This is a genomic window from Chryseobacterium sp. FH2 (genome assembly GCF_001045455.1).
Lineage (GTDB): Bacteria > Bacteroidota > Bacteroidia > Flavobacteriales > Weeksellaceae > Chryseobacterium.
The window spans coordinates 1-57,671 of the sequence record NZ_LFNE01000013.1 but is presented as its reverse complement, the minus strand read 5'-3'; the positions used below and the strand labels follow the sequence as shown (position 1 = coordinate 57,671).

51 protein-coding genes (1 of these 51 running past the window's edge) are annotated in these 57,671 nt (G+C 34.4%); 28 read left to right on the top strand and 23 right to left on the bottom strand.

Annotation, left to right across the window (positions count from 1 at the left end; all coding sequences use genetic code 11):
* The 8 genes from ACM39_RS17065 to acs form a co-directional block, all read left to right on the top strand.
* Positions 1 to 120, top strand: the 3' end of a protein-coding gene (locus ACM39_RS17065) for a hypothetical protein (protein WP_048512260.1). It extends 1,260 nt beyond the left edge of the window; 120 of the gene's 1,380 nt are visible here — the last part of the coding sequence; its start codon lies off the left edge, out of view; its stop codon occupies positions 118 to 120.
* A 48-nt stretch (positions 121 to 168) separates the two neighbouring features.
* Entirely contained in the window at positions 169 to 1,749 is a 1,581-nt protein-coding gene (locus ACM39_RS17060) for an MFS transporter (protein ID WP_048512259.1), read from the top strand.
* A gap of 43 nt (positions 1,750 to 1,792) precedes the next feature.
* Complete coding sequence (locus ACM39_RS17055) at positions 1,793 to 2,020, top strand: DUF6814 family protein (RefSeq protein ID WP_048512258.1); 228 nt, start codon at positions 1,793 to 1,795, stop codon at positions 2,018 to 2,020.
* A 62-nt stretch (positions 2,021 to 2,082) separates the two neighbouring features.
* Entirely contained in the window at positions 2,083 to 2,277 is a 195-nt protein-coding gene (locus ACM39_RS17050) for a hypothetical protein (RefSeq protein WP_048512257.1), read from the top strand.
* Positions 2,270 to 4,981 (top strand): ATP-binding protein, encoded by a 2,712-nt coding sequence (locus ACM39_RS17045; RefSeq protein ID WP_048512256.1) that lies wholly within the window; start codon positions 2,270 to 2,272, stop codon positions 4,979 to 4,981. The genes ACM39_RS17050 and ACM39_RS17045 overlap by 8 nt, the downstream gene beginning before the upstream one ends.
* Complete coding sequence (locus ACM39_RS17040; protein WP_048512255.1) at positions 4,978 to 5,337, top strand: response regulator transcription factor; 360 nt, start codon at positions 4,978 to 4,980, stop codon at positions 5,335 to 5,337. The genes ACM39_RS17045 and ACM39_RS17040 overlap by 4 nt, the downstream gene beginning before the upstream one ends.
* A 209-nt stretch (positions 5,338 to 5,546) precedes the next feature.
* Positions 5,547 to 7,433, top strand: coding sequence for an AMP-binding protein (locus ACM39_RS17035; RefSeq protein WP_048512293.1), 1,887 nt, complete (start codon positions 5,547 to 5,549; stop codon positions 7,431 to 7,433).
* Positions 7,434 to 7,463: 30 nt separating this feature from the next.
* Positions 7,464 to 9,404, top strand: a complete 1,941-nt coding sequence (gene acs / locus ACM39_RS17030; protein ID WP_228377145.1) for an acetate--CoA ligase — start codon at positions 7,464 to 7,466, stop codon at positions 9,402 to 9,404.
* 39 nt (positions 9,405 to 9,443) lie between these two features.
* Here acs and ACM39_RS17025 read toward each other — a convergent pair whose 3' ends face one another.
* A complete protein-coding gene (locus ACM39_RS17025) occupies positions 9,444 to 10,700 on the bottom strand; it encodes a T9SS type A sorting domain-containing protein (RefSeq protein WP_048512253.1) in 1,257 nt (418 codons plus the stop codon).
* A 270-nt stretch (positions 10,701 to 10,970) separates the two neighbouring features.
* Here ACM39_RS17025 and ACM39_RS17020 point away from each other — a divergent pair, with 270 nt between their 5' ends.
* The 3 genes from ACM39_RS17020 (at position 10,971) to nhaA (ending at position 14,842) form a co-directional block, all read left to right on the top strand.
* Positions 10,971 to 11,339 (top strand): hypothetical protein, encoded by a 369-nt coding sequence (locus ACM39_RS17020; RefSeq protein WP_048512252.1) that lies wholly within the window; start codon positions 10,971 to 10,973, stop codon positions 11,337 to 11,339.
* Positions 11,340 to 11,453: 114 nt separating this feature from the next.
* On the top strand, positions 11,454 to 13,658 hold the full coding sequence (locus ACM39_RS17015; protein WP_048512251.1) for a RelA/SpoT family protein: 2,205 nt from the start codon (positions 11,454 to 11,456) through the stop codon (positions 13,656 to 13,658).
* An 8-nt stretch (positions 13,659 to 13,666) separates the two neighbouring features.
* On the top strand, positions 13,667 to 14,842 hold the full coding sequence (gene nhaA, locus ACM39_RS17010) for a Na+/H+ antiporter NhaA (protein WP_048512250.1): 1,176 nt from the start codon (positions 13,667 to 13,669) through the stop codon (positions 14,840 to 14,842).
* Here the strand turns inward: nhaA and ACM39_RS17005 are convergent.
* The 3 genes from ACM39_RS17005 to ACM39_RS16995 are packed head-to-tail and all read right to left on the bottom strand — an operon-like array spanning position 14,839 to position 17,192.
* Positions 14,839 to 15,216 (bottom strand): hypothetical protein, encoded by a 378-nt coding sequence (locus tag ACM39_RS17005; protein ID WP_048512249.1) that lies wholly within the window; start codon positions 15,214 to 15,216, stop codon positions 14,839 to 14,841. The genes nhaA and ACM39_RS17005 overlap by 4 nt on opposite strands.
* Positions 15,197 to 16,213 carry a YihY/virulence factor BrkB family protein gene (locus tag ACM39_RS17000; protein WP_048512248.1) on the bottom strand — a complete coding sequence of 339 codons (1,017 nt, stop codon included), beginning with the start codon at positions 16,211 to 16,213 and terminating at the stop codon, positions 15,197 to 15,199. Before ACM39_RS17000 ends, ACM39_RS17005 begins: the two co-directional genes overlap by 20 nt.
* 16 nt (positions 16,214 to 16,229) lie before the next feature.
* Positions 16,230 to 17,192 carry a DUF4421 family protein gene (locus ACM39_RS16995; protein WP_165585135.1) on the bottom strand — a complete coding sequence of 321 codons (963 nt, stop codon included), beginning with the start codon at positions 17,190 to 17,192 and terminating at the stop codon, positions 16,230 to 16,232.
* Positions 17,193 to 17,375: 183 nt separating this feature from the next.
* Between ACM39_RS16995 and ACM39_RS16990 the strand changes: the two genes are divergently transcribed.
* Complete coding sequence (locus tag ACM39_RS16990) at positions 17,376 to 17,849, top strand: 23S rRNA (pseudouridine(1915)-N(3))-methyltransferase RlmH (RefSeq protein WP_048512246.1); 474 nt, start codon at positions 17,376 to 17,378, stop codon at positions 17,847 to 17,849.
* On the opposite strand, the gene ACM39_RS16985 is transcribed toward ACM39_RS16990, so the two are convergent.
* Genes ACM39_RS16985 through ACM39_RS16970 form a run of 4 tightly spaced genes read right to left on the bottom strand, consistent with a single transcriptional unit; the run spans position 17,846 to position 20,054 of the window.
* On the bottom strand, positions 17,846 to 18,301 hold the full coding sequence (locus ACM39_RS16985; protein WP_048512245.1) for a tRNA (cytidine(34)-2'-O)-methyltransferase: 456 nt from the start codon (positions 18,299 to 18,301) through the stop codon (positions 17,846 to 17,848). The genes ACM39_RS16990 and ACM39_RS16985 overlap by 4 nt on opposite strands.
* Before the next feature lie 33 nt (positions 18,302 to 18,334).
* Positions 18,335 to 19,153, bottom strand: coding sequence for a tetratricopeptide repeat protein (locus tag ACM39_RS16980; RefSeq protein WP_048512244.1), 819 nt, complete (start codon positions 19,151 to 19,153; stop codon positions 18,335 to 18,337).
* Positions 19,150 to 19,716: a phosphatase PAP2 family protein gene (locus ACM39_RS16975; protein WP_048512243.1), complete on the bottom strand. Its 567-nt coding sequence runs from the start codon at positions 19,714 to 19,716 to the stop codon at positions 19,150 to 19,152. The genes ACM39_RS16980 and ACM39_RS16975 overlap by 4 nt, the downstream gene beginning before the upstream one ends.
* A gap of 2 nt (positions 19,717 to 19,718) precedes the next feature.
* Positions 19,719 to 20,054: a twin-arginine translocase TatA/TatE family subunit gene (locus tag ACM39_RS16970; RefSeq protein ID WP_048512242.1), complete on the bottom strand. Its 336-nt coding sequence runs from the start codon at positions 20,052 to 20,054 to the stop codon at positions 19,719 to 19,721.
* 289 nt (positions 20,055 to 20,343) lie between these two features.
* On the opposite strand from ACM39_RS16970, the gene ACM39_RS16965 reads away from it, so the two are divergent.
* Complete coding sequence (locus tag ACM39_RS16965; protein WP_048512241.1) at positions 20,344 to 21,285, top strand: hypothetical protein; 942 nt, start codon at positions 20,344 to 20,346, stop codon at positions 21,283 to 21,285.
* A 77-nt stretch (positions 21,286 to 21,362) separates the two neighbouring features.
* Here ACM39_RS16965 and ACM39_RS16960 read toward each other — a convergent pair whose 3' ends face one another.
* Both ACM39_RS16960 and ACM39_RS16955 read right to left on the bottom strand, forming a co-directional pair.
* The gene (locus ACM39_RS16960; protein WP_048512240.1) at positions 21,363 to 22,580 is read right to left on the bottom strand and encodes a TCR/Tet family MFS transporter; all 1,218 of its coding nucleotides are present in this window, start codon (positions 22,578 to 22,580) and stop codon (positions 21,363 to 21,365) included.
* 146 nt (positions 22,581 to 22,726) lie between these two features.
* Positions 22,727 to 25,636, bottom strand: coding sequence for a protein translocase subunit SecDF (locus ACM39_RS16955; RefSeq protein WP_048512239.1), 2,910 nt, complete (start codon positions 25,634 to 25,636; stop codon positions 22,727 to 22,729).
* Between the two features lie 217 nt (positions 25,637 to 25,853).
* Here ACM39_RS16955 and ACM39_RS16950 point away from each other — a divergent pair, with 217 nt between their 5' ends.
* Complete coding sequence (locus ACM39_RS16950) at positions 25,854 to 27,221, top strand: PQQ-dependent sugar dehydrogenase (protein ID WP_048512238.1); 1,368 nt, start codon at positions 25,854 to 25,856, stop codon at positions 27,219 to 27,221.
* Between the two features lie 78 nt (positions 27,222 to 27,299).
* Here the strand turns inward: ACM39_RS16950 and hemN are convergent, their stop codons facing one another.
* From hemN to ACM39_RS16930, 4 genes are all read right to left on the bottom strand, one after another.
* Entirely contained in the window at positions 27,300 to 28,658 is a 1,359-nt protein-coding gene (hemN, locus tag ACM39_RS16945) for an oxygen-independent coproporphyrinogen III oxidase (RefSeq protein WP_048512237.1), read from the bottom strand.
* 108 nt (positions 28,659 to 28,766) lie between these two features.
* Entirely contained in the window at positions 28,767 to 29,663 is an 897-nt protein-coding gene (locus ACM39_RS16940; protein ID WP_053073344.1) for a sialate O-acetylesterase, read from the bottom strand.
* A 78-nt stretch (positions 29,664 to 29,741) separates the two neighbouring features.
* Positions 29,742 to 30,764 (bottom strand): WD40/YVTN/BNR-like repeat-containing protein, encoded by a 1,023-nt coding sequence (locus ACM39_RS16935; protein ID WP_048512236.1) that lies wholly within the window; start codon positions 30,762 to 30,764, stop codon positions 29,742 to 29,744.
* A 54-nt stretch (positions 30,765 to 30,818) separates the two neighbouring features.
* Positions 30,819 to 32,348: an APC family permease gene (locus tag ACM39_RS16930; RefSeq protein WP_048512235.1), complete on the bottom strand. Its 1,530-nt coding sequence runs from the start codon at positions 32,346 to 32,348 to the stop codon at positions 30,819 to 30,821.
* Between the two features lie 165 nt (positions 32,349 to 32,513).
* On the opposite strand from ACM39_RS16930, the gene pnuC reads away from it, so the two are divergent.
* The 5 genes from pnuC (at position 32,514) to ACM39_RS16905 (ending at position 38,523) form a co-directional block, all read left to right on the top strand.
* Positions 32,514 to 33,185, top strand: a complete 672-nt coding sequence (gene pnuC, locus ACM39_RS16925; RefSeq protein ID WP_048512234.1) for a nicotinamide riboside transporter PnuC — start codon at positions 32,514 to 32,516, stop codon at positions 33,183 to 33,185.
* 4 nt (positions 33,186 to 33,189) lie between these two features.
* Positions 33,190 to 33,840, top strand: a complete 651-nt coding sequence (locus tag ACM39_RS16920) for a hypothetical protein (protein ID WP_048512233.1) — start codon at positions 33,190 to 33,192, stop codon at positions 33,838 to 33,840.
* A gap of 105 nt (positions 33,841 to 33,945) precedes the next feature.
* A complete protein-coding gene (dapF, locus tag ACM39_RS16915) occupies positions 33,946 to 34,713 on the top strand; it encodes a diaminopimelate epimerase (RefSeq protein ID WP_048512232.1) in 768 nt (255 codons plus the stop codon).
* Between the two features lie 27 nt (positions 34,714 to 34,740).
* Positions 34,741 to 35,766: an endolytic transglycosylase MltG gene (mltG, locus tag ACM39_RS16910; protein WP_048512231.1), complete on the top strand. Its 1,026-nt coding sequence runs from the start codon at positions 34,741 to 34,743 to the stop codon at positions 35,764 to 35,766.
* Between the two features lie 168 nt (positions 35,767 to 35,934).
* Positions 35,935 to 38,523, top strand: a complete 2,589-nt coding sequence (locus tag ACM39_RS16905; RefSeq protein ID WP_048512230.1) for a TonB-dependent receptor domain-containing protein — start codon at positions 35,935 to 35,937, stop codon at positions 38,521 to 38,523.
* A gap of 45 nt (positions 38,524 to 38,568) precedes the next feature.
* Here ACM39_RS16905 and ACM39_RS16900 read toward each other — a convergent pair whose 3' ends face one another.
* The 5 genes from ACM39_RS16900 to ACM39_RS16880 all read right to left on the bottom strand — a co-directional run bounded on the left by ACM39_RS16900 (position 38,569) and on the right by ACM39_RS16880 (position 42,411).
* Positions 38,569 to 39,015, bottom strand: coding sequence for an adenylyltransferase/cytidyltransferase family protein (locus ACM39_RS16900; protein ID WP_048512229.1), 447 nt, complete (start codon positions 39,013 to 39,015; stop codon positions 38,569 to 38,571).
* A 10-nt stretch (positions 39,016 to 39,025) separates the two neighbouring features.
* Entirely contained in the window at positions 39,026 to 39,796 is a 771-nt protein-coding gene (locus tag ACM39_RS16895; protein ID WP_048512228.1) for a methyltransferase domain-containing protein, read from the bottom strand.
* A gap of 11 nt (positions 39,797 to 39,807) precedes the next feature.
* Entirely contained in the window at positions 39,808 to 40,830 is a 1,023-nt protein-coding gene (galE, locus tag ACM39_RS16890) for a UDP-glucose 4-epimerase GalE (RefSeq protein WP_048512227.1), read from the bottom strand.
* Positions 40,831 to 40,848: 18 nt separating this feature from the next.
* On the bottom strand, positions 40,849 to 41,001 hold the full coding sequence (locus tag ACM39_RS16885) for a hypothetical protein (RefSeq protein ID WP_165585134.1): 153 nt from the start codon (positions 40,999 to 41,001) through the stop codon (positions 40,849 to 40,851).
* Between the two features lie 285 nt (positions 41,002 to 41,286).
* Complete coding sequence (locus ACM39_RS16880; protein WP_048512225.1) at positions 41,287 to 42,411, bottom strand: DegT/DnrJ/EryC1/StrS family aminotransferase; 1,125 nt, start codon at positions 42,409 to 42,411, stop codon at positions 41,287 to 41,289.
* Between the two features lie 86 nt (positions 42,412 to 42,497).
* On the opposite strand from ACM39_RS16880, the gene ACM39_RS16875 reads away from it, so the two are divergent.
* Positions 42,498 to 44,102 (top strand): S8 family peptidase, encoded by a 1,605-nt coding sequence (locus ACM39_RS16875; protein WP_048512224.1) that lies wholly within the window; start codon positions 42,498 to 42,500, stop codon positions 44,100 to 44,102.
* A gap of 156 nt (positions 44,103 to 44,258) precedes the next feature.
* On the opposite strand, the gene ACM39_RS16870 is transcribed toward ACM39_RS16875, so the two are convergent.
* Complete coding sequence (locus ACM39_RS16870; RefSeq protein WP_048512223.1) at positions 44,259 to 46,793, bottom strand: phosphoenolpyruvate carboxylase; 2,535 nt, start codon at positions 46,791 to 46,793, stop codon at positions 44,259 to 44,261.
* Positions 46,794 to 46,901: 108 nt separating this feature from the next.
* On the opposite strand from ACM39_RS16870, the gene ACM39_RS16865 reads away from it, so the two are divergent.
* The 8 genes from ACM39_RS16865 to ACM39_RS16830 all read left to right on the top strand — a co-directional run bounded on the left by ACM39_RS16865 (position 46,902) and on the right by ACM39_RS16830 (position 52,930).
* On the top strand, positions 46,902 to 47,573 hold the full coding sequence (locus tag ACM39_RS16865; RefSeq protein WP_048512222.1) for a hypothetical protein: 672 nt from the start codon (positions 46,902 to 46,904) through the stop codon (positions 47,571 to 47,573).
* 83 nt (positions 47,574 to 47,656) lie between these two features.
* Positions 47,657 to 48,061 (top strand): hypothetical protein, encoded by a 405-nt coding sequence (locus tag ACM39_RS16860; protein ID WP_048512221.1) that lies wholly within the window; start codon positions 47,657 to 47,659, stop codon positions 48,059 to 48,061.
* A gap of 35 nt (positions 48,062 to 48,096) precedes the next feature.
* Positions 48,097 to 48,714, top strand: a complete 618-nt coding sequence (locus ACM39_RS16855; protein ID WP_048512220.1) for a hypothetical protein — start codon at positions 48,097 to 48,099, stop codon at positions 48,712 to 48,714.
* A gap of 45 nt (positions 48,715 to 48,759) precedes the next feature.
* Positions 48,760 to 49,299 (top strand): helix-turn-helix domain-containing protein, encoded by a 540-nt coding sequence (locus ACM39_RS16850; RefSeq protein WP_048512219.1) that lies wholly within the window; start codon positions 48,760 to 48,762, stop codon positions 49,297 to 49,299.
* An 86-nt stretch (positions 49,300 to 49,385) separates the two neighbouring features.
* The gene (locus ACM39_RS16845; RefSeq protein ID WP_048512218.1) at positions 49,386 to 50,312 is read left to right on the top strand and encodes a hypothetical protein; all 927 of its coding nucleotides are present in this window, start codon (positions 49,386 to 49,388) and stop codon (positions 50,310 to 50,312) included.
* Positions 50,313 to 50,386: 74 nt separating this feature from the next.
* On the top strand, positions 50,387 to 51,550 hold the full coding sequence (locus tag ACM39_RS16840; RefSeq protein WP_048512217.1) for an iron-containing alcohol dehydrogenase: 1,164 nt from the start codon (positions 50,387 to 50,389) through the stop codon (positions 51,548 to 51,550).
* Positions 51,551 to 51,739: 189 nt separating this feature from the next.
* Positions 51,740 to 52,210 carry a lipocalin family protein gene (locus ACM39_RS16835; protein WP_048512216.1) on the top strand — a complete coding sequence of 157 codons (471 nt, stop codon included), beginning with the start codon at positions 51,740 to 51,742 and terminating at the stop codon, positions 52,208 to 52,210.
* Positions 52,211 to 52,273: 63 nt separating this feature from the next.
* Complete coding sequence (locus ACM39_RS16830) at positions 52,274 to 52,930, top strand: GDSL-type esterase/lipase family protein (protein ID WP_048512215.1); 657 nt, start codon at positions 52,274 to 52,276, stop codon at positions 52,928 to 52,930.
* A gap of 85 nt (positions 52,931 to 53,015) precedes the next feature.
* Here the strand turns inward: ACM39_RS16830 and ACM39_RS16825 are convergent, their stop codons facing one another.
* From ACM39_RS16825 to ACM39_RS16815, 3 genes are all read right to left on the bottom strand, one after another.
* Positions 53,016 to 54,368 (bottom strand): DEAD/DEAH box helicase, encoded by a 1,353-nt coding sequence (locus ACM39_RS16825; RefSeq protein WP_048512214.1) that lies wholly within the window; start codon positions 54,366 to 54,368, stop codon positions 53,016 to 53,018.
* Positions 54,369 to 54,437: 69 nt separating this feature from the next.
* Complete coding sequence (locus ACM39_RS16820; protein WP_048512213.1) at positions 54,438 to 54,944, bottom strand: hypothetical protein; 507 nt, start codon at positions 54,942 to 54,944, stop codon at positions 54,438 to 54,440.
* Between the two features lie 149 nt (positions 54,945 to 55,093).
* Positions 55,094 to 56,743, bottom strand: a complete 1,650-nt coding sequence (locus tag ACM39_RS16815) for an ABC1 kinase family protein (RefSeq protein ID WP_048512212.1) — start codon at positions 56,741 to 56,743, stop codon at positions 55,094 to 55,096.
* Positions 56,744 to 57,671 lie beyond the last annotated feature (928 nt).

Sequence of the window (57,671 nt, the reverse complement as noted above, 5' to 3'; positions counted from 1 at the left end):
ATAGATGGGCATCACGCGAAAATTACAACGCAATATTCTACAAGACCCGTTTATACAAGCCCGACGGGAAGCCCTTCTTCAAAAGGAGAATTCATTGTTCAGTTCCAAATTTATTTATAAAACCCGGAAAACTCAATATCAATTTTAACTAATATTAAATCAAGCAATATGAGCGAAAATCATCATAATACCTACGAAAACATGACCGATAAGCAGAAAAACCGCACTATTTGGAGCGTTATCACTGCCTCATCCCTTGGAACTCTTATAGAATGGTATGATTTCTATATTTTCGGAAGTCTGGCAATTGTTTTGGCGACAAAATTTTTCCCTGCAGACAATCCCACCGCGGCATTTTTATCTACACTGGCCACCTTCGCTGCGGGATTTGTGGTAAGACCATTCGGAGCATTATTCTTCGGAAGATTAGGAGATATTATCGGAAGAAAATATACGTTTTTAGTGACTTTATTAATCATGGGGTTCTCAACATTCCTCATCGGATGTATTCCCAGCTACGAAACCATTGGATTTATGGCGCCGGTTTTAGTTTTAATCTTAAGATTATTGCAAGGATTAGCTTTAGGCGGAGAATACGGAGGTGCAGCGACCTATGTTGCAGAATATGCACAACCCCACCGAAGAGGCTACTGGACTTCCTGGATTCAGACAACAGCAACAGCAGGGCTTTTTATTTCATTAATTGTAATTTTAATTACAAAGAATACTCTTTCCGCAGAAGAGTTTGATGGTTGGGGATGGAGAGTTCCGTTTTGGATTTCCATTTTAATGGTAGGAGTTTCTTACGTCATCAGAAAAAATATGAAAGAATCCCCACTTTTTGCTAAAGCTAAAAGCGAAGGAAAAACTTCAAAAAACCCTTTAAAAGAAAGTTTCGGGAATAAATTTAATTTCAAATTTGTCTTATTGGCATTATTCGGGGCCGCGATGGGACAAGGGGTAATCTGGTATACCGGACAGTTTTATGCGATGAGTTTCCTTCAAAAAGTAATGAATGTAGAATCCGCACAGGTCGATTCATTAATGGCAACAGCTCTGTTTTTAGGAACACCTTTCTTCGTTTTCTTCGGATGGCTCTCTGATAAAATCGGAAGAAAAGCCGTGATGATGACGGGAATGTTAGTCGCGATTTTAGCCTACAGACCGATTTATGATTCTATGTTTAAAAGCGTAAATCTTGAAACTAAAACGGTAGCCGCTAACGGAATTACAGAAAAAAGAATCGTAAAGATTCATGATAAAATTGCGACGGACAGTTTAGTAACTTTCCATAAAGAAACCCTTTACACAGACGGAACTTTAATTAAAAAAGACAGTGTTGTCCACTGGTCGCCAACCGGAGCTGTAATAAAAGACGGAAAAGCAGAAGAACCAAAAGTTTCTCAAAGCTTGAAATTAGCAGACAACACAAAATGGTACCTGGTGTTTTTAGTTTTCATTCAGGTGATTTTTGTAACAATGGTTTACGGTCCGATTGCAGCTTTTCTGGTGGAAATGTTCCCGGTAAGGATCCGTTATACTTCAATGTCTCTGCCTTATCACATAGGAAACGGGGTCTTTGGAGGATTGCTTCCGGCAGTTGCAACATACTTGGTAACAACGGGAAAAGAAGCAGGGCACGCAACATGGTATCTGGAAGGACTTTGGTATCCGATTGGAGTTGCTGCAGTATGTTTACTGATTGGATTATTCTATCTTAAAAATAAGAACAATAATATTCACGATTAAACACCGAATCACTTAAAAATTTATTAATTTTAAAACTACTAAAATGAACGGACTAAAAAAAATATTAGGCATTCTTTGGATTGCAGTTGCTTTGGTTGTAGGCTATTTCGGAATAACCGTTTTAGGGATTCCAAAAATCACCTCCGGAAAGCAGGAAGATTTGGTATTCGGAATTATCATTCTGTTTGTACTGATGCCAATTATTTGTGGTGGAATGGCAATTTTCGGTTACTACTCATTAACAGGAGAATATTCTGACGATAAAGTTTAAATAAAATAAGTTAGTGATAATTGACGGATAAAACTTGTCCGTCAATTATCTTTTATATCATTATGAAAAAGAGACACGAACAAAAATTAATCCTCCTGAGTATCGGACTTCTGGTTGCGTTCAGCATTCCTGTTTCATTGTTATTCAGCAGCGATAAGGAAATTTTTGGCTACCCGATGATGCTGATTTACATTTTTGCGGTCTGGATGGTTTCCATCATTATCTCTTTTGTAATTGTAAAAAAATATGATGAGTAGTTTCGCGTTATTTTTTGTGGTTTTGTTTTATCTGGCACTTTTGTTCTTAGTCGCTCATTTAGCGGAAAAGAAAAAGAGTAAGCTATGGATAAACAATCCCTACATCTACGCATTATCACTGGCAGTGTATTGTACGGCCTGGACCTACTACGGAAGCATCGGTGTTGCGGCGACTAGCGGACTCAACTACCTTCCAATTTACATTGGCCCCATCATGATAATTCCGGCATGGATTTACATCAATACCCGGATTGTACGAATCTCAAGAGTCAATAAAATCAGCAGCCTTGCAGATTTTATTTCATTACGATACGGTAACAGCAGAAGCTTCAGTGCGATTATTACAGTTGTCTGCCTTTTGGCAATTGTCCCTTACATTGGTTTGCAGATAAAAGCAATTTCAGAAACCTTTCACTTAGTGACCGAAACCTCAATATCAAAAAATATTTTAACGGATAATGCTACTTTTGTTGTTGTATTAATTGCTTTATTTTCATCCTATTACGGAACACGATATGTTGATGCTTCAGAAAAACGACTGGGAATTATTTCAGCAATAGCTCTGGAAAGTTTTCTGAAACTTTTTTTCATCATCATTTTAGGGTTTTTTGTTATTTATTTTGTTTTTGACGGATTTTCAGATATTTATGAAAAAGCCAGCAGATTTGAAGATTTTAAAGAGAAAAATACATTCAACGGAATTGAAGGCGCCCTGAACTGGATGGTTTTATGTTTAATTTCAGGAACAGCAATCTGTATTCTTCCGAGACAGTTTCACACGGCGATAGTTGAAAACAGGCAGGAAAAACATATTAAAACTGCGATTTGGTTTTTTCCTCTTTACCTGTTGATTTTCACCATATTTATCTTCCCGATTGCATGGGGTGGAAGACTGATTTTTGACGGACAAAACGTAAATCCGGAATTCTACTCCATTTTGATTCCGCAGCATTTTAACAATACTTTGATTACGGTTTTTGTTTTTCTTGGCGGACTGAGTTCCTGTATTTCAATGATTATTATTTCTGCCATTACTCTATCTATCATGCTTTCCAACAACCTGATTATTCCTTATGGTCTGTTGGGAAAATTTAAATCTGAAAATGAAATACAGAATACCAGAAACATTACCAATATCAGGAAATTCAGCATTTTTGCACTGGTTATCATGGCATTTGCTTTTTATAAATATTTCATTTTAAAAACCTCGCTGGATTCAGTTGGTTTAATCTCATTTGTTGTTATCGGGCAGCTGGCACCTTCATTTTTCGGAGCTATTTTCTGGAGAAGAGGAAGTTACAAAGGCGCTGTGATTGGATTATTGGCAGGATTGGCAATTTGTTACTTCGGATTGATTATTCCTCAGTATTACTTCTCCTACAATCAGGAATTCAAGGGTGCTTTGAGAGACATGTATGATGCTTTTGACTTTTTCGCGATTCCATATTTGGGAAGAATCCCACAGATTTTCTTTTGGTCAATTTTAGTGAATACAAGTTTGTTTACCATCATTTCTGTCAGTGTAAAAGGAAATTACCGTGAGAGAAATTTCGCCGAATTATATGTTGATATTGATAAATACATTCAAAATCACGAAAATGCTTTCATCTGGCGTGGAACAGCTTATGTTTCAGATATTAAAAATATTCTGGAACGTTTTTTAGGCAAAAATAAAACGGAACAGGCTTTAAGAATTTTCAATTTAAAATATAATATTGATTCTCAAACAGAAACAGCAGATTCAAGATTTATAAAATTCTCCGAAAATCTTTTGGCAGGAAGAATAGGAACCGCTTCTGCAAAAATTTTGATTGAAGGCGTGACTAAAGAAGATAAAATATCTTTAAAGGAAGTTTTAAACATTTTAGAAGAATCCAAAGAAAATATTATACTTAATAAAAAACTGACGGAGCAGTCAGAAGAACTAAAACAATTATCTGATGATTTAAGAAATGCTAACGAAAGTTTAATCATCAAAGACCGGCAAAAAGACGATTTTTTAGACTCTGTTGCACATGAATTAAGAACTCCGATTACAGCAATTCGTTCGGCAGGAGAAATTCTGGCAGATGATGATGATATTCCTTTGGAAATCAAAAAAGAATTTTTAAATAATATTATTACAGAGTCAGACAGGCTAAGCGAAATCATCAACGATATTCTCTATCTGGATAAACTTCAGCATGGCGAAATTGCTTTAAATATTCAGGAAAATAATATTATTGAAACCTATAAAAAAGCATTAAACCCGCTTTTGCATCTCATTCATCAGAAAAATATTCATTTAAGTGAAGTCAATCTTTTGAATCAGTTTATATTTGAATATGATGAAGCGCGGATGATTCAGTTATTTCAGAATATTTTAGGAAATGCTCTAAAATTTACGGACGAGCAAGGGACAATTCAGACAAAATTATCTGAAAAGGAAAATCAATTGATTATTACTATTTTTAATACAGGAAAACATATTCCCGAAGAGGATTTGGAAATGATTTTTGATAAATTTTATCAGTCTAAGAACCAAAATATTTTAAAGCCTACAGGAAGCGGACTCGGATTGGCTATTTCTAAAAAAATTGTACAAGCTCAAGGAGGAACCATAAAAGCAGAAAACAGCGGGCTGGGAGTGACTTTTACGATTATTCTTCCTAAAAAAATAAAAGAGATTAAAAATGAAGTTGAACAAAATCAAGACACAATATGAAAAAGATAATCATTGCGGATGATGAGCACAAAATATTAATGTCGCTGGAATACAGCTTTAAGAAAAATGGATATGACGTCTACATTGCAAGAGACGGAACCGAAGTATTGGAATTTTTAAAAACAATGACTCCCGAGGTCATTTTACTGGATATCATGATGCCGAACCTTGACGGTTACAGCACTTTAGATATTATCAGACAAGACGAAAAATTAAAAGATACAAAAGTCATATTCCTGAGTGCGAAAAATAACCCCAGAGATATTGAAAAAGGCTTGAAAATGGGAGCTGACGCCTATGTAACAAAACCTTATTCTATAAAAAAACTGATGCAGCAAATTGAGGAAATGTTTTGATAAAACTGAAGATGAAGAAATAAAGATAAAAGACCTATTTATTAAAATCATACACATTGTCATTCTAAACTAGAACGGAGTCCAGAAATGAAGAATCTTTCTTATTTAAAAGTTAATTTTTAAACCATTAAGACTATTTAAGAATTAAGATTATCAAGAGATTGCTTCGTCGCTCCGCTTCTCGCAATGACATGAAACACAAAAATAATATGAACGCAGAAGATTTATTTAAACAAAGTATAGAAGATAAAGAAAATTTCTGGAAAGAACGGGCCCAGGAAATACGCTGGTTTGAATTTCCTACGCAAATTCTTTCAAAAGATGAAACCCAATATGCTCAATGGTTTTCCGACGGAAAGCTCAATATGTGCTATTTGTGTATTGACAGGCATATTGAAGACGGCTTTGGAGAGCAGGTTGCAATCGTGTACGATTCACCTGTTACGAATCAGAAAAAAACATATACTTTCAATCAGGCGAAAGAAGAAATTTCAAAACTGGCAGGGGGCTTAGTTTCTTTGGGATTGAAAAAAGGCGATACAGCTGTTATTTATATGCCCATGATCCCACAGACACTTTTTACCATGTTGGCTTGTGCGAGAATTGGCGTGATTCATAATGTGGTTTTTGGAGGTTTTGCGCCTCATGAATTGGTAGTGAGAATCGATGATTGTAAGCCAAAAGCTTTAATTACAGCAACTGCCGGAGTAGAAATTGCGAAAAGAATCCCTTATTTACCGCTTGTTGAAAAAGCAATTGAATTAGCCCAGGATAAAGTTGATAATATTATCGTTTACAACAGAAAACTAGTTGACAATCAACATGAAATGTTTGATGGATTGATTGATTATGACGAATTAGTCCAAAAATCAGAACCCGTTGATTGCGTTTCCGTTGAGTCAACTCACCCCCTCTATTTGCTGTATACGTCCGGAACGACAGGAAAACCAAAAGGAATCACCCGTGATACAGGAGGATATGCAACCGCTTTAAAATTTTCCATGAAATATATTTATGGAGTTGAACAGGGAGAAACCTATTGGGCTGCATCCGATTTTGGCTGGGCAGTCGGGCATAGTTTTTCGGTTTACGGACCTTTAATTAACAGAAATACAACGATTATTTTTGAAGGAAAACCTATCATGACTCCCGATGCAGGAACGTTTTGGAGAATCATTTCGGAATATAAAGTTTCTGTGATGTTTACCGCTCCAACCGCTATTCGTGCCATTAAGAAAGAAGATCCGGACGGAGAATTGGTTAAAAAATACGATTTAAGCCATTTTAAAAAGCAGTTCCTGGCAGGCGAAAGATGTGATGTTGCGACATTAGACTGGTTCGCAGAACACATCGGAGTTCCTGCTATTGACCATTGGTGGCAGACAGAATCCGGCTGGCCGATGTTGGGATTAATGACTTTTGATAACAATTACAATATCAAAAGAGCTTCTGCTGGAAAACCAATTCCCGGATATGATATTAAAATTTTCGATGAGAACGGTTATGAACTAGATGCTCATCAGGAAGGCTATTTAATCATTAAACTTCCACTTCCTCCAGGTGCATTACTAGGAATCTGGAACGATAATGAAAGGTTTCAAAACAGTTATTTATCACAATACAAAGGATATTATTTCTCCGGAGACGGTGCGATTAAAGATGAAGACGGATATATTTTCATTACAGGACGTGTTGATGATGTGATTAATGTTGCCGGCCATCGGCTTTCAACTTCGGAAATGGAAGAAATCGTTTCATCACATCCTGATGTTGCAGAATGTGCAGTTGTGGGCATTGATGATGATTTGAAAGGGCAGATTCCTTTTGCATCGGTGGTTTTAAAAAATGGCTCGACGATTTTGGAAAAAGATTTGGAAAAAGATATTGTAAAAAATGTCCGGGAAAAAATCGGAGCGGTTGCCTGTCTTAAAAATGTAATGACTGTGAAACGTTTACCAAAAACACGTTCCGGAAAAATTTTAAGAAAATTAATAAGAACTCTATTAGACGGAAAAGAATTCCAGATTCCGTCGACGATTGATGATGAAAAAATCATTGAAGAAATTCAGCAAAAAATCGAGGATTATAGGGCTTAAAAGAGAAATTAAGTATAAATTTAAAATATAATAAAATTCAAATTTCAAAAACGAAAGGATATGAGAAATTATCTAATAGAAGATTTACCGCATTATTTTGAAGAATATAAAAAATCTATTAAAAATCCCAAGAAATTCTGGGATAATATAGCTGACCAAAATTTTGTGTGGTACCAAAGATGGAGCAAGGTCGTAAAATATGATATGAATGAAGCAAAAATTACCTGGTTTAAAAATGCTAAATTGAATATCACAAAAAACTGTCTGGACAGGCACCTTTCCGTAAGAGGCGACAAAACAGCCATCATTTGGGAACCCAACGACCCGAAAGAAGAGGCACAGCATATTTCTTACAATGAATTATATACACGGGTTAACAAAACAGCCAACGTTTTAAAAGAAATGGGTATCGGAAAAGGTGACAGAGTCTGCATCTATCTTCCGATGATTCCTGAATTGGCGGTTACCATGTTGGCCTGTGCAAAATTGGGAGCAGTTCACTCGGTTATTTTTGCAGGATTTTCCGCTTCTGCCGTTTCTTCCAGAGTAAATGACTGTGGTGCGAAAATGGTAATTACATCAGACGGAAGCTACAGAGGAAATAAAATTTTAGATTTAAAAAGCATCGTAGATGAAGCGCTTGAAAAAACACCAAGTGTAGAAAAAGTTTTAGTTGTAAAAAGAACAAACAACGAGGTCAAAATGAAACAGCACAGAGACTTCTGGTTGGCTGATTTATACGAACATGCTTCTCCTGATTTCGTGACAGTAATTATGGATGCAGAAGACCCACTCTTTATTTTGTATACTTCCGGCTCTACAGGAAAACCAAAGGGAATGCTCCATACCTGTGCCGGCTATATGGTTTACACAGCTTATACCTTCAAAAATGTATTTAATTATAAAGAAAATGATATTTATTGGTGTACTGCCGATATTGGCTGGATTACAGGACATTCATATATCCTTTACGGACCGCTTCTAAATGGGGCAACTACCGTAATTTTTGAAGGAGTTCCTACTTATCCTGAACCCGACAGATTTTGGGAAGTGATTGAAAAACATAAAGTTACCCAGTTTTACACAGCTCCAACTGCCATTCGTTCATTAGCAAAAGAAAGTACAGAATGGGTTGATAAGCATGATTTAAGTACATTAAAAGTAATTGGTTCTGTAGGCGAACCAATTAATGATGAAGCATGGCATTGGTTCAACGATCATGTTGGAAAGAAAAAATGTCCGATTGTCGATACCTGGTGGCAAACAGAAACGGGAGGAATTATGATTTCACCGCTTCCATTCGTTACACCGACAAAACCTACATATGCCACCCTGCCTTTACCGGGAATCCAGCCTGTTTTAATGGACGATAAGCGCAATGAAATTTCAGGAAATCAGGTGACAGGAAACCTTTGCATCCGTTTTCCCTGGCCGGGAATTGCGAGAACAATATGGGGCGACCATCAAAGATACAAAGAGACTTATTTCTCTGCTTTTCCCGGAAAATATTTCACTGGTGACGGCGCTCTGAGAGATGAAGTCGGATATTACAGAATTACCGGTCGTGTAGATGATGTAATCATTGTTTCAGGACACAATTTAGGAACTGCTCCGATTGAAGACAGTATCAACGAACATCCGGCTGTAGCAGAATCTGCGATTGTAGGCTATCCTCATGATATTAAAGGAAATGCGCTTTACGGGTTTGTAATTTTAAAAGAAACCGGAGAAGGGCGTCAGAAAGAAAACTTAAAAAAGGAGATTAATCAACTGATTTCAGACCAAATCGGACCGATTGCAAAATTAGATAAAATACAGTTTGTTTCAGGGCTGCCGAAAACACGTTCAGGGAAAATTATGCGTAGAATTTTGAGAAAAATTGCAGAGGGCGATTTCAGCAATTTTGGAGATATTTCTACCCTGTTAAATCCTGAGATTGTTGAGGAAATCAAAAATGAAAAAATAGATTAAAATTTCAACAAAATAAAAGCGCAGAAATCTGCGCTTTTATTATTTAATTATTTTAATTGACTGTCTTCCAAGGTTAGAATGTACATCAAGAAGATAATTTCCCTTTGGATAATCAAAATCCAACGAATATTTTTTGGCTCCTTCATTCCTGATATTATCTTTTAAAATATTTTTAATAAAATTTCCTGAAGCGTCATATAATCCCACTATGATATGATCCGAATGTGTAAAATAAACATTGAGATTAAGCTTATCCTTCACAGGATTTGGAACAACTTCTATTTTTAGCTTTCTTTCAAGACTTTCTTTAAAACTTTCTTTAATTCCTAAATTTCCATTTGTCATTTTATAAACATTTGTTCCGGCAGCAAAAGCAAGATTATTATTTACAAAGAAAATTCTGTTTAAAGAACCTCCAATGCCCGTATCCGTCCATGTATTTCCGCCATCATTGGTTTCATAAAATCCTGTATTGTGACCGCCCATCCATCCGTGGGTTTCAGAGGTAAAACCAACCGCCTGAACATAAGTATCAGGAAAATCTTTAGTTTCCCAAGTGAAACCACCATCCAGTGATTTTAATAATTTTCCCGTGTGCGGAGCCTCAGATTCAATAGAACAGAAAATTTTGTTATTATCTAAAAACTGCATTTTCCAAACATATTCATTTTGGATATTGCTGTTATAAATTTTTGTCCAAGTAGTTCCTCCATTAATCGTTTTAAGAACCACTCCTCCATTTTCATCATTCCCAGATACAAACCCTACATTTTCATTAATAAATGTAATTTCTACCAAAGCATTTGCATAAGCTGACATATCAATATACTGCCATGTATTCCCGCTGTCTGTCGATTTTATAATATATGCAGGCGAAAACCAGGCACCACACCCATAAACAGTAGACGTTCCCACACAATCCAATCCGCAGATCGCTTCCGGATAAGGCGAAATATTGTCTACTTTCTGCCAAGAAGCTCCCCCATCCGTGGTTTTATAAAAATTGTTGTTTAAGGTTCCAAGAAAGCCTATATTTTCATTCAAAAACTCTATATTTCTGAAATATTGATTGGTAGCACCATTTACAACCTGCTGGGTCCACGTAGTCCCGCCATTTGTAGTTTTGAAAACAGCACCGTTTCCACCTTTTGCCGCCCAGCCTAAATTTTCATTTAAAAAAAATACATCATCATATCTGCCGGCACCATTAGAAGGCGGATAAGAAAAGACAGACCAACTGTACTGTGCTTGAAATAAAGATGATAAAAGGATAAAACCAAGGAGATTTTTTTTCATGGGATTGTTTTATTTTGAATATAAATTTGAATTATTTTAAAAAAATAAGTGCCATAATTTTTAATAATTAGGATATTGAATCTAAACTGATAGATCCACACATTAATCGAAATTTAAATTAATCTAAAATTAAACACCAGTTTAATAGATATTACCAAATATTACACTATAAATATATAGATAAAATAATTAATTTGAAATTTTATTGAAAATTAATCAAAATTTAAAATTAATTTATTACCTTTAAATACAAATTAAAAACTATTGCTTATGTCAAATATATTAGCTGGATTATTTGAACATCACAGCGATTACAAAAAACTGGAAGCCGATTTAGAAAATATTGGTTTCGGAAATTCAGATTACATTGTATATCTTGATGATAACCATATGAATCCTCAGTATCTTGCGAGTGTTTCAGTAAAAAACAATGAACAGGCAGATAGCGCTAAAAATATCTTTTTGCAGAATTCTGTTTTAAAAACATATCTATTTGAAAATATGAGCCTTGAACAAGCTCATTATCAAAAATTGAAAAGCTATATTGATGCCAGAAGCAAAGCTGAGATTCACAACAGCCCTGATATGAAAATAAAAGGGTCAAGCAATGGCATGGATTCCGCAGAAGTGAAATTTTAACAAATACATTAAAAACTGATAACCGAAAATCCGTAGAATCTTCTGCGGATTTTTTTGTATTTGAAAAGTGGAAAAAATTTCGTATTTTCGTTTAATTATAGGCTTTTTACACAAATGAGTTACGACTTAGAACAGGAAAACAAGGAGATTCTCGCAAGATATAAGGATCTGATTTCCAATACATACAGAACTTTGGATGAGGAAAATAACAAACTCATCCGAAAGGCATTCGACATTGCGCTGGATGCCCATAAAGACCAGAGAAGAAAAACGGGCGAGCCGTATATCTATCATCCCATTGCCGTTGCAAAAATTGTAGCGACAGAAATTGGCTTGGGTGCAACTTCTATTGCATGTGCATTACTGCATGATGTAATTGAGGATTCTGATTATACTTACGAAGATCTCAAAAAGATCTTCGGGGAAAAAATTGCCAATATCGTGAATGGATTAACAAAGATATCCATCATGAATCACCAGAACATTTCGGTACAGTCTGAAAATTACAGAAAACTGCTACTTACTCTTTCTGAAGACTTTAGAGTTATTTTAATAAAGATTGCAGACCGTCTCCACAATATGCGAACTCTGGAAAGCATGGCCCCGGATAAGCAGAAGAAAATCGCGTCTGAAACAGTTTATATTTATGCTCCTCTTGCACACCGTCTAGGTCTGTACAACATAAAATCAGAGCTTGAAGATTTATCTTTAAAATATAATAATCCGGACATTTACACAGAAATAACGGAAAAGTTAGAGCTTGCAAAAGAAAACAGAGAAAGATATATTGAGGAATTTAAAAAAGAAGTTTCCGAAAGACTTAACGAAGAAGGATTAAACTTTAAAATTAAAGGCCGCGCAAAAGCAATTTCTTCGATTTACAGAAAAATGCTTAAGCAGGGTGTTTCTTTCGAGGAAGTATTTGATAATTATGCCATTAGAATCATCTACCGATCTGACGCAAAGAATGAAAAATTCCTGGCCTGGAAAATTTATTCTATTGTAACAGACGTTTATCACAGTAATCCTTCGAGAATGCGTGACTGGATTACGCAACCCCGTTCCACAGGGTATGAAAGTTTACATCTGACGGTTCTTGGCCCTGATAAAAAGTGGATTGAAGTGCAAATCCGTTCCGAAAGAATGGATGAGATTGCAGAAAAAGGTGTTGCCGCTCATTATAAATACAAAGAAGGTTATAAACAAAGTTCCGATGACAGAAATTTCGAAACATGGGTTACGGAAATTCGCGAAGTTTTGGAGCAACAGCAAAACCTTACTACTTCTGAGCTTTTAGATAATATTAAATTAAATTTATATTCTAAGGAAGTTTTTGTATTTACTCCAAAAGGTGAAATCAAAATTTTGCCAACCAATGCCACTGCTCTTGACTTTGCATTTTCCGTTCATTCAGATCTGGGAATGAAGTGTTTGGGTGCTAAAATTAATGGTAAACTGGTTCCGATTTCCTATGTTCTTCAAAATGGAGATCAAATAGATATTCTTTCTTCTCAAAATCAAAAACCAAAATCTGACTGGCTGGAATTTGTTGTTACTTCAAAAGCAAAGTCAAAAATTAAGAGTTATTTAAACTCACAAAAAAATCAGATAGTTGAGGAAGGAAAAGAAATTCTTCAGAGAAAACTTCGTCATGCAAAGATCAATTTTAATGAAGAGGAAGTAAACAAGCTTCAAAAGTTCTTTAATCTGAAAACGTCTCAGGAGTTATTCTTGAAGTTTCAAACTAATGAACTGGATGCTAGTAGCTTAAGAAAATATATTGAAAGTAAAAATGTATTTAATAATCTCCTCTCAAGATTCAGAAAATCACCGAATAAAAATACCGTTTTTGATGAGCCGAAACATCAAAATCTTGACATGATTGTCTTCGGAAAGGATGAGGAAAAGCTAAATTATAGTTTTGCAAAATGCTGTACGGTAATTCCGGGGGATAAAATTTTCGGATTTATTACTATTTCGGAAGGGATCAAGGTCCATAGCGATAATTGTCCGAATGCTATCAATCTTCGGGCCCAATATGATTACAGGGTAATTCCTGCTAAATGGGTAAATGCAGAAAGCTTTAAAAACCGAGTAAAAATTGAAATTGAAGGTCTTGACAGGATGGGTATGATCAATGACATCACGGCCGTCATCAGCAATTCAATGGAAATGGACATGAAAAGTATGTCTATTGAATCAAACAACGGAATTTTTACCGGAAATATCAATCTGGAAGTAAAAAATAAAAGCCAGCTAGAACAAACCTTTAAAAAACTTAAAGAAATCAACGGCGTTTCAAGAGTCAGACGTTTATAAAACACAATATGAGTTTAAGCATATACTTTAAAAAATTTTTCAGCAATAGTCAATCATCAGGAGTTATTTTAATTTTTTGTGTTTTAATCTCTTTACTGATAGCAAATTCACCTGCTGCTGAAGGATTCCAACAGTTTTTAGATAAAAAAGTCGGTACCCATTTGTTTCATCTGAATTATCCTGTAAGTATATGGATTAATGACGGCCTGATGGCAATTTTCTTCTTGCTCGTAGGCCTTGAAATCAAAAGAGAATTGGTAGAAGGTGAACTTTCATCTTTTAAAAACGCATCTCTTCCTATTTTCGCAGCTATCGGCGGAATGCTTGTTCCTGCTGTAATTTATACAGTTTTTAATTCGGGAACGGAATATGCAAATGGCTGGGGTATTCCTATGGCAACAGATATTGCATTTTCATTGGCAATTATCTCTATGTTAGGAAGTAAAATTCCGGGTTCAGTTAAAATTTTTCTTGCCGCATTAGCTATTGTAGACGATTTGGGAGCAATTTTGGTGATTGCAATATTTTATACTGAGCAAATTCATTGGACTTATTTATTACTCTCTTTAGGAGTAGCAGCTCTTTTATTTCTATTAAACCTTCTAAAGGTTACCAAACTTATTTTATACATCATTCCCGGAATATTTTTATGGTATTTCTTACATCACTCAGGAATCCATGCAACAATTGCGGGAGTTTTATTAGCATTTTCAATACCTACAAACGCTTCAAATGTAGAAATTTCACCTTTGGAAAAATTAGAGCATACACTACATTTTCCAGTAAGTTTTCTCATCATGCCAATTTTTGCTTTGACAAATACAAATATTACCTTCAACAGTTCAATGATAGAAGGTTTGACCAGCACCTTAGGATTGGGAATTATCGGAGGTCTGATCTTAGGGAAATTAATAGGAATCAACCTATTCTCTTTTTTAGCCATCAAACTAAAAATCAGCACCTTACCACAAAACAGCTCATGGTTTCAAATGTTCGGTGTAGGGCTTTTAGCAGGAATTGGTTTTACGATGTCTATTTTCATTGCTCTATTATCCTTTAAAGGAGAAATTGAAATACAAGATGAGGCTAAATTTGCTATTCTCATTGCTTCATTTTTAGCTGCAATTTTAGGATATGTTTTACTGAATATCAGCTCTAGAAAAAATATTGAGGCTTTAGATTAATTTTTCACAACGGCCCAATTTCCTTTTAAAGCACCCATTTTCCATGTGCCTGACTTGGTTTCTAAACTTCCATATAAAATGAATCCAGATGGCGAAGGGCTCATTGTAGACAACGCCCCACTTCCACCGCCCTGCATAGCCGTATAAAAAGTTTCCTGAAATTCCATTGATGTTCTCACACCTTCAATACCTCCTTTTTCACCAACATTTAAAACAAGTGTCCCGCTTTGATCACCTGTATAGCTTCCTACCCATTTTCCTTTGTAAGGTGTAACGTAATTATTTTCTTCTCTATTTCGATTAATTTCATCACAAGACGTGAAAGAAATCAAGGCAATCAGCAAAGTAAAAAATTTAATCTTTTTTCTCGTCATTATAAAATTTTCGTCTATGTTCTTCATCACTTTCTAAATTAGGTTCAGAAGTAGCAGCATGATAACCTGTTGCTTCTTTTTTAAGTTCGTCAGACAATAATTTCTCTATCCTGAGCTTCCTGATAGCCATATTCAGTTCATTTCCGAAAAGAAGCAGATAAACATTTACATTGACCCAAACCATTAATAAAATCATACTTCCGATTGAGCCATACAGAACGTTATATCTTGCTACATCCTTTACGTAAATTGCAAATCCATAAGTAGTTACAACAAATAAAATTGTCGTTAAAACAGCCCCCGGAACAGCCTGCCTGAATCTTGTAATTTTCACTGTTCCCAGCCAATAAAACAAAGCCAAAAGGATAAAATAAAACAAAGGAAAAGAAACAAACCCAATAATTTTTGACAAGTTATTCACCAACCACGAAATATCATAAGTTGGGGTAAAAAGCTTCAAAACTACCTCAGAATAATATACCCCAAAAAGGGCTAAAAACACGATACTTATAAACCCTATTGTTATAAAAAATGAAAGAATAAATTCCTTTACATCACTGAGTTTTTCCTCAGAATTTTCGTTAAAACCGTTAATTAAAGAAAACGTTCCGTTTGTTGCAAAAACCAAAGCAAGAATGATAGTTAAATTACTGATTCCTTTCATATTAGGAATAATATTATTTTCAATATATCCTCTTACTTCAGTTTCCATGTGTGATGGAAAAACATTATGAATCAAAACTTCAAAAATATAGAATTGAAGTTTATCATAATGAGGCATATAAGGTATAACCGACAATAAAAAGAGAAGAAACGGGAACAAACTTAATGTGAAGCTCCATGAAATACTTCCTGCTTTTCTCCCGATTTTTCCTTTAAAAATACCGGAAATATAGATCTGAAAAAGTTGCCAAAGCGATATCCCTAAAACAGGAATATGGATATCATCAAAGAATTCTTGAATTTTTAAAACAAATCTGGGAATCTTTATACGCATTATTCTACTTCTTTAGTTAAAATTTTAAAGTGTTATCTACTGCATCAAAACTTTTATTCACAAACTTCGGAGCACCGAACCTAAATCCTAAACCTATTCTGAACAGCCATTGGGTGGTTGAATAAAAGTTCTCATCCGAGCTGTTTACCCAATTAAGCTGAGTCCCCCCACCGAAAAACCATTTCCCGTTATCATAACCTATCCTTGCATTAGAATAAAGCCCGATATTAAACTCATGAAAATTTTCATTCAATAGTTTTGAATAATAAATCTCGGGATAAATTTCCACAATTGTATACCAATTTTTTTTAATCATTTTCTGTATCCCGCCACCCGATCTCATAGCAATCCTAAAATCTTTGGTTTTAGAATCTTCTTCAGTTTCATTAAAAATATCGCCCTGATAAATTGTTTTGTCTAAGCCGCTCAGGATATTATATTGATAAAATAAGCCTGTACTTACCACAAAAACATCTTTTAGCGGCTTATAAGTCATATTGGTAAAGCTCCTGTAATCCGCTTTATTTCCCAACCACAGATAACTTGTTTCTCCCTTAAATGATCGATATTTTGCATCAGGAAACTGTAAATACCCTTCTTCATTGTAATCCTGGCCATAAAGTAATTTCATCAACTCTTTGGTATCCTGAAAATATAAACCGCTCACATCGCTAAAATAGATATTCTGCCTGATTTTTGGTGTTACGAAAAAACTAAAACCTACGTTGAAATATTTTGATTTACCTTTTTCAGCATCATCATTATTGATTTTTGTAAGCTTTGGAGCAAAAGAAAAACTTACATCCAACCATCGATATCTTAGAAAAAATTCTGTGTAAAAAGCATCATTGGGTCTTAAACGAAATACTTTATTTTCATAAAGCAAACCAAAAGAATCACTGAGATAACTGAGCCCGGCTACAACCGATATTCTGTTTTTATCCTCTTCTACATATTTTTTGATTTCCTCTTCTTTCATCTCTTGGGAAAAGGAAATTAATGGAAAACATAAAAAGGTAAAATATAATGTTGCTTTCATCATATCGGTGCTCCTACAAAAGTACTGATTTTTTTAAACTTAATATTATTCTTAAAATCCCATAGAGTATGACATTCTTTAATTTTATGAATATCTTTGCATTAAAATAATTTAAAGGTAGAAATGCAGATTAATTTACTTTGTATTGGTAAAACAGATGATAAGGAAATCACTTCTTTAATCAACTATTATTTAAAACGTCTTCCAAAACACTGGAATTTTGAAATAATTGAAATTCCAGATGTGAAAAATGCTAAAAATCTTTCACCCGACCTTCTGAAAAAAGAAGAAGCAAAATTATTTTCAAACCATATCGATAAAAATGAATGGGTTGTGATTCTTGATGAAAAAGGAAAACAGTTTACAAGTCGAGAATTTGCTCAAAAAATAGACAACTGGATGAATTCTTCCGTAAAAAAAATTCATATCCTGATTGGCGGAGCGTATGGTTTTTCAGAAGAAATCTATTCAAGAGCAAACGAAAAAATGTCATTATCTAAAATGACATTTACCCACCAAATGATTCGGTTATTTATCGTTGAACAGTTGTATCGCGCGGATCAGATTTTACAGGGGAAGCCTTATCATAATGATTAAACTTTCAAATTAATCTGTCTTTTTGCCTCACCAACCACAAAAGCAACAGAGTTGGCAATATTAAAACTCCGGATTAATTTTGACATGGGAATTGTCAAATGGTTTTCAAAACGTTCCAGAACTTCTTTACTCAAGCCAATACTTTCCTTCCCAAAAACCAGCCAGTCTCCATCCTTAAAATCAGTCTCCAAATAGGATTTTTCAGCATGTGAACTCATCAGAAAAACACGGGATAAATCCGGAATATTTTGTATCCATTCTTCAACATCAGCATATTCAGTAACATCAAGATGCACCCAATAATCTAATCCTGACCGTTTTAGATTTTTATCGCTAATTACAAATCCAAAAGGATGAATTAAATGTAATTTACTTTCCGTACCCACGCATAATCTTCCGATATTACCGGTATTGTTTGGTATTTCAGGCTCTACAAGAACAATGTTTAGCATGTATAAAATCTATCAATAATATTCTTTACTTATTTATTTTGCGGGTGACGTACATTTTGTGTAATAATCTGCAAGAACAGCTTTTTCATAGCCTAAAGCTACAGCTTTATCAAGATTGGTACAAGCTTCCTTTGGCTTTGCCGTATCAAACAAAATCAATGCTTTTGTAAGATAGGACTGTGCAAATTTAGGATCAATTGAAATTGCTTTATTCACGTCAACAAGCGCTTCTTTTGATTTTTTCATTTTAAGATAAACATCGGCTCTTCCGTTGTACAATAAAGATTCCGGTTTATCGGAAATCAGTTGATTATAGTCTTTTAAAGCACCTTCCAAATCACCATTATTCTTTTTAAGATTCGCCAGACCTGTTTTAGCAAAAATATTATCTGAAGCAAAACTTAAAATCTGATCTAAATCTTTTACTGCTAAATCTTTCTTTCCCTGACTGTCATAAATCTTAGAGCGCGTAAGATACATATCTACATTCTCTGGATCTATCTGGAGACCTTTGGCAATATATTCCAGCGCTTTTGCTTTGTTTCCTTTCTGGCTGTGTAATGATGCTAAATTGGCATATACGGAAGCTGACATGGGATTTGATTTTAAAGCAGATTCATAAGATTTAAAAGCTAAATCCGTTTTACCTAATCTTCTCTGAGAAGTTCCGAGATTATTGTAATAATCCGACTGAAATTTTTGAATCTGCTCTTTCTCTGCTAATTTTGAATATTGTTCTTCCGCACATTTGTAATCTGCCTTTTTGAAACAATCTTCTGCAATTTTTGCATCCTGAGCATAAAAATTCAATGAAGTAAGCCCGAAAGCTAAAAATAATAATTGTTTTTTCATGAAGTAATATTTTGTTTATTGATAACTTTTTTTGCGAGTGCACCAAAAATAACACCCAATAAAGTACCAACAAACGCCCCCACCAAAATATCTATCGGGAAATGCACTCCTAAATATATTCGGCTATAAGAAACCACTACAGCCCACACAAATATAGCATAAGGAAACCATTTAAGTTTCTTTTTTAACAAAATACTTAAATAGGCAGCTAAAAAGAACGTATTAGAAGCATGAGCAGAGTAAAAACCAAACTGCCCCCCACATTTCACAATTCGCATATGATGCTCTAAGGCAGGATCATGACAAGGCCGTAATCTTGCCACACCATATTTAAAAACACTTGCAAGCTGGTCTGAAACAGTAACACCAATCGCAATGAATATCAATATGAAAACTAAAGATCTTAGCTTATAGTTCTTGAATAAAAAGTAACAGAAGATAATATAAAGCGGAACCCAAATCCATGTGCTGGAAATAAGCATCCAAAGCTGATCAAAAGATGTGTCTCCTAAATTGTTAAGAAATAAGAAAACCTTTTTATCTTCCTGAATAATTTCGTCCATTTTTATCGGCTTACTGGTCCTTCGTAGGTATCGTCATCTACAGGTTTAGGTTTTGGAGGATCATTAGATGTTTTCGGCTCTGTAATAATATCTTTTTCAATATCTTTCATCGGATTGAAATCTTTCGCAGCATCTTTCACCTTTTCAATCTCACGCTTAATTTCGGAAACAGGATTATCCGTCTCTTTCATGATTTCTGTTTTGATGTCTTCTACTGCACCACGCATTTTTCTCACACCTGCTCCAAGATCACGTGCAATTTGTGGAAGTTTATCCGGTCCGAATAATACAACGATTGCCACAGCAATCAGTGCCATTTCTCCAATGCTTAATTCCATTCCGCAAAATTACGAAACATTATACATATGTTATGCAATTCTGTAATATTTTAAACAAATTTTAAGAAATATAAAATATGGCATTGGTTTTAAGTCTTGAAGTTTAAAAGAATCTACTGCTTGTAATATTCAGAAATCCTTATCCATTCTCTGTTTAATGGCAATCTTGATATCTTCTTCTGTTTTTTCTGTTCATTTTTTCAATATTACAAATAATTAATTCACATTGAATAGATTTATATTAAAAATTTTATTATTTTTAGAAGACAAACCATTCAAATATTTAACTATGAAAAAATTACTAAACACATGTAAGATTTTTGCTGTACTATCAGTGTTAATGCTTAATAGCTGCCGAAATGAAGACAGTGAAATCCAGTCACAGGAAACAGTTTACCAAAAAGTGACGGTTGCAGATTTAAAGAATGAAATCATCCTTTCTGGCCAAGCCCTGCCTGAAATTGTCCAATCCCAAATCAATACTTCAAAAATTAATCTTGAAAAGCATTTAAAAAATGAATTACAGATTACGGGAATAACTGTTTTAGGTAAAATTTCAACATCAAAAGGCCTTGAAATATCTCAGAACTTAATTTCGCAAAAAGATAATTTTATAGCGGCCGGAAATATTGTAGAGCCAGAAACTGTAAAAATCGGAAAAATACAGAGCTTAAATTCGGGAGAGGAACTGAATATCGCTCAAACCGAACTGAAAAATTTATTTGGAAAAGAAATTACAGTTGATTCAAACGTAATTGAAATTTCATGGGACAATAAAGGTGAAAAATTTACTTCACTTTGTTTTTATAATGATTCGGGGATTATCTGGGACAATATTCTCGGCGGATTGATAATGATGGATCAAAGAGGAAATGCCGAAACTTCAGACGCACAGTCAAAAGTTTCTTCAAAATGGTACAAACAATGGTGGACAGCCAACTGGCTTTGGGGCTCTAAAAGAGGAGAAATCGGTTATAAAATTACCATTTACTACTCAGGTTCCACAGTTTCCAATGTAGATGTAAGCGATTGGGGAAGCATCAGTCTAGGAAAAGCAAAAAGCGAAAGTAAGGTGACCAAAAAAACGGGAGCTTACGGACAGTGCAGATATGCTCTCGGACTTTGCACGCCTACAGGTTCTTTAAGCTTTAACTCAAGTAATTTTTCGGTATCATTCTCTGGACTGGGAAGCAATATCGTGAGCAATGGAACAAAATCACTTTATCCATAATACTTCTTTTTTTCATACGCAATGCAAAACGGGAAATCAAATTATGATTTCCCGTTTTATATTTTAGTTTTTATTCCTTAACGTCTTTCTTTTTGAAAATTGATATAAGTAATAACCACGCTTATTGCCATTAAAATAAATGCTAAAAAGAATGGTGCTCCTGAAAACTTGAACGGAGCCTCGTCATGCGTAAAAAAATAGAACAAGTTTGTCATCATTGGAGGTCCGATAATTGAGGTTGCACTCATTAAACTGGTCAAGGCACCCTGGAGCTCACCCTGCTCATTTGAAGGAACACTTTTCGTAATGACCGACTGAAGAGCCGGTCCGCAAATCCCGCCTAAACAGTAAGGAACCAAAAATGCAAACATCATCCATCCTTCCGTAGCAAAGGCAAATAACAACATCCCGATAGCATAAAGAGCTAGACCATAATAAATACTTTTTTGCTCACCCAACTTTGGAGTTGTCCACCTTATCAGCACACCCTGAACCAATCCAACCAATAAGCCTACAACTCCCAAAGAAATCCCTACCATCCTTTCATTCCAGTTGAATTTATACATCGTGAAAAAACTCCAGTTACTTTGTACAGCATGTCCCGCAATATATATTAAAATAAGCGAAACAATTAATCCGGAAATTTCAGGATGCTTTCCTAAAAATTTGAATGAGCCCACAGGATTTGCACGTTTCCAGCTAAACTCTCTTCTTTTGTCCTTATCTAAACTTTCAGGAAGAATAAAATATCCATACAGAAAATTCAACAAGCACAATCCGGCAGCAGCATAAAAAGGAACTCTTGCTCCATAATGTCCTAAAACTCCGCCTAAAACAGGCCCGATGATAAAGCCAAGCCCGAAGGCAGCGCCAATTAAGCCAAAATTTTTCGCTCTGTCTTCGTCCGTTGAAATATCCGCAATATAGGCACTCGCTGTTGTGACACTTGCTCCTGTAATTCCTGCAATAATTCGTCCTAAAAACAGCCACCAAATTGATGGGGCTAATGCCAGAAATATATAATCTACTGCAAAGCCGAAAAGTGAAATTAAAATAATAGGTCTTCTCCCAAATTTATCACTCAGGTTTCCCACTACAGGTGAGAATATAAACTGAGTAAAGGCATACGCAAAACCCAACCAGCCACCATATTTTGCAGCTTCACTTATATCCGCATGAATAAGCTCCTCAATAAGCTTCGGAACCACCGGAATGATGATTCCCCATCCCGTAATATCAATCAACAGCGTAATAAATATAAAGCTCATCGCAGCTTTTTTCCTTGAATTTTCCATAATCATGCAAAAATAATCAAATCAGGAAAATAATGATTCTAAATTATATTATTTAGATGTCGGAAGTTAATTTTCGGATTGAAGATTCAGTTCAAAAAAAAGCCTTTCAAAATTGAAAGGCTTTTTCTTATTTACTGTAGTATAAATTATTTTGAAGCAAGAACTTCTTTGCTTGAAGTCGTTTTACCATGTACTTCATCTTCTTTTCCTGTTTTCAGGAAGTCGTAAGCAATAGCTGACGCGATGAAGATAGATGAATAGGTACCAAACCCGATACCGATTAACATCGCAAACATAAATCCTCTCAAGTTATCTCCACCAAAAATGAAGATTGCCAAGATTACCAAGATTGTAGTAAATGAAGTATTGAATGTTCTACCTAATGTACTGGAAATAGAATCATCAAACAATCCGGCCAATGTTAAAGATTTTTTCTCTCTTAAATATTCTCTAATTCTGTCGAAGATAATTACCGTATCATTGATTGAATATCCTAATACCGTTAAAATTGCAGCAATGAAATCCTGATTAATCTCCATATTGAAAGGCATATATTTATGAAGCAATGAATATGCTCCCAAAATGATAACCGCATCGTGGAATAATGCTGCAACAGCTCCAAGAGAAAACTGCCACTTTCTAAATCTTAATAAGATGTATAAGAAAATACCTCCTAAAGCAGCAACTACAGCAAGAATACCGTGCGTTTTGATATCATCGGCAACCGTAGGACCTACTTTTTCAGAAGAAATGATTCCTGCGTGGTCTTTGTCAGCAGATTTGAAATCTGCTAAAGTTATGTTAGCAGGTAAGTTTGATTTTAATCCTTCAAATAATTTCTGCTCAACCGTTTGGTCAGCTTTCAAAGATTCATCTTCGATTAGATAATCCGTAGAAATTTTTAATTGAGTATCATTTCCAAAAGTTTTCGCTTCAACGGAAGAGTTTTTACCATCTTCAGTCTGGAATACTTTTACTAATTTTTCTTCAACATCATTAGCATTTACAGCTTTATCGAATTTTACAACGTAGTTTCTACCTCCTGTAAAGTCAATTCCGTATTTGAATCCGTGAGTTGCAATCGAAACGATACAAACAACCGTTAAAACAGCAGAAATAATATATGCATATTTTCTTTTTCCGATGAAATCAATCCAGGTATTTCTGAATAAGTTCTTCGTAGGAGGAGTCCAAACCGAAAGGTGTTTTCCTTTGTTTAATCTACTGAAGATCATTACTCTTGAAAGCAATACTGAAGTGAATAATGTCATTACGATACCAATCATCAACGTCAATGCAAAACCTTTAATAGGTCCCGTTCCGAAGAAGAATAATACTATAGCCGTTAATAATGTAGTCGTGTGTCCATCGATAATTGCGTTTAATGCATGTTTGAAACCATCTTTATAGGCTTCAAGAATGCTTTTACCCGCAAATAATTCTTCCTTGGTTCTTTCATAGATAATTACGTTTGTATCTACCGCCATCGCCATTGTAAGTACAATACCTGCGATACCAGGAAGGGTAAGTGTAAAGTCTCCGGAATCCATGATTCCGAAAATATAGAATAAGTTGATAATCATTGCAATTACCGCATATACACCTGCACCACCGTAATAGAAAATGATATAGACGATAATAATCAGGAATGCAATAGCAAATGAAATAACCCCTGCATTAATAGATTCTTGTCCTAATGAAGGCCCTACTACAGTAGCCTGAACCACTTTCGCGCCTGCAGGTAATTTACCCGCTCCTAAAACGTCCACCAACTCTTTAGCTTCTTCCTGAGAGAAATTACCAGAGATCTGCGTTCTACCGTTAGGAATAGCATTTACAACATTCGGAGCAGTATAAACTCTTCCGTCCAATGTTACAGCTACAGGCTTACCTACGTTTTTCTCAGTTAAGGTTTTCCATTCTTTAGCCCCTTTAGAATCCATTTGCATATCTACCACTACCCTGCTCAGCTCATCATAACCGATACTGGCAGTTTCCACAGCACCATCTACCGGAGCTTTTTGGTTGATATTCCCTCTGATAGCATATAATACTAATGCATCAGGACTTGTAGCTTCCGGCTTATATCCCCACATGAATTGGGTATATCTAAGATTGGCTGGTCTGGCAGCTATAGCTTCTTTAGAATTTAAAAATTTAATTACTCCTGCTGTATCGGTAAGCTTTACATTACCTACACCATTTGCTCTTAAAGAATTAAGCTGTAAAGACTCTATTAATCTTAAAGTTTTATGATTATGCAGTGAATCATTTTTTGCATTTATTATATTCTGAACCTGTTCAAAATAAGGAAGAACTTCATTTACCTGCTGTACTTCCCAGAATTGAAGTTTCGCAGAAGTCTGAAGCATTTTCTTCACTTTATCAATGTCCTTCATACCAGGCATTTCCACAGAAATTCTAGCCGTACCAGGTACTCTCTGAACATTTGGCTGAATGGCTCCAAGCTTATCAATTCTCGTTCTGATTACCTCAAACGCGGTACCTACAGAAAGATCAATTCTTCTTTTGATAATGCTTTTCACCTGATCATCAGAAGTATTGTATTTGATTTCAGAAAGGTTGGTATTTCCGAAAAGTTCTGGGTCAGCAAGCTTTAGGTTTGTCCCCTTTGCTTTGTTGATAGCATCGAATTGTTCGAAGAAATTATCGATGTAAGATTTTGTAGAACTCTTCTGAACTTCATCAGTTTTGTTCAAAGCCTCGATAAGAATTGGGTTGGTAGAATAATTCGTTAAATCATTTACCAAGTCTCTCTGGTTAATCTCCAAAAGAACGTTGATCCCTCCTTTCAAGTCAAGACCAAGTTTCATTTCTTTGTCTTTAGCTTTTGAATAATAAAGTTTAGTGAATCCTAAATTCAAAGTATCCTTAGAAAGTCTCGCGATCTCTTTCTGGTACTTTTCCGGATTGTCTCCTGCAATAGCAGTCGCCTGCTTTTCAATTTTGCTGGCGTACCACGTTGGTAATAGCTCGTTTAAGCAAATTAACCCTAGTACAATAGCAACAATTGTAATAAGTCCTTTTCCTTGCATTTTGTTATAACTACGTTAAATTAAGTCGGCAAATATAATCATTTTATTGAGTTTTATGAATTTTTAACAACAGAAATCATTTATTTTCAGATATATCGGCAACCTTATCTCTATTAAGTATTTATTAATTTTTGCAGCCTATTTTAATTAATTTTATAATTCTGATTGGTACGAAATTTTCATCTATTTTCTCCAAACCACTAAATATCAAAATATTATGAAAAAACTACTTTTTACATTAGGTATTTTTTCTTCCTTAATTCTTAATTCCCAAAGCATTAATTTAGAAGAATTTGCTACAGGACTTACCGCTCCTGTTGAAATTACAAACGCGAATGACAGCAGGTTATTCGTTGTACAACAGAATGGAATCATTAAAATTATTCAACCTAACGGGACAATTAATTCTACTGATTTTTTAAACATTAGTTCGAAAATTCTTTATGGCGGTGAAAGAGGACTTTTAGGATTGGCATTCCACCCACAATACTCTTCAAACGGGTATTTTTTTGTCTATTATAACAACACAGCGGGCAACATCATTGTAGCAAGATACTCTGTGAGTTCCGGCGATTCTAATGTAGCCGACCTATCTTCTGAAAAAATTTTATTAAACATTCCAAAACCATTTGATAATCATAATGGCGGAAGTATTCACTTTGCACCTGATGGATATTTATGGGTGGTAACCGGCGACGGAGGCAACGGAGGCGACCCGAATAATAATGCTCAAAACAAAAATTCCCTTTTGGGAAAAATGTTGAGAATTGATGTAAATTCGACAGCAGCTTATAACATTCCTGCAGATAATCCTTTCATTGGAGGAATTGAGGGAGCAGATGAGATTTGGGCTTACGGGCTTCGGAATGCGTGGAAATATTCTTTTGACTTAACCACTGGAAATGTATTAATTGCAGATGTTGGTCAGGGAGCTATTGAAGAAATCAACAGAATGCCGCTCACAGAAGCCGGAATCAACTATGGATGGCGCTGCTATGAAGGAAATAATGCTTATAACACCGCTGGATGTGCAAGCTCTGCGACAATGACTTTCCCAATTGCTGTTTATGACCATTCCGGAGGCAAATGTTCTATAACTGGCGGTTATGTTTACAGAGGGACACTCTACCCTTCACTTCAGGGAAAATATTTCTTTGCAGATTATTGTTCTACACAAATTGGAATTTTAAACTCTGATAATTCAATCACCTGGACATCGGCATATTCAGGAAATAATTTTTCAACTTTTGGACAGGATTATCAGAAAGAATTATACATTGCGGCAGTCAATAACGGTAAAGTTTATAAAATCACTACGGGAACTTTAGGTACGCAGGAAAATAATAATTTGGGTCAGATTAAAATTTATCCCAATCCTGCTTCCACAGAAGTCTTTGTGAATGGCATTAAAGATAAAAAGGTAACTGCAGAAATTATCAGTGCAGAAGGCAAAAAGGTTCTGGAAGCCGGCTTAATAAATGATGGCGAAAGTATTAATATTTCCGGAATTCCTGCAGGTGTTTACTATATTAACCTAAAATCTGGCGGATTAAAATCTTACAGCCAGAAATTGATTATCAAATAGAGTGATAAACAGTAAAGCCGCTTCAGTTCCGTTTAATATCTTCAATAAAAAGCGATTCAAGACTGAATCGCTTTTTATTTATATTGTCATTGAAAAAATTCTTGTTTCGGGTTTATTTCTCATCATTCTCAAGTCAAAAACCATGGCAACATTTCGGGTAAATGCTCTTCCTTTTTCTGTAATTTTGATTTGATGATCGTGAATTTCAACCAACTCATCATTTTCCATCTCTTTCAGCATTTCGAATGCATTATTCAGTTCAGGGAAAGAATTATCAACATCAAAAGTGGTTTCAAGCTGACACATTAAATTTAAAATATGCCTTCTAACCGTAAGATCTTCATCATTCAAAATATGCCCTTTCACTACAGGAATCTCCCCTTCTTCTACCATTTTCTGATATTCTTCCACCGTTTTTACATTTTGAGCGAAAGCATACCAGGAATCTGAAATTGCGGACATTCCCAAACCAACCATCAATTGCGTATTGCTTGAGGTATATCCCATAAAGTTTCTGTGAAGTTTTTTATGAGTTAAAGATTGGTACAAATCATCATGTTCCAAAGAAAAGTGGTCCATCCCAACTTCGATATAGCCTAAATCCTGCAATAATTTTTTACCATCTTCATACAGACGGCGCTTTTCTTCACCACTCGGGAGATCATTTTCATCGAAACCTCTTTGCCCGACACCTTTTACCCATGGAACGTGGGCATAAGAGTAGAAAGCTAAACGATCAGGTTTTAATTCCAATGTTTTTCTGATGGTATGTTCCATCGCATCCCAATGCTGATGGGGAAGCCCAAAAACCAAGTCATGACTGATTCCTCTGTAACCAATCTCTCTCGCCAGTTCCGTTACTTCTTTCACATTTTCAAAAGGCTGAATTCTGTTGATTGCCTTCTGAACCTTCGGATCATAATCCTGGACTCCAAAACTTACTCTTCTAAAGCCTAAATCATATAACGTCTGAAGATGCTCTCTCGTTGTATTATTGGGGTGACCTTCAAAAGAAAACTCAGGATCGTCTGCAATATCTACCGTTTCAAAAATCCCAGTCAGTAATTTTTTCAGATTTTCCGGAGAAAAAAATGTTGGTGTTCCCCCACCCAAATGCAGCTCTTTCAATTTTGGTTTTTCATCAAAAAGCTGAAGATATAAATACCATTCTTTTAAAACACTTTCCAGATAAGGTATTTCAACGCTATGCTGTTTTGTAATACGCTTATGACATGCACAAAATGTACACAAAGCTTCACAGAAAGGTAAATGAATATAAATAGAAATCCCTTCTTTCGAGTTTGTTTCTCGAAAAGACCTTACCACACTCTCCTTCCACTTTTCCGGCGAAAACGTATTCTCATCCCAGTAGGGAACTGTAGGATAAGACGTATAACGCGGTCCGGGAATATTATATTTATCAATTAAAGAATTCATTCCACATGTAAAATTTGTTCTGAAATCTCAACGAAATTTCATTCTGTAAAATTAAATATAACTTATGAATTTTGAATCATGAATTATATTAGGGTTTTCTATCAGTATTTATTTTATAATGAGTCTAAATACTTCATCTGCGAAATTCCTGCCTAAATCAATATAACCCGCACTGTTGTAATGCCACGGATCATCGCCATAACCGTAGTTTTTAGTTGAACGGACAATTGCAGCTTTTTTGTCATTGAGAACAAATTTTTCCTGAGCGTACTGAACGAGTTCACCCATTTTCCAAACTCTGCCGGATTTATCTTTTCCTGAATCCGAAATTTTCCCGACCACAACAGGTAAATCATCTGTAAGCAAAGCAGCTCTCATTTGATTCATTAATATTTTTAAATGATTGTAATATTGATTGGCAATTTCTTCGTCATAGCTCGCATCTCCCTCACCCTGCATCCAAAGGATACCGGAAGGAATAATTTCATCTTTCTTTCCGTTTCCATCAATATCTGTTTCTGCCAAAGCATTTTTTAGCGTTTTCAGGAAATTATCATACTGATTAATCCCATTTTTACCGTTAAAATCAGCATCCCAACATCCGAAACCTGCAGCGGCAAGACTATCAATGGAAGTTCCTTCTCTTGCATATTTTATTAAAGCAATTTTATCATTCGGAAAAAGCTCTTTCATTCTTTTAGCAAAAGATAATTCCAACCCAAATCGGTCTGAAAGTATATTTGTTTTTCCGTCAGATTTAAAACCCGTGCCGTTTCCTGGTTTCAGAATATCCCATTTTCCGACACCTCCATTCAAATCTCCGTCAGGAACAGAGTTTCCCTGAAAAATATAAACGTCTTTGAAATTCTTTAAATCATTCGGAAGATCTTTGTTGTAACCAAAACCGTTCATATTTGACTGCCCCGCCAGAATAAAAACCCGTATTTTTTGCGTATAAAATAAAGTGGGAATTAATATCAAAAGAAATACTTTAGCAAGTTTCATATAGAAATTTTAATCAAAATTAAATAGAAGAAAGTTTAAAAGAATATTGTTTACAGAGATATGCTCTATCTTGAGAATCTAAAATTTCAACTTCATCACAGAAATTCTATCTTTCCCTGCAAAAACAACTGTATTTTCATCAATCCATTTACAAACAAAAAATCCTTTTTCACCGGAAATCTTTTTCCAGGTTTTTCCAAAGTCCGAAGAGTAGCTGATATGTTGATCACCAACGGAAATTATCTCTTTCCCCCAAGAATCCGGTTTAATTCTTACACAGGTTGTATATCCTGCGTTTTGTCCCGAAGCCTGAATCTTCCAAGTTTTACCGCCATCATTTGTCGTCGCTATATTATTGATGTTTTCATCTTGTTGGGTATAATCTCCTCCGACGGCAATTCCGAATTTATTACCTGCAAAATCTATGGAATAAATTCCTTGTGAAGATCCACCCTGAATCATTGGCGTTTCATAGGCTTTCCATTTACAAGACCCCCCACTTTTAGTGTAAATCCGGGACTTTTTACCTCCTGTTGCAATCCAGAATCTATTACCATAACGGGAAATATTAGTATTACTTGCCGCAAATGCAGCTTCCCCTTTTTCAAGTAAAGGCCAGTTTTCACATGCTCCATTTGTCCATTTTGTTCCGTTATCTGTTGAAAATGTAAGATTTAATTTTTGAGTAGAATCAGGATCACTAAATGCTATTCCCAAATTGTGACTCATCAGCAAAGCATCATAAAATGCAGTTTTGGTGGTATCTGTGTGCACAATTTTATACGTCAAATCTTTTTTATCAACCTTAAAAAAATAAGCCGGACTTTCAATATTAATCGCATAAAACGAATTATCATCCTGAGCGAGCGTCCGAAACTGAAGTTTTTTATCAGAAAGTTTAATCTGATACTGATTCTGAGGATTTCTTAAATCAACAAAGCCAAATTTAGAATCCGTTCCGCTGTACCAAACTTTATTATCATAAATTTCGATAGCCCTGATACTTATCTTATCATTAAGAATAGTTTCAAAACTTTCTACCTGCTGAGAAAACACAAATAGTCCCAGCGTAGAAAATAAAAAAGAAAAGATTTTTTTCATAGTATACAAAAATAAAAAATCCACAGAATCTGTGGATTTTTTATTTTGTTGTTTTTATAAATCTAAGTCAGGTTTTTCCAAAGGTTCCTGTTCAGCTTTGAAAGTCTCCCCATAACCTCCGTTTTGGAGTTTGGAATGTTTTTTACTATACAGGAAGTAAATAATGAAACCAATAATTAACCAGGCAAAAGAATATAATTTAGCCTCATGACTTAAGTTAAAAATCAAATATACATTGATTGCTATCCCCAAACAAGCAATTACAGGTAAAGCCGGAACTTTGAAGTTTCTCTGTAATTTCGGTTCTTTTACTCTTAATACCCAAACTGCTACACAAACCATTGTAAATGCGAACAATGTTCCGAAACTTGTCATATGAGCAAGGTCGTTAATTGGAGTTAAAGAAGCTATAACAGCAATTACCACTGACAAAATAAGAAGATTCTTAGTAGGAACTCCTGTTTTGGGATTTACTTTCGAGAATGTTGCAGGAATTAATCCATCTTTAGACATTCCCAGGAAAATCCTTGACTGGCCCATTATCATCACCATTAATACTGAAATCAAACCTACTGTTGCAGCAATTGTAATAATATATCCTGCCCAGGCCTGCCCAGCGATATCAAATGCATAAGCTACAGGAGCTTTGATTGCATCAGGATATTTACCAAGCGGATTGAAGTCTGTATAATGCATCATTCCTGTCAGAACAAGAGATACCAAAATATATAAAATGGTACAGATAATCAATGAAGTGATGATAGCAAAAGGCACATCTTTTTTAGGGTTAATGGCTTCTCCGGCCTGTGTAGAAACCGCATCAAAACCTACATAGGCGAAGAAAATCGCCGATGCTCCGGCTACGATGCCACCGAAACCATAAGCTGAGTGAGAGACTCCGTTTTCTGTAATTGTAGTTGGATCCGGAATGAAAGGAGTCCAGTTTTCAGGATTAATAAAAAAAGCTCCTGCAATAATTACGAAAATAATCGCCGAAACTTTAAGCATTACGATAAAGTTATTTGCCTTTGCAGCACCTTTTGTTCCTCTAATCAAAATTGAAATTACAAAAAATACGATCAAAAAAGCAGGTAGATTCATTGAAAATCCAGAGTTTCCTGCTGCCAAATACGTTTGCGGATCCGTAGTAAGATAAGCTGGCAGATGGAGACCAAACATCTTGAGAAGTTTGGCAAAGTAACCTGACCAGGAAACGGCAACCGTCATAGATCCCATCGCATATTCCAAAATTAATCCCCAACCGATAATCCAAGCGAAAATTTCTCCTACCGTTCCATACGCGTAAGCATAAGCAGAACCTTCAACCGGAAGAATAGAAGCAAACTCTGCATAACACAAAGCTGCAAACACACAAGCAATTCCTGCAATTACAAACGATAAAGCCAACGCAGGCCCTGCATTATAATAAGCTCCCGTTCCTGTAAGTACGAAAATTCCACCACCAATAATTGCTCCAATCCCAATAGCAGTAAGGCTCCATTTTCCTAAAACGCGTTTCAACTGGCTCTTTTTGATATCAGCTTCATAGGCGCTCATTGGTTTTTTAACCCAAATTTTAGACATATTTCTTTTTTATTTTAAGATTTACGAAAATATAAAAATTTTATAACTCTGAATGTTTATTGACAAACTTTCATCATTTAATTTAAACACAAAAGATTAAAACCTTGATTTACATATTATTTAAATCATTTTAAAATATGTGATTTTTTGCGTATTTTTGATAACATGAATTTATACGATCTTTTCGTAAAGCCCTACGAAAACTACAATTCACTACAAATTCTTCTGGAAGCATCCGGTGCATTCTTCGGAATTATCAGTGTATATTTTTCAATTAAAAAAAATATCTGGGTTTACCCTACCGGTATCATTTCCACATTGATTTATGTTTATATCCTTTTCAACTTCGGCTTGTTGGGAGACTGTATGATAAATATTTATTATACTGTAATGAGCGTATATGGTTGGATTTTATGGTCAAAAAACTCAAAAGATCATATTCATGTAGAAGTTTCGTGGGCAACAAAGAAAGAATGGATTTATGGAAGTCTTCTATTTATATTAAGTTTAATTATAGTTACTGTTATATATTATTATAAACCTTATATTGACAATAAATTTTCGATGGAAGGAACAAGCTTAGGCTTATATCATCTTGATTGGGGCAATTGGCTGGATGTTATTACTACTTCAATATTTTTAGTTGGAATGTGGTTTATGGCTAAACAGCGCATTGAGAACTGGATTTTCTGGATTATCGGGGATTTTATTTGTATGCCCATGATGATTTATAAGGGACTTGGGATCACTTCGGTGCAATATTTGGTATTTACTATATTAGCTATCCTCGGATATCTAAATTGGAAAAAAAGTTTTAAAGTAAAAAAAGTACAATAAAGTCATGAAAAATTTATTAAAAATAGCGTTTAGTATTTTTGCTATAAGTAGTTTAGCATCCTGTCTTGCTTATTCTGACGGCTATGCAAACAGTGGTGGTTATGGCGATCCATACTACAACAATGGTTATTACTACGCACCGTCTGGATATTACGGAAATGGCGGATATTATGGAAACGACGGATATTATTATAGAAATGATGTAACTTATTATTATGATAATGGTATGCCATACTATTATTACAATTATAATAATTCCAGAAGAAAAGTATATGTAGAAAGAAGGGGAAACGGAAATTCGAGCAATCAGAATACTTATAGCGGCGGTTTTAGAAACTCAAACTCTAATACCAGCCAGGGAAGCGGGTTTAAAAATCAAAACAGGCAAAATAATAACAGCGGAGGTTTTAGAAATTCAAATTCTAACAATCAAAGCAATAAGGGAAGCGGGTTCAGAAATCAACAGCAAAATACTCAACAAAGACCACAAAATAATAACAACAGTGGTTTTAGAAACAGCAATCCTCAACCTACTGCTCCGCAGCAGCCACAGCCAAGTAATTCAAATTCAGGAGGATTTAGAAACAGCTCCAGCCCTCAACCAGCTGAGCAGAATAGCTCCTCATCAAATTCAGGAGGTGGTTTCAGAAGATAATATAATCATTCTAAATAATAAAAACGAACAGCAAACACTGTTCGTTTTTCTTTTAAATATTAGTAATTTTGTAAGTTAATTTTTGAACAAATTAGAGAAAAGAATATGGAATTTTATAAATATCAGGGAACAGGAAACGATTTTGTAATGGTTGACAATCGTGATTTGCAGTTTCCAAAGGATAAAAATATAATAGAGAAACTTTGTGACAGGCGTTTTGGAATCGGTGCAGACGGTCTTATCTTATTGGAAAATGAAGACAATTACGATTTTAAAATGGTTTATTACAATTCAGACGGTGGAGAAAGCACGATGTGCGGAAACGGGGGCAGGTGTTTGGTTGCTTTTGCTTTTTTCCTAGATATTTTTGAAGGTAAATGCAAATTTATCGCTATCGATGGTGAGCATGAAGCAGAAATCCACAATGGAATTGTAAAACTTAAAATGATTGATGTCAGCTCAATTTCAAATGACGGTGAAGATACCGTGATGAATACCGGCTCTCCACACTATGTAAAATATGTTGAAGATTTGGTAAACTACAACGTTTTTGCACAAGGCAACAGCATCAGAAACTCTGAAAATTATAAAGAAAAAGGCATCAATGTAAACTTTGTAGAAAAAACTTCTAATGATGAAATTTTTGTAAGAACCTATGAACGAGGCGTTGAGGACGAAACTTTCAGTTGTGGAACAGGAGTTACAGCTTCAGCTTTAACTTTTCTGCAAAAAAACAATCTAATCTCTGTAAAAGTTAAAACGCTGGGTGGAAACCTAAAAGTTTATGCCGAAAAAAATGGAGAAAACTTCCGTAATATTTGGCTTGAAGGTCCGGCAAAACAAGTTTTTAGAGGTAAAATAGACCTTTTTTAAATTAGTAAAAACTTTTAATCAACATTTATGAAAAAAGCTATTCTCATCATCATCTTACTTGTTTTTGTAGTAGGAGGATTTTTTGGTTTGAGATTTTATAATAAATATTACGGTAACAACGTAGAAAATGATGGATATGTTTTGATTCCTCACAACGCGAATTTTAAACAAATTCTGGATTCTGCAGGGAAATATGTAAAAGATAAAGAATCTTTTGAAGCTGTTGCCAAATCTAAAGATCTTGAGAAGTTTTTCAAACCGGGACGTTATCATTTTCAAAAAGGATTGGGAAATACCAACCTTGTAAATATGATTAAAGCCGGAAATCAAAGTGAAAATAGCTTTAGAATTGGTGATTTTGGGGATATTTATCAAATGGTTGGTAAAGTAACTAAGAAAACAGAGCTGGATTCTTTAAAATTTGTGAATGACCTTAATTCTATTGCGACGGGAAAAGGTTACAAAAATGCTGAAGATTTAAAAAAATACTTCTTCATTGATACTTACAATTTTTTCTGGACAGTTACCCCCAAAGAATTTTTCAAAAAATTTGAAGATCAATATAACGAATTCTGGACAAGCGAGAGAAAAGCCAAAGAGCAGCAGTCTTCCCTAACAAGAGAACAAATCTATGCCTTAGCTTCTATCGTCTATAAAGAATCAGGAGGAAAGAAGGATGAAATGAAGACGATAGCAGGATTGTACCTAAATCGATACAGAAAAGGTATGAAATTGCAATCTGATCCTACTGTAATTTATGCTATAAATCAGCAGACAAACTTTAAAGAATCCATCAAAAGGGTTTTATATAAACATCTTTCTATTCCATCGCCTTATAATACATATGCAAATGCAGGAATTCCTCCGGGACCAATTTGTATAGTAGATAAAAACTCTGTAGATGCAGTCTTGAATGCAGAAAACAATAACTACATCTTCATGTGTGCAGATCCTGCAAGGCTTGGGTATCACAAATTTACGGCAAGTGCTGAACAGCATGCAATCAATGCAAAAGCTTATCAGGACTGGCTCAATTCTAAAAATATCAAATAATAAAAATATTTAACTTTATTTTAACAATTTATTAATTAACATTCTGCTTTAAAAAGCGACATATACATTACAAATAAATAAACTAATCCTAATATTTTGAAATTTACACAATTATAGATTTCACAATATTAAGAATAATATTTCACGATTTTACACAAAAACGAATCTATGAATCAGACGGAAATTATTAACCTTTTCACAAAAAAAACTTTAGGGCTTACTTTCGTTCTATCAGCAGCAGCAATGGCTTTTGCCCAAGACAAAGTGGGAGTTTCCGGCTCGGTTGTCAACAAAAGCAATCAGCCTGTACCTTATGCATCTGTGACATTCAGTAATAAAGCCAACAAGCTTTTGAGTGATGCCACTCTTACTGATGAAAAGGGACAATATAAACTGGATCTTGCTCCGGGAAATTACGACATTACCATTGAAGCAATCGATTACAAAAAAAGCCTTGTAAATAAGGAAATTACAGCAGCAGGAAGTATAGGAGCATTGTCAATAGAACCTGAAACAAGTGCAACTAATGTGAAAACTCAGGATATCCAGGGAGTTACTATTACGGTACAGGCTACAAAACCTTATAAAGTAGAGCTGGACAAAAAAACTTATGATCCGTCCCAAGATATTGTAAGTAAAGGTGGAAACCTACAGGATGTTTTAACAAATGTACCTTCTGTTTCTGTTGATACTGACGGAACTGTTTCCATGAGAGGAAGTAGCAACGTTAAGTTTTTAATTAATGGAAAACCTTCTGCTCTACTTGGAATTGATGATGGAGCCAATGCATTACAAAGTATCCCGGCTGACCAGATTGAAAAAATTGAAGTAATTACGAATCCATCTTCAAAATTTGAAGCAAGCGGAACATCTGGTATTTTAAATATTATTTTAAAAAAGAACAAAAAGGTAGGTTTTAACGGAAATATAACTGGTACTTTAGGTTATTTTCCAAGAACTGCGCTTAATGCTAATCTAAGCTGGAGAAAAAATAAATGGACTTGGTTCCTAAACGGTGGCGGTGGCTATTCTGAAAACAAAAGTAAGAATGATACGGAAACTACTTATCATAACATCACATTCCCTAGTATTCCTGCAAATCAAATAGAACAACCAAAAGATATTCAACAATATCAATTACAAAACTCAACCAACAAAAGCTATAATAACAATTATAATGCAAGTGCTGGATTTGTATACGATATTTCTGACAAAACTTCTTTAAATGTCTCTGGAGTTGTAAGAACATTTGAAGGCGATACTAATGAAACTCTAAATACCTATAATGAATTCTACAGATATAGCATGACAGCCCCCCAACAGTGGAACTTCATGCAATCGTATGTTGAAAGAAATTCTGTAGGTACTAATAAAAATTTGGCTTTTCAGGGTGATGTGGGCTTAGACCACAAGTTTGACGATAAAGGTCAAAATCTTTCGTTATCATTAAGCTTACAAAGAAACAGAAGTAATAACAATTCTAATATTCTTGAAACAGAAAATTCTGCATTTTCTTTGCAAGATATCACAAGCAGAAAATCTATCAATAAAACTGTTGTAGGAAAAGCAGATTATGAACTCCCTATTGGTGAAAAATCTAAGATTGAAGCTGGATATAGATTGGATATAAATAGCAATGATTATGACAATACGGTAACAAGTACAGCAGATAATCCCTTTTTACCTAACTATAATAATACAACAGAATACAGAGAAATATTCAACGCTTTTTATTTACAGTTTAAGAGTAAAGTAGGAAAACTTGGATATCAATTAGGTTTGAGAGATGAACTTTCTAACGTGAAAATCAATTATTCAAATCTAAATCCACAGTTTGAACCTATTAACAAAACTAAAAACTACAACAATCTATTCCCAAGTATATTTTTGAGCTATGATTTATCTAAAGACAATCAGATTTTAGTTAATTATTCTCGAAGAATTGACAGACCAAGAGCATTCTTTATGGTTCCTTTTCCAAACTACACCAATAGCCAAAATATTTTTGAAGGAAACATAGATTTAAACCCGTCATATGTAGATTCTTATGAAGTAGGTTACAGCATTTCAAGAAAAAAATTCACAGTTAATCCCACTCTTTATTACAGACATGCAACTGATGATACTAAAATGCTAGTATACAGACCAGATGAGAGTGAAAGTGTTTTCTATACAAAACCAATCAATTTAGGTAATGATGACAGGTATGGTTTAGATTTAAACTTTACTTATGATCCGTTTAGCTGGTTGAAAATAATGGGTAGCTTAGATTTATTTGGTTATAAAACTACAGGTATAGCTTATTATACGACTAAAGATGTCGAAGGAAATGATAAAATTGGCTCAATGGACTTTACTGGAGATGGTTTTTCAACAAGAGCTAGACTAAATACAACCTTCAAATTAGATAAAACTTTAAGTGTACAATTACAAGGATTTTATAGAGGAGCGCAAAAATCTGCAAACCAAAATACTCAGGATATGTATGCTTTAAATTTGGGGGCTTCTAAAACAATTTGGAAAGGTGATGGAACAATTGCTTTTAATATCCAGGATATTTTTAACACAAGAAGCAGAGAAGTATTTAGTTTCAATAGCGATTATACGCGTAGAAACTATATGCAGTGGCAACCAAGACAGTTCTCTATATCACTTACCTACAGATTCAAACAAGGTGAGAAAATAGAACAACCTAAAAGAAAAAAAGACATCAACGCTAATGATTCAGGTGGCGATGAGCAAGGTGGCCCAATGTAATAATATAGACATAAAAAATCCCGAAAATAAATTTTCGGGATTTTTTTATTTTACAGTTTGAGAGATTTTTCTTTCTTCAGCTTCATAAATTCGTCTTCTTAAGTCACTTGAGGAAAACCTGTGGTCTCTTTTATTATAATAAATCTCAATGCCTTTTTCTTCGCAGTATTTCTTGCCTGTGAAATCTCTATCCATATAATCATCTCCGATTATTCTTACATCGATTACAAAAGACTTTAAAATATCTTCTAAATCTTCTTCTGTATAATAAGGGATAATCTCGTCTACAGCGCTCACCGCTTTCAGCTGAATATATCTTTCAACAATAGTCTGAGTGGGTTTATTCTTTGTCGGACGGTCATGAGAAGGATCAATCTGTAATCCAACAATTAAATAATCACATATTGTTTTTGCTTCTTCTAGCATTTTGATGTGTCCTGCATGTAGTAAATCAAATGAGGAAAATGTAATACCTATTCTTTCTGTTTTCATATGAGTATTTTTAAAATTTCGCCGATATAAACGTTCTTTTAAACGGATAAAATACGGGCGATTCCGGGAAAATATTTTTTAATTCATTTTTATAATCTTGTTTAAAATTTTCTTTCAGACTTTCATCTGATAATTTTTCTATATAAGGAATCATTGCAGTTCCGGAAGCCCAGCTAAAAATAGCTTCCGCATCTTCCATTACATGAGGAAAAACTTTCTCGAACACAACAATTTCTGTTCCATTATTCTTATATAGGATTTCTGCATAATCTTCAATCTTCAGAACAGTATATTCTCTCTTCCAGGAATTATATACTGTTTTATATGGTTCATTTTCTGCCACTTTTCTAAGTAACTGATGAACAATAAATTCATGATTAGAAGGAATCTGAACTGCCAGCTGTCCTCCCTTATTAATTTTACTGATAATCCTCGGAAACAATTCTTTATGATTATCACACCATTGTATTGCAGCATTCGAGATTATTAAATCAAATGTATCATTTAAATTTAACTGTTCCTCAATTGTTCTTTTCTCAAAATGTAAACGGCTTGTTTCAAAATGTTTCGCTTTTTCAAGCATTTCAGCAGAAGAATCAATTCCCAAAACTTTAGAATCTCTTAAATAATCTAATATTTTTGAAGTCAATTCGCCCGTTCCGCACCCCAAATCCACAACAGACATATTGTCTTTTGTGTCATCAACAAGCTTCAGTAAATCAAAGAACGGAGCAGAACGCTCATCTTTAAACTTATCATAAACTTCAGGATTCCAGGCCATACATTATAATTTTAAGAATTTCTTGACTTCAAATATTTCTGCCATTCCCAAGTTGTCTTCAAAGCTTCTTCCAAACTTGTTTCTGACTTCCAGTTAAGTTCTTTTTCAGCTTTATCAGCATTGGCATAAGCAACAGTAATATCCCCATCCCTCCTCTCACAAATTTGATAAGGAACATCTACATTATTAGCAATCTCAAAAGCTTTTACAACTTCCAGTACAGAAGATCCTTTTCCTGTTCCTAAGTTATAAATATCAATTGTAGTTTCTTCAGATTTGTTTTCAATCAATCGTTTCAAAGCAGCAACGTGAGCTTTTGCAAGGTCTACAACGTAAATATAATCACGAACTGCTGTTCCGTCTACCGTAGGATAATCATCTCCCCAAATATTCAGCTTTTCTCTGATTCCGGCGGCAGTTTGTGTAACGTAAGGTACTAAATTATTCGGAATACCAATCGGCAATTCACCTAATTTCGCAGTCGGATGCGCCCCAATCGGGTTAAAATATCTTAACAACGAGATTTTTCGGTGGTAAGCTTTTGCAAAATCAGTCAGAATCTCTTCACCCATTTGTTTGGTCTTACCATAAACGCTTTCAGGCAATTTTAGGGGTGTATTTTCATCAATCGGCATTTCATCTGCCTGTCCGTAAACTGTACAAGATGAACTGAAAATAAAGTTTGAGATATTTCTTACTTTAAATTCCTGAAGAATATTAATCAGCGAAAACAAATTATTTTCATAATAATCCACAGGTCTCTCCTGGCTCTCGCCTACCGCTTTGTAAGCTGCAAAATTGATACAGCCATCAATTTTATGTGCATCAAAAACCTGGGTAAGAAGTTCTTTTCTTTTTAAATCAAAAGGATAAAAAACAGGTTTTTTACCTGTGATTTCTTCTATATTATTTAAAATAAATCTTTCCGAATTAGATAAATCATCTACAATAACAACCTCAAAGTTGTTATTTAAAAGTTCTACAACTGTATGAGAACCAATATATCCAAGTCCGCCAGTGACTAATATTGCCATTTTTCTATTAATATTTTTTTAATCTTCGTGTTTTCCTATGTTTTCTATTTCTAATTCATTTAAGTTTCCCTTATACTTAAATCTTTTAGCTATAAATAAAAATGCAAATGCTATTAAATATAAAATAAATACGACAAAATAATCATCTTTATTTTCACCAAAATCTTTCATTATAAAAAAAGACATTAATACTCCTAACGATAGTATAATTATTATTAAAATAAATAAACTTGATAAAACAATCACACTATTTTCATTTTTCAGGATTAAAAAAGTCAATGATAAAAATGATAAAAAAAAACACTGAAAAAGTTGTGATAGAAAATAAGATATCATTTAAGTTATTAAAAGAATTTGTAATTATCCGATTAATAGTAGCAAATGCAATCATTATGATTGCACTTAAAAAAAGCATTAACCAATAGACAAATTTGCATTTAAAAACTCTATTTTTCATTATCCCATAAACTCCAACACAGCATCCGTAATATACTTCAACTGCTCATCATCAAGCTCTGTATGCATTGGAAGCGAAATCACTTCGTTTAAGAGTTTATCTGTATTTACAAAATCTGCATCATTACTTTCCTGATAGTAAGCTTTTTGCTTTCTCAAGGCTACAGGATAATAAATCATAGCCGGAATATCTTTTTCAGTCAAGAATTTTTGCAATTCATTACGTTTTCCGTTCAAAATTCTCAAAGTATACTGATGGAAAACGTGTGAAGAATCTTCTGCTCTTTTTGGAGTCAAAATATTAGGATGATTAGCAAAAGCCTCGTCATAAAAATCAGCCGCTTTTCTTCTAGATTCATTGTAAGTATCCAAATGAGGAAGTTTTTTTCTTAAAACAGCCGCCTGGATACTATCCAAACGGGAATTTACTCCAACTTCATCGTGATAGTATCTTTCATACATGCCGTGGTTTACGATACCTCTCAAACGGTGTGCTAATTCGTCATTATTGGTAAAAATTGCTCCTCCGTCCCCGTAACATCCTAAATTTTTAGACGGAAAAAATGAAGTCGTTCCCACCGTAGACATCGTTCCTGATTTTTTCACTGTTCCGTCAGCGAAAGTATAATCTGCCCCGATTGCCTGTGCATTGTCTTCAATCACATATAAATTATGCTCTTCTGCAATTTTTAAAATTTCTTCCATATTCGCACATTGTCCGAAAATATGTACAGGAATAATAGCTTTTGTTTTTGGAGTAATGGCTTTTTTAATAGCTTCTGTTGAAATCGTAAACGTATCATAGTCTACATCTACCAAAACAGACTTAAGTTTCAATAAATGAATAACTTCCACTGTTGCAGCAAAAGTAAAATCTGCCGTGATAACCTCATCCCCTTCCTGTAGATCCAGTGCCATCAAAGCTATCTGAAGAGCATCAGTCCCGTTGGCACAAGGAATAACATGCTTTACGTCTAAATAAGACTCCAATTCATTCTGGAAAGACTTTACTTCAGGGCCATTGATAAAAGCCGCCGAATCCATTACATTTAAAACTGCATTATCTACATCATTCTTTATTTTGTAATACTGACTTTGTAAGTCAACCATCTGAATTTTTTTCATAAATAAATATTTGTGTAAAAATAAGGAATTTAAAATCCTTTCAAAAATTTTATTGATTTTGTTTTATCTTTATACAAAAGAATTATATGAAAAAACTTTTACTTTTTTGTTTTTTAGCAGGTTACACTGTTAGTTTTGCCCAGACTCAGCTGGTTTTTGTCTATTTTAAAGATAAACCGAACAAGGCTGCTTTCTATGCAAACCCGCTATCGGAGCTTACGCAGAAATCGCTTGACAGACGTACAACATTGGGAGTTGCACTGAATGATCAGGATGCTCCTATCGAACCAGCTTATATTCAAAACATTCAAAATCTGGGTTTTATCGTAACAGATTATTCCAAATGGCTGAATGGCGTTGCCGTAAACGCAACTCCGCCCCAAATTACAACGCTTCAATCTCAGCCTTATGTTCAAAATGTTGAAAGTTTTGCTAAAAACTCTTCTACCGGAACAAAAATTAAGAATACCAATAAATGGGAAAATTTGTCAGATACCAATAAAACGCTGACTAATTTTGATTATGGTTCAGGTACGGCACAAATTGATCAGATTAATTTAAGACCTCTTCATCTTGCAGGATATACAGGAACAGGAGTTGCGATTGCCGTGATCGATGCCGGATTCCCTACCGTAGACACAGGTTCTGCATTTTCAAGAATCAGAAATAATAATCAAATCAAAGGCGGTTATGATTTTGTATCAAAATCAAATGACATATATAATCCATCATTATTTGACCACGGAACGGTAGTTTTAGGTTCTATCGGCGGCTTTATTGAAAATACTTTTGTAGGTTCTGCTCCTGATGCCGATTTTTATCTTTACCGGAGTGAAAATGTTGCCGTAGAAATTCCTGAAGAAGAATTATACTGGATTGAATCTGCAGAAGAAGCCGACAGAAAAGGAGTCGATATTATTACAACATCTTTGGGGTACTCCACCTTTGATGATACAAGGTATGATTATGACTATGCGGATATGAACGGAACAACCTCTTTCATCGCAAGAGCAGCTGAAATTGCAGTTAGTAAAGGAATTTTTGTACTTATTGCAGCAGGAAATTCAGGAGCACAGGCTTGGCATTATATCACAACTCCGGCTGACAATACAAGAGTTTTCACGATTGGTTCGGTAGATTCTGCGGGAAATCCTTCCGGTTTTTCATCTTTTGGACCCAATGCTTCCGGATCCATAAAACCTGACGGAAGCACGAGAGGTTCAGCTTCTGCAACGGTAAATAACAATACTATGACAACAGTAAGCGGAACTTCTATTGCCACCCCCATTGCTGCGGGAGGAGTTGCGTGTTTGCTTCAAGCATTCTATACGATGGATAGAGATATAATGAGAAACAGATTAAAACAAACGGCTTCTCTTTACCCCAACCATAATGACCAAATGGGTTTTGGAATTTTAAATTTCGGAAGTTTTTACAATAGTTTTTTAAATACTTCTGACCTTGTAAAAAAAGAGAAGCTCACTATCTTTCCCAATCCTGTTAAAAATATTTTAAATATAGCTTCGGAAAGCGATGTTATTTCTCTAGGTATTTATGACAACTTAGGAAGATTAATCATGACAAGCAAAAATGAAAAATCTATCAAAGTAGATTACTTCCAGAGCGGAGTTTATTATCTCAAAGTACAGACGAAGGATAAAGTCTATTATGAGAAATTTATAAAAGAATAAAATAAAAAATCCTCTCAAATTGAGAGGATTTTTTATTTTATTCTTTAGGTTTTTAGATATAATTTAAGACATTCTTATTCTGTAAGGATCTAAATAACAGTTTTTAAAGATTCTTCATTTTACTTACGCTTCATTCAGAATAATAAGTAAAACATTTTAAGCTGAATTTCTGCTTGCATTAATATTTCCAAACAAAGACCGCGTCACCAGTTTTCCATACGCTTCCAAATTACCTTCCCCTTTCTGGATTTTCATCAGCGCATATTGCTGAATACTCAACAGCGGAAGCACAATTTTCTCGCGAATCTTCACCGATTTTCTGGAAAGCGGATCTTCTTCCTGAAGCATTTTGAATCCGGTAAGTTCCAGCATGATATCCTTTGAAAGCTTATATTCATCAAACAGGATATTCCAAAAAGCACCGAACTTCGGATTATTTTTAATGTAATACGTCAACGGGAAATACGTCTTATTCATACTCATCATCGAGTTTAAAACTAAAGTTTTAAAGAAGTCTGAACCTTTGTATAACTCCCTGACTTCTTCAAACCTTCCTTCCTCCTTCATTTGCTGCATTGCAAAACCAAAGCCAAAGAATCCCGGAACGTTTTGCTTCAACTGCGACCAGGATCCCACAAACGGGATTGCCCTTAAATCTTCAAATTTCAGATCACTTCCTCCCCCTCTTTTTGACGGGCGGCTTCCGATATTTGTTTTGCCGTAATATTCCAGCGTACTCATTTCCTGAAGATAAGGAACAAACATCGGGTGGGCTTTTAGGTCTGAATATTTTTTATAACTGATTTCGGCTAATTCAATGATTAAGGCTCTCTCTTTTTCTGTTAACTCTTTCTTTGAATTTTTGAAAACATCATTCTCGACTCCGGCTGTCAAAAGCTGTTCAAAATTATATTTTGCCTGCTCTTTATTTCCAAAAATGCTTGTGATAGTCTGGCCCTGAATTGTTAATTCAATTTTATTATTGGCAATCGTTTTTCCCTGAGAAGCATAAAAATCGTGAGTTTTCCCCCCACCTCTTGCAGGCGGTCCACCTCTGCCGTCAAAGAAAACGACTTTAATTCCGCTTTCCTCCGAAAGTTTCGTTAAAACCTCTTTTGCTTTATAAATTTCCCAGTTGGCTTTCAGATATCCTCCGTCTTTTGTTCCGTCTGAGAAACCAAGCATAATAGTCTGCTGATTTCCTCTTTTTACCAAATGCTTTTTATAAACGGGATTTTGATACAATTCGCTCATCACATTTTCAGCATTGGCAAGACCTTCCATCGTTTCAAAAAGCGGAACAATATCCATATTAATATCTTCATCCTGATATCCGCAGATTTTGAAAAATGCATACACATTCATCACATCTTTCACCGCATCAGAATTAGAAATAATGTAACGGTTCATTCCCCTCAATCCGTTCTGCTGCTGAAGTTCTGAAATCTGGGAAACAGTCTGCAATGTATCTTTAACAATATCTTCAAAATCATCTCCATTGACTTTATCTGAGATTTGAATTAATTGATTAAACTTTTCTTCATAGGTTGCCTCAGTATTTCCATAAACTTTTACAAAAACCTCATCAATTACCTGTTGGTGAATTCTACTGTCTTGTCGAATATCCAGCGTTGCAAAATGAGTCCCGAATATTTTCACCCTATCTCTGAAATTGATCAGCAAATCGAGGAATAAAGAATTGTGCTGTTCTGCCAGAATTTTTTCCGCTTCATCGGTCCTTTTCAGAATATCTTCTGCCGAAATTGCCTTTCCATCAAAAATTGCAGCGTATAATTCGTCATTCAATTGTTGTAAAACCTCTGAAACTCCCCTGAAACTCAACCTTCTTCTAATGAATTTTAAATGACTGTAATATGATTTTAAAATTGCAGAACGAAGCTCATGCGCTACTCTTTTCGTCACATCTGCTGTCACAAAAGGATTTCCGTCTCTGTCACCACCCGGCCAGAAACCAAGCTGAATAATATCTTCATGCAAGTGAAAATTTCCGTTTCCGAAAGTTTTTTTGATTTTGGTAAACAATTCACCAATCGTGTCGTAATAAACATATCTCAAATAAGAAATAATACTTAAAGCTTCATCAATCGGAGTTGGTTTTTCTTTATTTACGAAAGGTGTTTTCCCCAATTGCTGCAATAGCATATCAATGTTGGTCACAGAATCCGAAGTAATTGCCGTTCTCAAATCCTGAATAATTCTCTGAACCGAGCTCGGATAAAACTGTGTCGGGTGCGCCGTGAAAACCACTTTTACCGTAAAGTCTTTCAGTTTTTCACGCACTTTCTCAAGTTTATGGTCTTGATGTGAACGTTCGAAGAGATTAGTCACTGTTCCGTTATCACTTTCAGAGTGAAGATTTGGGAAAGCAGCATCTTCAATACTATCAAACAAAACTACCTGTCTTTCAATATACTGTATGATTTTAAAAAGCAGTTCGAGTTTCTGCTCTTCCGTCTGTAAATCGGTATGATTTTTAAAAAATTCTTCAACGATTTCCTCAGGTGTTTTTCCTGCTTCGTAGCCAACCTTGCTTTCTTCGCAAAGGAACGGAAGCAACATCCCGATATTCGTCATTTTATCATAAGGCAGGCTCATAAATAATGAATTATAGATCTGGAACTTATTTTCCACGATCTGCCTGAATTTTTCTGCGCGTTGGTCGTGTATCATATAACAAATGTAGGGGATTTTGATTTGAATTTAATATCTTTTTATTTTAAAAATAATTAAAATACCCTACATTTTTATTTAGATTTGAAATTATAAAGACATATTTTCATGAAATACATTCTTTTTTTTATAATTCCTGTTTATTTTATTTCCTGTTCTACGGAAAGCTTCAAAAAAGAGCTTCAAAATTCTTTTAATTCAGATACAATAAAAACATTTACGGACAGCATTAGTATCGGAAAAAAAGGATTTAATAAAGTTACATTGCAAACAATTTCGGAAAATAATAAGCTAAAGACATTATCAAAGTTTTATTCCAGAAAGAAAAACAGTTGGTATCTGGAATATTCTTTTCTGGATCCTGAAAACAATTTCATATTTGAAAACCCTAAAATAGTAGATTTTAATAACGATGGATATAATGATTTTACCTATACTTATGCCAAAAACAAACTTAGTGGAGATGAATTTAAATATTTGTTCATCTTCCAAGGCAATAATACTATATCATACGTTGAACAATCTTATAAGTATCCTAATTTTTACTTCGATAAAAATACTAATTTACTAAGTACACGTTCATCTTTGGATAATCGAACTATTTTTATGAAATTATCTGGGAACATCTTATTACCCATTGCTGTTGTAGAACAGCAAAAAGATAGAATTGCCGTAAGTATATACGAAAAAGATAAAGAAAAAATAATTTATATAGATTCTATTAACACTTACAGGAAATATACTAGATTCAAGAATTATACTCCATTAGAGGTTTATTAGATTATTAATTTTTCATAAATAATTATTTTTCAATTACATTTAATAAATACGTAATTTTATATTCCAGACCAATCCATATTTCAATGAAAAAAATCACCCTATTCCTCCTACTAATTTTCACTTTAATAAGCTGTGGTGACGGCTGTTACAATGCTCCTCAGACGATAGCTTTTGAATTCGTTAATTCCAATGATGAAAATTTAATCACAACTGGAGCTCTTACCACTTACTCAATCACTGACGAGAATCAAGTTGGAGTACAATTAACGAAAACATCTGAAGATATGGTGATTTTAGAGGGCGTTGGAGCTTATAATGGGACAAAAAAATATAAATTCAATTCAAATATTAAGAGTTTTGATTTTTCAATCCAATCGTCGGAGTTTAAAGGAGGCTGTGATGGTTATCAAATCAATAAGTTAACATTTACAGGTATAAATATTGACGTAACAGACGAAAAAGGATATTATAAAATTGTATTGGAATAAATTTTCACTTTCTTAAATTTGTCAAAGTCCATTATATGAAAACACTCACAACAGCTTTTTTCTTTTTATCCTGCCTGCTATTTTCCCAGACAACAAAAGCTGTTCCCGATGATTACAAAAAAATACCAAGCATCCTGGATACAACAGATTATTTGTATCCTTTTATCGTTCCTGATAAAAAATTTGAATATTGGTCGGTTTTGCAGAATAATACAGATCCTGACGAAGCCATTATTTATGAAAGCCAGATGCCCGATTTCATGACGGTTAACGATCCTGCTCCGGAGAAAGGCTTCTTTCAAAAATGTTTGGGTGAGAATTGTTTTTCTTACATCATCGCCTGTGAAAACAGCCGGTCAAGATATTTTTCTAATGAGCAGCAATTGAGAGATTTCATAGGATTTGTTGATAATCTATCCGAGGCTATTTTAGTCGCAAACACTTACGGTTTTACAGTTGATACATCGAATAAATTGAGCAGTTCATATAAAATTGATGGCAAGTACATTCATTTATATTTGTCAAAGTCAAAAGATTGCCCAATTACAAAAGAATCATTTTTTATTACGATTAACAGAGAAACAGGCAAACTGGAATCAAAAAGTAACGGAATTTATTTTAAAAATGAAGATTGCAATAACCTCATTCAGTAAAATTTCTCCTAATCTGATTTAAAACAAACTAACAACCTTTTAAAAATGAAAAATAAAGTTCAATCCTTGAGAGAAAGTAAAAATTTAACTCAAACTGAACTCGCAGAAAAATCCGGGCTTTCTTTAAGAACCGTTCAACGAATAGAAGCCGGAAATATTCCGAAAGGCTTTACCTTAAAATCTCTTGCATCAGCATTAGAAACAGAACCGGAGAATTTAATTTTAAGACAAGAAATTTTTGACGTTTCAAGAGCAAAATTAATCAATCTTTCAGCCTTATTAGGCCTTATCCTTCCATTTGGAGGAATCATTTTTCCTTTAATATTGACTTATAAAACAAAAGATCAGAAAAATAAGGAACTTGGAAAAGATATAGTATCTGTTCAGATTATTTTAGCAATTATTGTTTTCGTATCTATGATATTGAGTCCGTTTATCCAGAAAACATTTTCCATAAAAATTCCTCTTTTTATTATTCCTTTAATTTTATTATTATGCTTAAAATTGGTTGTTGTGATTCTTAATGGGATAAGTTTGAACAAAAACAAAAATTTATATATAAAACTGAAAACCAATTTTTTATAATTAAAGTCGTACAAATGACGTAAGATTGTCATATCAATTTCGCTTAAAATCTAACCCTAAATTCCGAATCTTACAGAAAAAACGGAATGAAAACTTTTAAGAAAATTGCACTTAGTTTATTAATCATTTTTATTATTACAATTGCTGGAGGATATTTTTATTTTAATAAAAAATTTACACCACCGTCCAATCGTCTCAAAGTATCAGGAGTTTCCGGAAATATAAAGTTAGTATGGATTTCGGATGGGAACAATCCTTATTCAGCTTTGCTATTACCTGTTCAACTAAAAGGAATTGACAAACAGTTTTATATGCAATTGGATTCCGGATCGCCAACTACCGTTTTTTACAAAAATTCCTTGCTATCAATTCAGGAAAGATTTTCACTTGCAAAAAATGTAAAGGAAATTTTTTCAAGTTTCCAGCTAGGCAAAATGCACATTTCTTCTCCTGATTTTGGAATGATAGATTATGGGAATCGAATTGATTTGGAAAACCCAGAAACTAAAAACATCATCGGAACAATTGGTTCGGATTTAATGGAAAAAAGAATTATTATTTTAAATTTTAAAGATACTATTGCTTCATTTACCGATAAAATTAATGAAAAAGGATGGTCCACGTTTGAATTTAAAAAGCGGAAAATCTTACTTCCTGCAAAAATCGGAAACGAAAATTTAAAACTAATGTATGATTCAGGAACCAGCGGTTATGAATTGGTAATTCACAAAGAAAGCTGGAGTCAATACAGAATTTCGAAAAGCAATATTAAAATTGAAAAAGGAAACGCTTGGGGAAAAAGTTTAACCATAAAATCATCTCCGGCCCATCAGGAAATCAGCTTCGGAAATTCAGCCTTAAAACTCTCTGAGGTTACCTATATTGAAGGAACTTCGAAAATGCAAAACTTTTTGATGAAAAGTGCAGGAATGCAGGGAATGCTCGGTAATAAAATATTTTTAAACCATAGTCTGATTTTAGATTGTAAAAACCAAAAATTTAAAGTAGAATAATATAAATTTTAAAGCTTTCTTAACTCTATTTTCATTTTTCATTGTGTAAATTTGATGTACAAAATTTAAGAACAATGCTTAATTTCGAGTTTAAAAATCCTACAAAAATACTTTTTGGAAAAGGTGAAATTGCAAAAATTTCAAACGAAATTCCTAAAGATGCCAACATATTAATGATTTACGGTGGCGGAAGCATCAAAAACAACGGGGTGTATAATCAAGTAAAGGAAGCTTTAAAAGATCATGATTTATATGAATTCGGTGGAGTCCCTGCCAATCCTGAATATGAAGTTTTAATTAATGCTTTACGCTTTATTAAAGAAAAAAACATCACCTATCTTCTTGCAGTGGGCGGCGGTTCTGTAATTGACGGAACAAAATTCCTTTCTGCAGCTGCTAACTATGATGGCGAGCCGTGGGAAATTTTGAAAAAACCGGTAAGAACTTTTGAAGGTGAAGGAATGCCTTTCGGGACTATACTGACTCTTCCCGCAACAGGTTCTGAAATGAATTCAGGATATGTGATTTCTAGAAGAGAAACCAATGAAAAATTATCAACAGGAGGACCCGGACTTTTTCCGCAATTTTCGGTTTTAGACCCTGAAGTGGTAAGGTCTATTCCTAAAAATCAAATTGTAAATGGGCTTACAGATGCTTATACGCACGTTTTGGAACAATATATGACCGCCCCTTCTTCTGCTGATTTGCAGGAAAGAATTGCTGAAAGTATTTTAATTAGCTTACAGGAAACAGCTCCGAAAGTTTTGGCTGATGAATTTGATTATGATGCAGCAGGAAACTTTATGTGGTGTTGTACAATGGCTCTTAACGGACTGATCCAGAAAGGCGTGATCACAGACTGGGCTGTCCACGCAATGGGACATGAGTTAACCGCTCATTTCGGAATCGACCATGCAAGAACATTGGCCATCATAGCGCCTTCTCATTATCGTTATAATTTTGAAACCAAAAAAGGAAAATTAGCGCAATATGCCGAAAGAGTCTGGAGAATCAAAGACGGTTCTGTGGAAGAAAAAGCAGAATTGGGAATTAGAAAATTAGAAGAATTCTTCCATAGCCTACATATTCAGACTAAGCTTTCAGAATATACAGAAGATTATAAAGGTACAGCAGAAAAGGTAGAAAAAGCTTTTACAGAAAGAAATTGGTTAGGATTGGGTGAATACAAAAAACTGACTCCTCAAGACGCTTACAAAATCGTAGAGATGAGTTATTAATAAGCCGCAGGCAGGAAGTTTTGCAACATTTGAAAGTCAAATTTTAGAATAATCAAGACTTCCAGCCTCCGACTTCCCTCTCCAAACCTTAAAATTATCTTATTTACAAACATTCGTTTAAAAAACCTGAATTTCATTATAGATATTACAAATTTATTTTTATTTTAGCATATTCTTAAATTTGTAAAAATGAAAAAACAACTACTTTTATTTGCCTTTTCAGCGTTAGCGCTTACTTCATGTGAAGATGATGATATCAAAGCTTATGAACTTGACATGATGAAAGGCGACTGGAAGGTGAGCAAAATAGAGTATGTTTCAGGAAAAGACAATAAAACTGTAATTGATACTGATATTCCTGAAGGGTGTATTGCCAAAAGTGTACTTACTTTCAGAACAGATTATTATGTAAAATATGTAGCTTATACAGGTACGGATGCTAATTGTCAGTTAAGCGGTACAAGTGAAGGCACCTATACTTATAATGAAGAAACGAAAGATTTGGTACTAAAATTCAAAGATGAAGATGATGACAAATACAGAGTGACAGTTCTTACAAGTACTGAATTGAAAACATTGCAAATTCAAAGTGCGGACGAAGCTGAAGATTATGATAATGATGGAGTCACTGATCTCATCTATATCAGCTACAAAAGATAAAACCTAAACTCCCGAAAACCTCGGGAGTTTTTTAATGAGATGTATTAATTTAAATTATTAACAATGAAGAAGATTCTTTCAGCATTCCTTTTGCTGACTTTCGCCCTTTTCTTTTCACAGGAAAAAAAGCCAATGTTCTGGCAAGACATTCAAGATTTCAAAAAATTAGATCAGGAAACCCCTCCGCCAAAAGATGCTATTCTTTTAATAGGAAGTTCATCTTTTACAAAATGGACAGATGTCGCAGATTATTTTCCGGGGAAAACTATCATCAACAGAGGTTTTGGAGGTTCCAGATTAACAGATTTAAACTATTTTTCTGAAGATCTTTTAAATCCTTATCAACCCAAGCAAATAATCATTTACTGCGGCGATAATGATTTTGCCGACAACGATAAATTAAAAGCAAAAGAACTTGTTGAAAGATATAAAACATTCTACAAAAAAATCCGTGCAAAATTCCCAACTATTGAGGTAGATTATATTTCAATAAAGTACTCTCCCAGCCGCGAAAATCTCTGGCCTCAAATGAAAGAAGCTAATAAAAGAATCAAAACTTTTATGGATAAAGAGCCAAATGCAGAGTTTATAGATATCACAAAGGGAATGGAAGATGCTAATGGAAATGTGAGAAAAGATCTTTTCGTAGAAGATATGCTCCACATGACTCCGGAAGGTTATCAAATTTGGGCAAAAGCTATGAAACCTTATATGAAATAGTTTACAGCCAGAATGATTATTATCCATTTGACAAATAAAAAGTGCCCCTGAAAAATATCTAACTTTTTAGGGGCACTCTATTTTTTTATTTCTTTCTTTTCGATTTTGATATCGCTTTTTGCTGAGCCCTGTTCGCCCCAAACTTTTTAGGAGCTTTTCTTTTTGAGGGCCCTCCCCAGTTTTCTTTCTTATTTTTATCCTTCTTCTCATGGAATGCCCCTCCGCCCTCATTAAGTTTTACCTGAGCAGGATTTTTCATTACAATCTGATCTTCTTCCGAAGCTATTTTTTTAGGATTAATTTTCACCTCTTCAGGGAAATCAATAAATTGTAAATCTTTATCCATCAATAGCTCGATATCAAGAATTAACGGTTCTTCTTTTTTAGTAACGAAAGTTATGGCTTTACCATCTTTATCAGCCCTACCCGTTCTACCGATCCTGTGAATATACTGTTCAGGAATATCGGGAGTTTCGAAGTTGATAACGTGTGTAATATCAGAAATATCCAGACCTCTGGCCATTACGTCCGTAGTAATCAAACCTCTGATTTCTTCATTTTCAAAACTTTTCATAGCCTTAAGCCTGTAGTTTTGAGATTTATTTGAGTGAATTACATCAAACTGACCCGGGAAAAGCTCATCGATTTTTGTGAATAATAAATCCGCATTTTTTTTATTGTTATTAAAAACCAACACTTTTGACATATCTGTATTGTTTTTTAATAAATACTCAAGTAAATTAATTTTAGTATTAAAATTTTCTACTTTATAAGCCGTTTGCTCAATTTTTTCAAGTGGTGTCCCGGATTTAGCTAATGAAATTTCGACAGGACTTGCAAAATATTCGTCAAGCATTTCATCTACAGCTTCCGTCATGGTTGCTGAGAAAAGAATATTTTGCCTCTTCTCTTTCATCATTTCGAAAATATGCGTCAGCTGCGGTCTGAAACCAAGATTAAGCATCTCATCAAACTCATCAATGATCAGCCTCTGAATTTCCTTTAAAGAAATGGCATTGTCAATGGCCAGATCCATCACCCTTCCCGGAGTTCCCACCAAAATATCACACCCGTCATTAAATAATAACTTTTGAGTATTGATATTTTTACCACCATAAATTCCGATAACTCTTGCAGTAATATTTTCCGTCAGTTTCTCAATAATTTCTGTTACCTGAACTACCAATTCTCTTGTAGGAACTAAAACCAAAACTGTTGGGTTACCTGTTTTGTTGTATTTCCAGGATTTAAGGACAGGCAGAAGATACGCTAATGTTTTCCCCGTTCCGGTCTGTGCGATTCCCATCACGTCTCTTCCGGAAAGTATTGGCTTTAAGCTCTTTTCCTGAATAGGGGTAGGTTCGAATAATTCCAGATCTGCTAAAACATCAAGGATTTTAACCGGAAGATCAAAATCTGCAAAAGTGAGTTTTTCCATTTTGCAAAGATAAGTATTTAATTATTTGTAAAAAGTAGGAATAAAATGTATTCTTATAGCGGTATGCTATCAATCAACTTTTATACTTTTGCTGTTAATTTTAATATCATCATCTTTCCAAACGCTTGATGTAATAATTACATTTCCTTTCTTTTCAGGATCTTTTTTAATCGGAAATTTATCATCTTCCCATTGTGAGCAGTGCGTAGAAATAGGTGATACCAAAGGCTCCCAGTTATTTTTCTTGTAGGTGTAAACATAAAACGGATGCCAACAGCTTGTACACCAATTCGGATAAAATCCTATATCATCTTTTCCGTCATGATTTATGTCTTCCAAGTTGTATAAAGTTCCACTGTTTGCAGGAGAAATCGTGAAAGGTTTTATATTTTTATCACTAAAATAAATGATCGTCTCACATTTCCCGTCGCAATCATCACTACAGTCGCTCACTTTTATATACGCATATTCTTTCTTTCCGTTTCCGTCAAAATCACCTGAAATTCCGTTTTTTTCTGTTTGCGCAACCAGAAATGAGCTGCAAAATGTGAATATTATTAATTGTAATGCTTTCATTGATTAATTGTTAATTAATGTTCCGCGTTAATTATCATCCTGAATAAAGCACATGGAATGAATAATCTATAATATTAAATTCCCGATATTCTTTCATAATGACACATTCTCTGTATGTTTCAAAGGTTATAAATGGTTTTAAAATAAATTTATTTCCTCGTAATTCTCAATAAAAGTATTACAACTAAAAGTATTGAGAAAATAAACCCTAATACCGCAACCAAAGATAATTCCCCAATTCTCGGTCCGGTTTCCGAAACAAAGACAATTGCTGTTGCGATAATATTCGCCCCTAAAATCATTGCCAAAATCAAATTAACAATACTAGATTTTATTAATTGATTGGTCTTTTCGATATTCTTGATTTCACTGGAAACCGTGAATTTATTTTCGTCCAATTTCTGTAAAACAGAACGCAATTCTCTGGGAATTTCATCAACATTATCCGTGAAATTCATCATTTTATCCATTCCCGTTTTTAAAATATTCTTTGGATTTATCTTTTTAGCGAATATTTTTTTAGTATAAGGATGAAGGCTTTTTACAATATCCAAATCCGGGTTAATCGTTCTCCCTACTCCTTCTATCAAGCCAATTCCTTTAAACAAAAGATAAAAATAATCCGGCATATACAGTCGGTTATCCTTTAAAACATCTTTCATTTTATTAATAATCGCCTGCGGATTAATCTCTTTCAGGGAAGTACTGTGGACAAAATTCAGGATATCTTCCACATCACTTTCAAATCTTCTCTCATCCGGAATTTCATAGCTGATTGCCATTTTTTTTAAGTAACGTACAATCTTATGCGGACTTTTGGCCACAAAACTTACAATAAGGTTTTCCAGAATTTCTTTATCATTGGGAGGGATTTTTCCGACCGCACCGAAATCAATAAAGACAATTTTTCCGTCTTTTTTCACTAAAATATTTCCCGCATGAGGATCAGCATGGAAAAAACCGAAATCCAGAATCTGTGATACAAAAAGCCTTAATCCCACTTCGGAAACATATACAGGATCAATCTGGTTTGCTAAAAGATTTGCTTTATCCGTCACCTTTATCCCCTCAATAAATTCCATACAAAGAATATTATTGTTGGAAAATTCTTCGTAGATTTTAGGAATATAAGTTTCTTTATTGCTTTTGAAATTTCTTCTGAACTGCAGAATGTTTTCTTTCTCGTTAATTAAGGAAACTTCCTCCAATAATGACTTTTCGAATGTCGATATCGCCTGTTTCAGGTTCAGCTTCTCTCCTATTTCAGAATATGACGACACCAGCTTTTCCAAATCTTTGATCAACAGTAAATCATCTTCAATTACCGACTGTACATCCGGTTTTTTTATCTTTAAAATCACCTGATTTCCGTCTGATAAAGTCGCTTTATAAACCTGTGCGATAGATGCAGTTGCCAATGGCTCTTTCGGAATCTCCTGAAAATGATCTGAAACAGTAATATTAAATTCGTTTTCAAGAATTTCATCTACATTCATTTCTACCGTATCTACTTTATCCTGAAGCTTCTGTAATTCCTGAATAAGCTCCGGCGGAAGGAGATCTTCCCTGTTGCTGAACGTCTGACCAAGCTTCACAAAGGTAGGCCCCAATTCTTCCAATACAAGTCTTATTCTTTCATAGACTGTTCCTTTGGAAATAATTTCGTCAGAAACTGAAGAATCCTCTTCCTGCTTGTTTCCGCCATTCATCCTTGCCAACATATCCTTAAAACCGTATTTACTCAATACAGAAATTAACCTGGCGGATCTTTTCAGTTTTCTTTGCTGTTTATTAAACATATTATATATGTATCAAAAAATGGAATCTCAAAGTAACTCCAAAAATTATTCCTATTCAGTTTTTTTTATCAGTCTTTATGAATTTTACCCACTGGCGACAATGTTAAAAAGCAGACTGATAAAAAAATATTATCCTGTTAATAAAAATTGATGAAATAAAAAATTTCAATCCCTGACACTAACTATTCCTAAAAAATAAAACTTATATAACAGAATAATAAAAAAATTTATTACAAAAGAAGAAATTTAATTTAAGAACCCAGTTTGTCACCCTGAGCCTCAGCGATTTTTCTTTGAAAATTTTTAAAAAATATTTTTATCTTCGCAGCAAATTTTAATAAAAACAAAAGCGTAAGCTATCATATTGGTATTAGAAAACCGCGAATTTTCTTAAGTATCCCTAAAATGATAGGCTTACGCCCGTGTATCTTATATGGGCGCGGGCGGAGTCTTTCTGGGATATTGGGTTCTTCGCGGTACCTCTAATACGGATTGACTTTTGCCTCGTGCCTTTTGCTTATTGCTACAATCCAACTAAAGAAAGAAATAATGCATCTCTATATATTACGACAAGGTTTGTCGCTTTAGAGGATTAATTTTGTAAAAAATAAAGAGCAAAACAAAGAATTAATAAAATATTGATAAAAATTGGTTCCATTAAGGGAATCCGCAATTTGTAAAGCAGAACACTTTATATATTTGAAAACGTAAAAAAATTAATGCCCATGAAAAAAAATTATTTTGGCGCACTCTTGATGTGTACATTTCTCGGTATGTCCGCCCAGGAAGTAGTCTGGCAAAAGGATATTAAATCCTCGACACAGGATTTTCTGAGCCAGGTAACCACCACCATCGACGGTCAGTACTTAATCTCAGGAAGCTCTATCCGGGCTTCAAAACAGCAATCTACCGAAAACAAGCAGAACAA

What these genes read in the sequence shown, in the direction of transcription:
- ACM39_RS17060 (WP_048512259.1), top strand. Translation starts at nt 169, where the DNA reads ATGAGCGAAAATCATCATAATACCTACGAAAACATGACCGATAAGCAG.
- ACM39_RS17055 (WP_048512258.1), top strand. Translation starts at nt 1,793, where the DNA reads ATGAACGGACTAAAAAAAATATTAGGCATTCTTTGGATTGCAGTTGCT.
- ACM39_RS17050 (WP_048512257.1), top strand. Translation starts at nt 2,083, where the DNA reads ATGAAAAAGAGACACGAACAAAAATTAATCCTCCTGAGTATCGGACTT.
- ACM39_RS17045 (WP_048512256.1), top strand. Translation starts at nt 2,270, where the DNA reads ATGAGTAGTTTCGCGTTATTTTTTGTGGTTTTGTTTTATCTGGCACTT.
- ACM39_RS17040 (WP_048512255.1), top strand. Translation starts at nt 4,978, where the DNA reads ATGAAAAAGATAATCATTGCGGATGATGAGCACAAAATATTAATGTCG.
- ACM39_RS17035 (WP_048512293.1), top strand. Translation starts at nt 5,547, where the DNA reads ATGAACGCAGAAGATTTATTTAAACAAAGTATAGAAGATAAAGAAAAT.
- ACM39_RS17025 (WP_048512253.1), bottom strand. Translation starts at nt 10,700, where the DNA reads ATGAAAAAAAATCTCCTTGGTTTTATCCTTTTATCATCTTTATTTCAA.
- ACM39_RS17020 (WP_048512252.1), top strand. Translation starts at nt 10,971, where the DNA reads ATGTCAAATATATTAGCTGGATTATTTGAACATCACAGCGATTACAAA.
- ACM39_RS17015 (WP_048512251.1), top strand. Translation starts at nt 11,454, where the DNA reads ATGAGTTACGACTTAGAACAGGAAAACAAGGAGATTCTCGCAAGATAT.
- nhaA (WP_048512250.1), top strand. Translation starts at nt 13,667, where the DNA reads ATGAGTTTAAGCATATACTTTAAAAAATTTTTCAGCAATAGTCAATCA.
- ACM39_RS17005 (WP_048512249.1), bottom strand. Translation starts at nt 15,216, where the DNA reads ATGACGAGAAAAAAGATTAAATTTTTTACTTTGCTGATTGCCTTGATT.
- ACM39_RS17000 (WP_048512248.1), bottom strand. Translation starts at nt 16,213, where the DNA reads ATGCGTATAAAGATTCCCAGATTTGTTTTAAAAATTCAAGAATTCTTT.
- ACM39_RS16995 (WP_165585135.1), bottom strand. Translation starts at nt 17,192, where the DNA reads ATGAAAGAAGAGGAAATCAAAAAATATGTAGAAGAGGATAAAAACAGA.
- ACM39_RS16990 (WP_048512246.1), top strand. Translation starts at nt 17,376, where the DNA reads ATGCAGATTAATTTACTTTGTATTGGTAAAACAGATGATAAGGAAATC.
- ACM39_RS16985 (WP_048512245.1), bottom strand. Translation starts at nt 18,301, where the DNA reads ATGCTAAACATTGTTCTTGTAGAGCCTGAAATACCAAACAATACCGGT.
- ACM39_RS16980 (WP_048512244.1), bottom strand. Translation starts at nt 19,153, where the DNA reads ATGAAAAAACAATTATTATTTTTAGCTTTCGGGCTTACTTCATTGAAT.
- ACM39_RS16975 (WP_048512243.1), bottom strand. Translation starts at nt 19,716, where the DNA reads ATGGACGAAATTATTCAGGAAGATAAAAAGGTTTTCTTATTTCTTAAC.
- ACM39_RS16970 (WP_048512242.1), bottom strand. Translation starts at nt 20,054, where the DNA reads ATGGAATTAAGCATTGGAGAAATGGCACTGATTGCTGTGGCAATCGTT.
- ACM39_RS16965 (WP_048512241.1), top strand. Translation starts at nt 20,344, where the DNA reads ATGAAAAAATTACTAAACACATGTAAGATTTTTGCTGTACTATCAGTG.
- ACM39_RS16960 (WP_048512240.1), bottom strand. Translation starts at nt 22,580, where the DNA reads ATGGAAAATTCAAGGAAAAAAGCTGCGATGAGCTTTATATTTATTACG.
- ACM39_RS16955 (WP_048512239.1), bottom strand. Translation starts at nt 25,636, where the DNA reads ATGCAAGGAAAAGGACTTATTACAATTGTTGCTATTGTACTAGGGTTA.
- ACM39_RS16950 (WP_048512238.1), top strand. Translation starts at nt 25,854, where the DNA reads ATGAAAAAACTACTTTTTACATTAGGTATTTTTTCTTCCTTAATTCTT.
- hemN (WP_048512237.1), bottom strand. Translation starts at nt 28,658, where the DNA reads ATGAATTCTTTAATTGATAAATATAATATTCCCGGACCGCGTTATACG.
- ACM39_RS16940 (WP_053073344.1), bottom strand. Translation starts at nt 29,663, where the DNA reads ATGAAACTTGCTAAAGTATTTCTTTTGATATTAATTCCCACTTTATTT.
- ACM39_RS16935 (WP_048512236.1), bottom strand. Translation starts at nt 30,764, where the DNA reads ATGAAAAAAATCTTTTCTTTTTTATTTTCTACGCTGGGACTATTTGTG.
- ACM39_RS16930 (WP_048512235.1), bottom strand. Translation starts at nt 32,348, where the DNA reads ATGTCTAAAATTTGGGTTAAAAAACCAATGAGCGCCTATGAAGCTGAT.
- pnuC (WP_048512234.1), top strand. Translation starts at nt 32,514, where the DNA reads ATGAATTTATACGATCTTTTCGTAAAGCCCTACGAAAACTACAATTCA.
- ACM39_RS16920 (WP_048512233.1), top strand. Translation starts at nt 33,190, where the DNA reads ATGAAAAATTTATTAAAAATAGCGTTTAGTATTTTTGCTATAAGTAGT.
- dapF (WP_048512232.1), top strand. Translation starts at nt 33,946, where the DNA reads ATGGAATTTTATAAATATCAGGGAACAGGAAACGATTTTGTAATGGTT.
- mltG (WP_048512231.1), top strand. Translation starts at nt 34,741, where the DNA reads ATGAAAAAAGCTATTCTCATCATCATCTTACTTGTTTTTGTAGTAGGA.
- ACM39_RS16905 (WP_048512230.1), top strand. Translation starts at nt 35,935, where the DNA reads ATGAATCAGACGGAAATTATTAACCTTTTCACAAAAAAAACTTTAGGG.
- ACM39_RS16900 (WP_048512229.1), bottom strand. Translation starts at nt 39,015, where the DNA reads ATGAAAACAGAAAGAATAGGTATTACATTTTCCTCATTTGATTTACTA.
- ACM39_RS16895 (WP_048512228.1), bottom strand. Translation starts at nt 39,796, where the DNA reads ATGGCCTGGAATCCTGAAGTTTATGATAAGTTTAAAGATGAGCGTTCT.
- galE (WP_048512227.1), bottom strand. Translation starts at nt 40,830, where the DNA reads ATGGCAATATTAGTCACTGGCGGACTTGGATATATTGGTTCTCATACA.
- ACM39_RS16885 (WP_165585134.1), bottom strand. Translation starts at nt 41,001, where the DNA reads ATGAAAGATTTTGGTGAAAATAAAGATGATTATTTTGTCGTATTTATT.
- ACM39_RS16880 (WP_048512225.1), bottom strand. Translation starts at nt 42,411, where the DNA reads ATGAAAAAAATTCAGATGGTTGACTTACAAAGTCAGTATTACAAAATA.
- ACM39_RS16875 (WP_048512224.1), top strand. Translation starts at nt 42,498, where the DNA reads ATGAAAAAACTTTTACTTTTTTGTTTTTTAGCAGGTTACACTGTTAGT.
- ACM39_RS16870 (WP_048512223.1), bottom strand. Translation starts at nt 46,793, where the DNA reads ATGATACACGACCAACGCGCAGAAAAATTCAGGCAGATCGTGGAAAAT.
- ACM39_RS16865 (WP_048512222.1), top strand. Translation starts at nt 46,902, where the DNA reads ATGAAATACATTCTTTTTTTTATAATTCCTGTTTATTTTATTTCCTGT.
- ACM39_RS16860 (WP_048512221.1), top strand. Translation starts at nt 47,657, where the DNA reads ATGAAAAAAATCACCCTATTCCTCCTACTAATTTTCACTTTAATAAGC.
- ACM39_RS16855 (WP_048512220.1), top strand. Translation starts at nt 48,097, where the DNA reads ATGAAAACACTCACAACAGCTTTTTTCTTTTTATCCTGCCTGCTATTT.
- ACM39_RS16850 (WP_048512219.1), top strand. Translation starts at nt 48,760, where the DNA reads ATGAAAAATAAAGTTCAATCCTTGAGAGAAAGTAAAAATTTAACTCAA.
- ACM39_RS16845 (WP_048512218.1), top strand. Translation starts at nt 49,386, where the DNA reads ATGAAAACTTTTAAGAAAATTGCACTTAGTTTATTAATCATTTTTATT.
- ACM39_RS16840 (WP_048512217.1), top strand. Translation starts at nt 50,387, where the DNA reads ATGCTTAATTTCGAGTTTAAAAATCCTACAAAAATACTTTTTGGAAAA.
- ACM39_RS16835 (WP_048512216.1), top strand. Translation starts at nt 51,740, where the DNA reads ATGAAAAAACAACTACTTTTATTTGCCTTTTCAGCGTTAGCGCTTACT.
- ACM39_RS16830 (WP_048512215.1), top strand. Translation starts at nt 52,274, where the DNA reads ATGAAGAAGATTCTTTCAGCATTCCTTTTGCTGACTTTCGCCCTTTTC.
- ACM39_RS16825 (WP_048512214.1), bottom strand. Translation starts at nt 54,368, where the DNA reads ATGGAAAAACTCACTTTTGCAGATTTTGATCTTCCGGTTAAAATCCTT.
- ACM39_RS16820 (WP_048512213.1), bottom strand. Translation starts at nt 54,944, where the DNA reads ATGAAAGCATTACAATTAATAATATTCACATTTTGCAGCTCATTTCTG.
- ACM39_RS16815 (WP_048512212.1), bottom strand. Translation starts at nt 56,743, where the DNA reads ATGTTTAATAAACAGCAAAGAAAACTGAAAAGATCCGCCAGGTTAATT.